This is a genomic window from Rufibacter roseus, assembly GCF_001647285.1.
Lineage (GTDB): Bacteria > Bacteroidota > Bacteroidia > Cytophagales > Hymenobacteraceae > Nibribacter > Nibribacter roseus.
On the sequence record NZ_LRML01000011.1, the window covers coordinates 57,672 to 115,342 of the forward strand.

At 46.4% G+C, this 57,671-nt stretch carries 48 protein-coding genes (2 of these 48 cut by a window edge); 23 read left to right on the top strand and 25 right to left on the bottom strand.

What is annotated here, in order from left to right; genetic code table 11:
* The 4 genes from A8O23_RS15725 to A8O23_RS15740 all read left to right on the top strand — a co-directional run.
* A protein-coding gene (locus tag A8O23_RS15725; RefSeq protein ID WP_066623118.1) for a LacI family DNA-binding transcriptional regulator crosses the window boundary here: on the top strand, positions 1–209 show its end. It extends 838 nt beyond the left edge of the window; only the last 209 of its 1,047 coding nucleotides appear in the window; its start codon lies off the left edge, out of view; its stop codon occupies positions 207–209.
* Between the two features lie 52 nt (positions 210–261).
* Complete coding sequence (locus A8O23_RS15730) at positions 262–1,899, top strand: sodium/sugar symporter (protein ID WP_066623121.1); 1,638 nt, start codon at positions 262–264, stop codon at positions 1,897–1,899.
* 85 nt (positions 1,900–1,984) lie between these two features.
* Positions 1,985–3,157, top strand: a complete 1,173-nt coding sequence (locus tag A8O23_RS15735; protein WP_066623123.1) for a galactokinase — start codon at positions 1,985–1,987, stop codon at positions 3,155–3,157.
* Between the two features lie 101 nt (positions 3,158–3,258).
* Positions 3,259–4,284 carry a UDP-glucose--hexose-1-phosphate uridylyltransferase gene (locus A8O23_RS15740; protein WP_066623125.1) on the top strand — a complete coding sequence of 342 codons (1,026 nt, stop codon included), beginning with the start codon at positions 3,259–3,261 and terminating at the stop codon, positions 4,282–4,284.
* Positions 4,285–4,329: 45 nt separating this feature from the next.
* Here the strand turns inward: A8O23_RS15740 and A8O23_RS15745 are convergent, their stop codons facing one another.
* The 6 genes from A8O23_RS15745 to A8O23_RS15770 all read right to left on the bottom strand — a co-directional run bounded on the left by A8O23_RS15745 (position 4,330) and on the right by A8O23_RS15770 (position 8,768).
* Positions 4,330–5,421 (bottom strand): CNNM domain-containing protein, encoded by a 1,092-nt coding sequence (locus tag A8O23_RS15745; protein WP_066623128.1) that lies wholly within the window; start codon positions 5,419–5,421, stop codon positions 4,330–4,332.
* Positions 5,422–5,655: 234 nt separating this feature from the next.
* Entirely contained in the window at positions 5,656–6,177 is a 522-nt protein-coding gene (locus tag A8O23_RS15750; RefSeq protein WP_066623130.1) for a DinB family protein, read from the bottom strand.
* A 178-nt stretch (positions 6,178–6,355) separates the two neighbouring features.
* Positions 6,356–7,045 (bottom strand): helix-turn-helix transcriptional regulator, encoded by a 690-nt coding sequence (locus A8O23_RS15755; RefSeq protein ID WP_066623320.1) that lies wholly within the window; start codon positions 7,043–7,045, stop codon positions 6,356–6,358.
* Positions 7,046–7,111: 66 nt separating this feature from the next.
* On the bottom strand, positions 7,112–7,501 hold the full coding sequence (locus A8O23_RS15760) for a YidH family protein (RefSeq protein ID WP_066623131.1): 390 nt from the start codon (positions 7,499–7,501) through the stop codon (positions 7,112–7,114).
* A 140-nt stretch (positions 7,502–7,641) separates the two neighbouring features.
* Entirely contained in the window at positions 7,642–8,034 is a 393-nt protein-coding gene (locus A8O23_RS15765; protein WP_066623135.1) for a hypothetical protein, read from the bottom strand.
* A 17-nt stretch (positions 8,035–8,051) separates the two neighbouring features.
* Positions 8,052–8,768 carry an MCP four helix bundle domain-containing protein gene (locus A8O23_RS15770; RefSeq protein ID WP_153042239.1) on the bottom strand — a complete coding sequence of 239 codons (717 nt, stop codon included), beginning with the start codon at positions 8,766–8,768 and terminating at the stop codon, positions 8,052–8,054.
* 346 nt (positions 8,769–9,114) lie between these two features.
* Here A8O23_RS15770 and A8O23_RS21700 point away from each other — a divergent pair, with 346 nt between their 5' ends.
* Positions 9,115–9,285, top strand: a complete 171-nt coding sequence (locus tag A8O23_RS21700; protein ID WP_192849051.1) for a hypothetical protein — start codon at positions 9,115–9,117, stop codon at positions 9,283–9,285.
* A gap of 86 nt (positions 9,286–9,371) precedes the next feature.
* Here A8O23_RS21700 and A8O23_RS15775 read toward each other — a convergent pair whose 3' ends face one another.
* The 5 genes from A8O23_RS15775 to A8O23_RS15795 all read right to left on the bottom strand — a co-directional run bounded on the left by A8O23_RS15775 (position 9,372) and on the right by A8O23_RS15795 (position 15,388).
* Positions 9,372–11,579 carry a T9SS type A sorting domain-containing protein gene (locus A8O23_RS15775; RefSeq protein ID WP_161486753.1) on the bottom strand — a complete coding sequence of 736 codons (2,208 nt, stop codon included), beginning with the start codon at positions 11,577–11,579 and terminating at the stop codon, positions 9,372–9,374.
* 775 nt (positions 11,580–12,354) lie between these two features.
* Positions 12,355–12,963 carry a sterol desaturase family protein gene (locus A8O23_RS15780; protein ID WP_066623143.1) on the bottom strand — a complete coding sequence of 203 codons (609 nt, stop codon included), beginning with the start codon at positions 12,961–12,963 and terminating at the stop codon, positions 12,355–12,357.
* A gap of 84 nt (positions 12,964–13,047) precedes the next feature.
* Positions 13,048–13,575, bottom strand: coding sequence for a shikimate kinase (locus A8O23_RS15785; protein WP_066623146.1), 528 nt, complete (start codon positions 13,573–13,575; stop codon positions 13,048–13,050).
* 147 nt (positions 13,576–13,722) lie between these two features.
* Positions 13,723–14,838 (bottom strand): BT_3928 family protein, encoded by a 1,116-nt coding sequence (locus A8O23_RS15790; protein WP_066623155.1) that lies wholly within the window; start codon positions 14,836–14,838, stop codon positions 13,723–13,725.
* Positions 14,831–15,388, bottom strand: a complete 558-nt coding sequence (locus A8O23_RS15795; protein ID WP_066623157.1) for a DUF1599 domain-containing protein — start codon at positions 15,386–15,388, stop codon at positions 14,831–14,833. The genes A8O23_RS15790 and A8O23_RS15795 overlap by 8 nt, the downstream gene beginning before the upstream one ends.
* Positions 15,389–15,512: 124 nt before the next feature.
* Between A8O23_RS15795 and folP the strand changes: the two genes are divergently transcribed.
* On the top strand, positions 15,513–16,295 hold the full coding sequence (folP, locus tag A8O23_RS15800) for a dihydropteroate synthase (RefSeq protein ID WP_082883115.1): 783 nt from the start codon (positions 15,513–15,515) through the stop codon (positions 16,293–16,295).
* Positions 16,288–17,118 carry a diadenylate cyclase CdaA gene (cdaA, locus tag A8O23_RS15805; RefSeq protein ID WP_066623159.1) on the top strand — a complete coding sequence of 277 codons (831 nt, stop codon included), beginning with the start codon at positions 16,288–16,290 and terminating at the stop codon, positions 17,116–17,118. The genes folP and cdaA overlap by 8 nt, the downstream gene beginning before the upstream one ends.
* A gap of 194 nt (positions 17,119–17,312) precedes the next feature.
* Here cdaA and A8O23_RS15810 read toward each other — a convergent pair whose 3' ends face one another.
* The 3 genes from A8O23_RS15810 to A8O23_RS15820 all read right to left on the bottom strand — a co-directional run bounded on the left by A8O23_RS15810 (position 17,313) and on the right by A8O23_RS15820 (position 22,508).
* The gene (locus A8O23_RS15810) at positions 17,313–19,607 is read right to left on the bottom strand and encodes a DUF7133 domain-containing protein (RefSeq protein ID WP_066623160.1); all 2,295 of its coding nucleotides are present in this window, start codon (positions 19,605–19,607) and stop codon (positions 17,313–17,315) included.
* A gap of 87 nt (positions 19,608–19,694) precedes the next feature.
* A complete protein-coding gene (locus A8O23_RS15815) occupies positions 19,695–21,023 on the bottom strand; it encodes a Gfo/Idh/MocA family protein (protein ID WP_066623325.1) in 1,329 nt (442 codons plus the stop codon).
* A gap of 78 nt (positions 21,024–21,101) precedes the next feature.
* Entirely contained in the window at positions 21,102–22,508 is a 1,407-nt protein-coding gene (locus A8O23_RS15820) for a 3-keto-disaccharide hydrolase (protein WP_082883105.1), read from the bottom strand.
* A 327-nt stretch (positions 22,509–22,835) separates the two neighbouring features.
* Here A8O23_RS15820 and A8O23_RS15825 point away from each other — a divergent pair, with 327 nt between their 5' ends.
* The 4 genes from A8O23_RS15825 to A8O23_RS15840 all read left to right on the top strand — a co-directional run bounded on the left by A8O23_RS15825 (position 22,836) and on the right by A8O23_RS15840 (position 28,902).
* Positions 22,836–23,777: a serine hydrolase gene (locus A8O23_RS15825; protein WP_066623166.1), complete on the top strand. Its 942-nt coding sequence runs from the start codon at positions 22,836–22,838 to the stop codon at positions 23,775–23,777.
* A gap of 5 nt (positions 23,778–23,782) precedes the next feature.
* Entirely contained in the window at positions 23,783–26,548 is a 2,766-nt protein-coding gene (locus A8O23_RS15830; protein WP_066623173.1) for a DEAD/DEAH box helicase family protein, read from the top strand.
* Between the two features lie 116 nt (positions 26,549–26,664).
* Entirely contained in the window at positions 26,665–27,336 is a 672-nt protein-coding gene (locus A8O23_RS15835) for a 3'-5' exonuclease (protein WP_082883106.1), read from the top strand.
* Between the two features lie 240 nt (positions 27,337–27,576).
* Complete coding sequence (locus A8O23_RS15840; RefSeq protein WP_082883107.1) at positions 27,577–28,902, top strand: erythromycin esterase family protein; 1,326 nt, start codon at positions 27,577–27,579, stop codon at positions 28,900–28,902.
* A 122-nt stretch (positions 28,903–29,024) separates the two neighbouring features.
* Here A8O23_RS15840 and A8O23_RS15845 read toward each other — a convergent pair whose 3' ends face one another.
* The 4 genes from A8O23_RS15845 to kbl form a co-directional block, all read right to left on the bottom strand.
* Positions 29,025–29,918 carry an NYN domain-containing protein gene (locus A8O23_RS15845; RefSeq protein ID WP_066623176.1) on the bottom strand — a complete coding sequence of 298 codons (894 nt, stop codon included), beginning with the start codon at positions 29,916–29,918 and terminating at the stop codon, positions 29,025–29,027.
* Between the two features lie 486 nt (positions 29,919–30,404).
* Complete coding sequence (locus tag A8O23_RS15850) at positions 30,405–30,845, bottom strand: hypothetical protein (protein ID WP_066623178.1); 441 nt, start codon at positions 30,843–30,845, stop codon at positions 30,405–30,407.
* Between the two features lie 192 nt (positions 30,846–31,037).
* Positions 31,038–31,469: a hypothetical protein gene (locus A8O23_RS15855; protein WP_066623180.1), complete on the bottom strand. Its 432-nt coding sequence runs from the start codon at positions 31,467–31,469 to the stop codon at positions 31,038–31,040.
* Between the two features lie 183 nt (positions 31,470–31,652).
* On the bottom strand, positions 31,653–32,846 hold the full coding sequence (gene kbl / locus A8O23_RS15860; RefSeq protein WP_066623182.1) for a glycine C-acetyltransferase: 1,194 nt from the start codon (positions 32,844–32,846) through the stop codon (positions 31,653–31,655).
* Between the two features lie 493 nt (positions 32,847–33,339).
* Here kbl and A8O23_RS15865 point away from each other — a divergent pair, with 493 nt between their 5' ends.
* From A8O23_RS15865 to A8O23_RS15920, 12 genes are all read left to right on the top strand, one after another.
* The gene (locus A8O23_RS15865; protein WP_192849052.1) at positions 33,340–34,305 is read left to right on the top strand and encodes an NAD-dependent epimerase/dehydratase family protein; all 966 of its coding nucleotides are present in this window, start codon (positions 33,340–33,342) and stop codon (positions 34,303–34,305) included.
* Between the two features lie 248 nt (positions 34,306–34,553).
* Positions 34,554–35,282 carry a DUF3891 family protein gene (locus tag A8O23_RS15870; RefSeq protein WP_066623186.1) on the top strand — a complete coding sequence of 243 codons (729 nt, stop codon included), beginning with the start codon at positions 34,554–34,556 and terminating at the stop codon, positions 35,280–35,282.
* 80 nt (positions 35,283–35,362) lie between these two features.
* A complete protein-coding gene (locus tag A8O23_RS15875; protein WP_066623189.1) occupies positions 35,363–36,001 on the top strand; it encodes an outer membrane beta-barrel protein in 639 nt (212 codons plus the stop codon).
* A gap of 99 nt (positions 36,002–36,100) precedes the next feature.
* Complete coding sequence (locus A8O23_RS15880) at positions 36,101–36,430, top strand: thioredoxin family protein (RefSeq protein WP_066623194.1); 330 nt, start codon at positions 36,101–36,103, stop codon at positions 36,428–36,430.
* Positions 36,431–36,515: 85 nt separating this feature from the next.
* Positions 36,516–37,958, top strand: a complete 1,443-nt coding sequence (locus A8O23_RS15885; protein ID WP_082883108.1) for a DUF4403 family protein — start codon at positions 36,516–36,518, stop codon at positions 37,956–37,958.
* Between the two features lie 242 nt (positions 37,959–38,200).
* Positions 38,201–39,166, top strand: a complete 966-nt coding sequence (locus A8O23_RS15890; protein ID WP_066623196.1) for a YihY/virulence factor BrkB family protein — start codon at positions 38,201–38,203, stop codon at positions 39,164–39,166.
* Between the two features lie 145 nt (positions 39,167–39,311).
* Positions 39,312–39,530: a hypothetical protein gene (locus A8O23_RS15895; protein ID WP_153042240.1), complete on the top strand. Its 219-nt coding sequence runs from the start codon at positions 39,312–39,314 to the stop codon at positions 39,528–39,530.
* Positions 39,531–39,760: 230 nt separating this feature from the next.
* Complete coding sequence (locus A8O23_RS15900) at positions 39,761–40,420, top strand: hypothetical protein (RefSeq protein WP_066623202.1); 660 nt, start codon at positions 39,761–39,763, stop codon at positions 40,418–40,420.
* A gap of 234 nt (positions 40,421–40,654) precedes the next feature.
* Complete coding sequence (mnmD, locus tag A8O23_RS15905) at positions 40,655–41,323, top strand: tRNA (5-methylaminomethyl-2-thiouridine)(34)-methyltransferase MnmD (protein WP_066623205.1); 669 nt, start codon at positions 40,655–40,657, stop codon at positions 41,321–41,323.
* A gap of 55 nt (positions 41,324–41,378) precedes the next feature.
* Positions 41,379–42,665, top strand: coding sequence for a hypothetical protein (locus A8O23_RS15910; RefSeq protein ID WP_153042241.1), 1,287 nt, complete (start codon positions 41,379–41,381; stop codon positions 42,663–42,665).
* A 137-nt stretch (positions 42,666–42,802) separates the two neighbouring features.
* Positions 42,803–45,304: a S9 family peptidase gene (locus A8O23_RS15915; protein WP_066623209.1), complete on the top strand. Its 2,502-nt coding sequence runs from the start codon at positions 42,803–42,805 to the stop codon at positions 45,302–45,304.
* A gap of 187 nt (positions 45,305–45,491) precedes the next feature.
* Positions 45,492–45,875: an SRPBCC domain-containing protein gene (locus tag A8O23_RS15920; protein ID WP_066623211.1), complete on the top strand. Its 384-nt coding sequence runs from the start codon at positions 45,492–45,494 to the stop codon at positions 45,873–45,875.
* A gap of 105 nt (positions 45,876–45,980) precedes the next feature.
* Here the strand turns inward: A8O23_RS15920 and A8O23_RS15925 are convergent, their stop codons facing one another.
* From A8O23_RS15925 to bshC, 7 genes are all read right to left on the bottom strand, one after another.
* Positions 45,981–46,457, bottom strand: a complete 477-nt coding sequence (locus A8O23_RS15925) for a hypothetical protein (RefSeq protein ID WP_066623214.1) — start codon at positions 46,455–46,457, stop codon at positions 45,981–45,983.
* Between the two features lie 18 nt (positions 46,458–46,475).
* The gene (locus A8O23_RS15930) at positions 46,476–47,936 is read right to left on the bottom strand and encodes a SusD/RagB family nutrient-binding outer membrane lipoprotein (RefSeq protein WP_066623216.1); all 1,461 of its coding nucleotides are present in this window, start codon (positions 47,934–47,936) and stop codon (positions 46,476–46,478) included.
* 13 nt (positions 47,937–47,949) lie between these two features.
* Positions 47,950–51,033: a SusC/RagA family TonB-linked outer membrane protein gene (locus A8O23_RS15935; protein WP_066623218.1), complete on the bottom strand. Its 3,084-nt coding sequence runs from the start codon at positions 51,031–51,033 to the stop codon at positions 47,950–47,952.
* Positions 51,034–51,428: 395 nt separating this feature from the next.
* Positions 51,429–52,847 carry a SusD/RagB family nutrient-binding outer membrane lipoprotein gene (locus A8O23_RS15940; RefSeq protein WP_066623220.1) on the bottom strand — a complete coding sequence of 473 codons (1,419 nt, stop codon included), beginning with the start codon at positions 52,845–52,847 and terminating at the stop codon, positions 51,429–51,431.
* Between the two features lie 11 nt (positions 52,848–52,858).
* Entirely contained in the window at positions 52,859–55,972 is a 3,114-nt protein-coding gene (locus tag A8O23_RS15945) for a SusC/RagA family TonB-linked outer membrane protein (protein ID WP_066623223.1), read from the bottom strand.
* 517 nt (positions 55,973–56,489) lie between these two features.
* Complete coding sequence (locus A8O23_RS15950) at positions 56,490–57,077, bottom strand: 5-formyltetrahydrofolate cyclo-ligase (protein ID WP_066623226.1); 588 nt, start codon at positions 57,075–57,077, stop codon at positions 56,490–56,492.
* Position 57,078: 1 nt separating this feature from the next.
* On the bottom strand, positions 57,079–57,671 hold the final stretch of the coding sequence (bshC, locus tag A8O23_RS15955; RefSeq protein WP_066623342.1) for a bacillithiol biosynthesis cysteine-adding enzyme BshC. It continues 964 nt past the right edge of the window; 593 of the gene's 1,557 nt are visible here — the last part of the coding sequence; its start codon lies beyond the right edge, outside the window; the stop codon is at positions 57,079–57,081.

Below are 57,671 nucleotides of genomic sequence, written 5' to 3' on the forward strand. Positions count from 1 at the left end.
AAGCCTTCAGCGCCTACATCACCCCTAGCCTTACCACCATTGACCAACAGACAGCTCTAATGGGGCAAGAAGCCGCCAAACTTCTCATGGATCAGCAGCAGGCAGAGCAACATCATGAAAAAAGCCCGCAGAAAATAGTGCTGGAGCCTCTCTTGATTCAGCGTCAGTCGTCTATGCGGCGGCAGACCAAACAGAAAACAGCCTCTTAATTTCATTAAACTAACTCTAAACAAACTAACAAACCTGAAACACTTTTAAGCTATGGGACTACATACCATTGACTATGCCATCTTCCTGCTATACTTCCTGATTGTCTCGGGGTACGGCTACTGGATTTACAAGCGCAAGCAAAGCGCCACCCTTGACTCTAAAGAATTCTTTCTGGCCGAGGGCTCGCTGACCTGGTGGGCCATTGGGGCCTCGCTCATTGCCTCCAACATTTCCGCAGAGCAGTTCATTGGTATGTCGGGTTCTGGTTTTGCCATGGGTCTGGCCATTGCCAGTTATGAATGGATGGCAGCTGCCACCCTTATCATAGTGGCGGTTTTCTTTATTCCTATCTACCTCAAGAACAAGATTTACACCATGCCGCAGTTCCTGTCGCAGCGGTACAACAATGGCGTAAGTACCATTATGGCCGTGTTTTGGCTGCTAGTGTACGTGTTCGTGAACCTTTCCTCTATTCTGTACCTGGGCGCGCTGGCCATTGTCACCATTACCGGAATTGAGTTTTACACCTGTATGGTGGGCATGGCTATCTTCGCCATCTTTATTACCCTGGGCGGCATGAAAGTAATTGGCTACACAGATGTGATTCAGGTGTTCGTGCTGGTGCTGGGAGGCTTGGCCACTACCTACCTGGCTTTGGATTTGGTGTCTACCCAATTGGGCGGCACCGGCGTTTGGGACGGACTTACTATGCTGCATTCAGAAGCCACGGACCACTTTAGCATGATTCTTTCTGAAGGCGAGTTGATGATACCGGACGGCGAGGGCGGTACCCGTGACGCCTACATGGACTTACCTGGTTTATCTGTAATTATCGGCTCAATGTGGATTATCAACCTGAGCTACTGGGGCTGTAACCAGTACATTACACAGCGCGCTTTGGGTGCCGACCTGCAAACTGCCCGCAGCGGTCTGTTGTTTGCTGCATTCTTGAAACTGTTGATGCCCATTATTGTGGTGTTGCCCGGTATTGCCGCCTACGTGTTGTTCCAGAACGGTCTTTTCCAAACCGAGATGACCAATGAGTTGGGGCACGTGAAACCTGACCACGCTTATCCGGTGCTGCTGGAACTGCTGCCTATTGGTTTGAGAGGACTTTCGTTTGCAGCACTTACCGCTGCCATTGTAGCCTCACTGGCCGGTAAAGCCAACAGCGTCTCCACCATCTTCACCTTAGACATTTACCAGAAATTCTTCAACAAAACCGCCTCTGAGAGAAAACTGGTAAGCGTGGGCCGCTGGGCCGTGGTAGTGTCTTTTGTCATTGCCGTGCTGGTGGCGCCCCAGTTGCGTAAACTAGACCAGGCATTCCAGTACATTCAGGAATATACCGGCTTTATCTCTCCGGGCGTGTTCGCCATCTTTATCCTGGGCTTCTTCTGGAAACGCACCACGTCTGCGGCTGCCTTAACCGCCGCCATTCTGACTATACCGCTGTCTACGTTCCTGAAATTCCAGTTCGCCGAGATTCCGTTCATTAACCGTATGGGTATTGTGTTTGTGGTACTGGCCGTGCTGATGGTGATCATCAGTTTACTAGATTCCAAAAGCAAGAACAACCCCAAAGGCTTGGAAATCGACGCCAGTATGTTCAAACCTACCACATCCTTTACGGTGGGCTCCATTATTATCTGCGGCATTCTGGCCGCGCTTTATACCATGTTCTGGTAACAGACTATCAAATGTTGGGCAGATGCGTTATAGTTACTGACGCATCTGCCCACAACCTATTATTCTTCAAATAAAAGCTGACACTATGGTTCAAGATATCGTAGATAAATTCAAGCAATTATATAATCAGGAACCCGTGGTGGTGCGCTCGCCGGGCCGGGTGAACCTAATTGGTGAACATACTGACTACAACAACGGCTTTGTGCTTCCGGCGGCCGTGAACAAGGAAATTTACTTCGCCATTGCCCCCAACGGCACTGACAACATGCGCGTCTATGCCTTTGATTTGCAGGAGCAGGCAACATTTGACTTAAACCAGGTGGCGCGGCAGAAAATTGGTTGGGCGAACTATCTGCTGGGCGTGGTGGCTCAGTTTCAGAAAGCGGGCCATGCGGTGAAAGGTTTTAACCTGGTGTTTGGTGGCAATGTACCTATGGGGGCTGGCATGTCATCCTCGGCGGCCGTGGAATGTGGCTTGGCCTATGCCCTTAATTACCTGTTCGCATTTAATATTGAGAAATTCACGTTGGTGAAGATGGCGCAGAAAGCCGAGCACGAGTTTGCAGGTGTTATGTGCGGCATCATGGATCAGTTTGCCAGCATGTTTGGCAAACACAATCACGTGGTAAAGCTAGACTGCCGTTCTTTGGAGTATCAATACTACCCGTTCAACATTGAGGATTACCGTATTGTGCTCTGTGACACGCAGGTAAAACACTCACTGGCCTCCAGCGAGTACAACACCCGCCGCAAAGAATGCGAGACCGGCGTAGCAATCTTACAGAAGCATTACCTGCAGGTCAAAAGCCTGCGCGATGTCACCCTTGAGATGCTCACCCGCCACCAACACGAATTTGACCCAGTAGTATACAAGCGCTGCCGGTATGTGGTAGAGGAAAACTTACGCGTGGAAGAAGCCTGTTCAGATCTGGAGCAGGGCAATTTAGAAGCGTTCGGTCAGAAGATGTACGCCTCGCACCAAGGCCTGCAGCATGACTACGAGGTAAGCTGCCCTGAGCTGGATTTCTTAGCTGACGCTGCCAAACAATCTGGCGCTGCTTTAGGAGCCCGTATGATGGGCGGCGGATTTGGCGGCTGCACCATTAATCTGGTAAAACTGGAAAGGCTAGATGATTTCACAGCCCGGATGTCCGAGGCCTACCAGAAACATTTCGGAATTACCTTAAAAACCTACGTAGCCCAGATTGTAGACGGCAGCAGTCTGGTTTCCACTGATTTTTCAAAAACCAGCCTATAAACAGAACGTAATCTGGCCGCTCTTGCACCTGCAAAGCGGCCATTTTTGTAATTGATATTGCTACTCACTTATTCAATCACCCACTCATTCACTCATTCACCATGAGCACCTTTGATTTAACCGACCACTCTCACCGAAGATATAATTCCCTTACCGGCGAATGGGTGCTGGTATCGCCGCATCGCTCTAAAAGACCATGGCAGGGGCAACAGGAAGAAACCCAGCGGGAGCAGAGGCCTGAGTACGACCCTAGTTGCTACCTCTGCCCTACTAACACCCGCGCCAACGGAGAGACAAATCCTGACTATGACGCCACCTTTGTGTTTGTGAATGATTTTGCGGCACTGCAAGCTGATTCGCCCAGCGGCTCTTTCTCTAAAGGAGGCTTACTCAAAGCCGAAAGCGAAAGAGGTATCTGCAAAGTAATCTGCTTCTCACCCCGCCATGACCTCACCTTGTCTGACATGGCAGTTGAAGACATAAAAAAAGTGATAGACCTGTGGCAAAAAGAGTATCTGGAGCTGGGAGCGTTAGAGTACATCAACTACGTGCAGATTTTTGAGAACAAAGGGCAAGTAATGGGCAGCAGCAATCCGCACCCGCACGGCCAGATTTGGGCTCAAAGCTCCGTACCGGTAGAACCCGCCAAAGAAATGGCCCAGCAGGCTGCTTATTACAGAGAAAACGGCCGCAGCCTTTTAGCCGATTATCTACAGCTTGAGCTAGAGGAAAAGTCGCGGGTAGTACTGGAGAATGAGCACTTTGCGGCGCTGGTTCCTTTTTGGGCTGTTTGGCCTTTTGAAACCATCATCATCAGTAAGCGGCATTTCCAGCACCTGGGGCAGATCTCAGAGGATGAAAAAGTAGCTTATGCAAAGATTATGAAGCAGCTCTCGGCGGTGTATGACAGCCTTTTTCAAACCAGCTTCCCCTATTCCGCCGGACTGCACCAAAGCCCCACCGACGGGCAGGAGCACCCGGAGTGGCACTTCCACATGCACTTCTACCCGCCCTTGCTGCGTTCCGCCACGGTGAAAAAGTTTATGGTGGGCTATGAAATGATGGGCAACCCTCAGCGTGATATTACTCCTGAAAGCGCCGCCGAACGGCTGCGGAGTTTGGCGTAAAAGACTGTTTTAGGCCTGCTTTTCTAAAAACAGGCCTAAAACAGTTTATGCCTGCGCCGGTTCTGGTGCCTCATCTGTTCCAGCAGGTTTGTCATCAATAATTCCTAGGCGTTTGGCGCGTTTCTTCCACTTCTCCTTAGCCCAATGCTGTAAATCTTCTACTTCGTCGTATTCATCGGTAATCTCAAGGCCCAGCAGCGTTTCAATTATGTCTTCCATAGTGACCAAACCTGCCGTTCCACCGTACTCGTCTACTACCAAGGCAATGTGTTCTTTGGTGTCCATGAGGCGGGTGAATAACTCAGGCACGGGCATGGTCATAGTCACGGGCTGAATAGGCCGTTTTATTTCGCCCAAGAGCAACTCGCCTTTTTGCTCAATAAGGGTTTGCAGCACCAGGTCTTTGAGCACGTAGCCTGTTATATGGTCAATGTTTTCTGCAAAGACCGGAATTCTGGAAAACCGTAAATTAGGAGAGTGGTTATAAAACTCGGCAACTGTCTGATTTTGCGGGGCCGTTCTGATGACGGTGCGGGGGGTCATGATGTGATGCGCCAAAATCTTATTAAACCGGAGCACGTTGCTAATCACCCTTGACTCGTCTTGGTGCAATACTCCCTCTTGGGTGCCCAGCTCGGCCATGGCGGTAAAATCTGCCCTGCTCAACACACTTTTGCTTTTTTCCTGCTTTAGCCGTTTTGTGATAAACTGCGAAAAAAGAATAACTGGGTACAAAGGCGAGTAAATCAGTATTTTAAGGGTACGCACCGTAAAAGGTGTCAGCGATTGCCAGTAATTGGCGCCCAGTGTTTTGGGTATAATCTCGGTCAGGATGAGGATTATAATGGTTAAAATTACTGACACTATTGTCAGGGCTTCTTCTCCCCAAATAAGTTGAGCCTGCGCCCCCACGCCTGCCGCGCCAATGGTGTGCGCAAAAGTGTTTAGGGTGAGGATAGCTGCAAGCGGGCGGTCAATGTTGTCTTTGAACTTCTGAATGTCTTGGCCCAGTGCTGGATTCTTTTTCCCGATGATGCTGGCGTGGGACGGCGTGATGCTCAACAGCGAGGCTTCCAGTAAAGAACACAAAAAGGAGAAAAACAACGCTATAGCTAAATACAGTAATAATAGCCCCATGGGAATGACAGAAATTTAACAAACTTAAAAGTAACAGCCTGCGTGCGCCGGTAAATATAACGTACACAGTTTAGAAAAAGTCATGCTAAATAAGAACAACTGAATTACATCAACTTTTAGGGAGTATTGAAGCGAAGTAAATTTGTCTCCGACTTCACTACCTGCCTTTTATTCTTATAGGTATAAAAAAAAGCTGCTCCGGGTGGGGAGCAGCTTTCCTGGGAAATGGTATCTCTAAAACTGTGCCTCATCGGCACTGGGGCCGTAGCTGCCGGGAATGGGCACATTGAGCAGCCGCAGGTACACGCCTAACTGCGCCCGGTGGTGTATTATCTGGCTGATGGACATGCGCAGCACCTCGTATTTGCTAGAAGTCATGTAAACGGTGTCGCCTTCACGAAGGGTCCAGAGATCATTTAACTGGTCATCAGCCCCGTGCGCGAAATGGTGGCGGCCATCATCCATCATGCGCTCAAAGTAGTTCAGCAGTTCCTCAGTATTATTGACAACCTCTGGCTGGTACGGATTGTTGGCGAAATCGAGCTCAGAGGTGGTGAGGGTCATACCAACCCAACTCGGAAGCTCTGCTATATGCGCGGCTAGCCTTCTCATGGTCATGCTCTTCTCATGGGGCTGCCAGTCGTACTTATCATCTGGAATGCGCTCCAGCATTTTACGGGTGGTTTGGGCTTCCTGCTCCAGCTCTTTGGCCAGCAGGTCAATAATAGTGGTGGTGGATGTTGCTACTTCTGACATAGTTTTAGTTATTAAGTGATGGAGCAAAGAAAAACGGCTCCACTGACAACCCTATGGCAGTGCAATATTCCTGATGATGATTTATTTAAGATTTTTTTATCTGCCGGTCTAAAGGAGAAAGCCTACCCGTTTTTGGCCTGTTTTCTGAAAACCAGCCAAAAAACACTTGGTGTCAGCGTTAGTAGTTTACTGGCAAGAGCTTCATGTAATCACTTAGCGGCATGTGCTCCGGCTTCTGGAATGAAAGACTTGTATTTTTGAGGGTGAGAATGCGCGACACTCTGAAATCGCGGTAGTCTTGCCGTTGGTGGCACCAGGCAATCATGTGCCAGCTGAACGCATAAAATACTAGCCCAATAGGTTCTACCAAGCGCTTGCTCACCTCTTCCTGCTTGTTTTTGTAGCCCAACTCCAGCAGACATTTGCTTGAAATAGCGCCTTGAATTACCGTCAGGAACTCGTAGTCGTTGTTCACGCAGGCCGGCAGCTGCAGCTTTATATTCTGGTGCAGGCTTTCCAGCTGGTCTTTCTGGCTGCCCCGCAGCACTGCCTTTACCTTATCTAACGCCGCTGAGTAGTGGTTTTTGATGGATTTATCAGCAAAGCCGAAGACCATGGCCTCCATGAGCAACAGAGCGTTGGCTTCTTCGGTGGTGAAAGATACGGGCGGCAGGAAATAGCCCTGTACCACAAAATAGCCTTTGTGCGGCTCAAACCCGACAGGCACGCCCTGCTCCCCCAGCGCCTTTATGTCGCGGTACACTGTCCGGATGCTGATGCTGAACGCTTCCGCTATTTTCTCGGCGGTAATGTATTTTTTTGACTGCAGCAGGGTCAGGATTCCAAAGAGTCTGTCTATACGGTTCATGGCTTCAGGTTTAGCATGAGATACTGCAAGATGCTGCAAATCCGTCAATGAAGCTATACTTAAACCTTATTCAGAAGAGTCAAGCTTTTCTTGTTTCACCAATTCTGTACGGATGGGGCTGGTAGGCATGTATGTGCTGGTATGCTCTTCCATTATGCGCTTTGTTTTGGAGTAACGGTGAAAGCCCCAAACGGCAACTAAAATGCCAACAGGAATGGTGGCTACACCAATCCAGACGTAGACAGGGTCATCCCAGAAAAGCTTAATGAAAGTAAGGCCAGCCACCAACAAGCCAAAGGCGCTGCGCATGTAAGACATGAGGGTGCGCTCGTTGGCCAGCTTGGTTCTGTCCATGGCCAGTTTGTCACGCACCTCCAAATTCTGCTTTTCCTGAACTTCTAAGCCTTCTTTAATACGTTCTTTTGCCTGTCTGGAAAAAATATTTCGAATTCCCATGCAGGCTTTTACGAGGCCAAGCTGCTAAAAGTAACTACATTGGGCAACTTTATGTCATAAGCCAAAATAAGCTTCAACTCTGATTGGTGGCTGTTTCTGGCTTGATTTCTGAAAAGCAGGCCAAAAACAGCCAAGGATTTTTATTTGACAACGGGCTCCACTTCTTTAACGGCCACAGGGTGCCGGAAGCAGATGACCCCGAATAAGGCGGCGAAAATGGCATAAATACTGATCAGGGGCAGGTATTCAACAGGCAAGGCTTTTATCAAAGCCATAGCACCCACAAAAAAGTGCAGAAAATTGCCCATGGCTAACGGACGAGCATATATCCCTCCTATTAACACCCGCCTTGACATCCAATTTAGAATACCAAAACCTAAGTACAGAGACCCCATGAGCTGCAGCAACAAAGCATATATTCCTACGGCCGGAGCTCCTAGGTATTGTAAGATCTCATGGGGCAGAAATGAAGCAGCCATTCCAATAGCACCCATCACCAGAGCACTACCTGCTAATACCCATCTGGTATTCATAATTTAAATTGTCTGAACTAATTCAACATTGGCTTCTGCGGAAATTTAGGCAAAACCGATTTCGAAGCAAAAATGAGTATTTGGATAACTAAACCCAAACAAATGATCAACACCAACTCAAATTGGGTAAGAATGGTAGAACCGGCAATTATTTCCTTTGACTTCTCGTTCAGGCGCTTTCCTTCCGCCACTTGAATTTTTGATAGCTGCTCTAAATTGCCGGCGGCCACACTGTACTGGGCATCCATTAGCTGTTTGCCATGAGCCATCTCTACCTCTACAGCCTCGTTCTGCAGATAGCTCAACTCAAGTCTGCTAATCTCTGACATGTTACGCTTAAAGGCGGCAAACCTTACAGACTCCGCTTCCGTCAGTTCTGTTTTACCATAATCTAGGATTAAGGCGTTAATGGCAGTGTTATGATGAATTAGTTGATTATATAATTTTGAATAATCTCCTTGGTTACTGCAGTTGTCAACCAACATCTTTTTGCTGTACAGGTGGTTTGATAGCTGAAAGATATAACTCTCTACCAACAATCGGTCTTCATATACGGCGGCAAAAGAATTTCCAAGCTGGCTCACATTTTTACTGTCAATCAAGTTCTTGGCGAGCACCAACACCATTACCAAGGCCAGCAAAACTGCCACCTTGGTTTTCCTTCTCAAACTGTAGGCCCATTTCATACCATTAGATTTTAGAGTGATGAGGGTTTCAGCGACAAGTGCAAACATGAACAGAGCAGCCACTCCTCTTCTATGAAGTAACGGATTAATTCGCTATAAAACAATAAGATACAGAAACAAATACCCAATGCTTCTGAATGAACAGGTATTTTCATTTTTTGGCCAATGCACAATCTTCACCATACTTCTAAAGCGGCGCCTTCACCTATGACAATAGGATGCCCTTGCCTCCTCCAGGCTTTATGAGCGGCGAAGACTTACCTCAGCTTCAAAAACACTAGTCTTCAGCTTCCTGTTCAGGAGCTCATTCAACCTTTTTGCTCAAATAAGAGTATTAAAAAAACACAATAGATCTGATTATCAGATTCAACACCTTGACTTTAAACCTACAACTATGAAAAACTTACAAGGATACTTTTTCGCTTTAATGATGGTCATGATGGTCATGATGAGCAGCTGCGACCTGATAGGAGGAATTTTCAAAGCCGGCATGTGGACTGCCTTGATCCTTATTATCTTGGTGGTGCTGCTAGTAGTGTGGCTTTTTAGAAAGATAAGACGCTAGCGTTTTAGGCTTGATTTAGCTGAAACAGCTCAAAAACAGAAGGGGCCGCAAATTGCGGCCCCTTCTGTTTTTGAGCGTAAACTCTTCTATAATAAGACCAGTCTTAGCGTGGCTTGTTTATCAGCGTAATTCACTTTCACAAAATACACACCTGCCTGCTGAAGGCTTAAATCTAATGCTATAGGGGCACCTGCCTCAACCTGCACCTGCTGGCGCAGAACTTCTTGCCCGTTACTGCGGAATACGGTGACAGAGGCTTCACCTTCTATCAGGTAAGGAGCCCGTAAATATACCAGTCCTTCAGAAGGGTTGGGGTAGAGCTCAAGGGCTCCGGCCACACCTTTACCGTTATAGCCTACCGCTACCACTTTTGAATAAGAAGTATCACCGTTGAAATCTGTCTGCTTTAACCGGTAATATATGGTTTGAGCAAGGCTTGTGGTAATAGAGGACTGGTACCGATTCTCTACGACACTGTTTCCTGCACCTACTATTTTATCTCCTACTTCTCTAAACAGTTTTCCGTCTAGGCTTTGCTCAACCTGAAAGAACTCATTGTCTTTTTCAGAAGCTGTAGCCCACTCAAACGTCACTTTTCCACCATTGCGTTTTGCATTGAAGTAAAGTAATTCTACTGGTAGCGGCTCAGGGGCTGGGGCTTTTGAAGACATTATTGCATAAGGCGAAAATGACATATTTCCAGTGCGGGTTATACTATACATCCCGTTCGCTTCGGTCGCTTTTTGCTTAGTTGTTGTATCCCAAGCGCCATTTTCATAGTGAGCAATAAACACACTGTCTTTTTTAAATCCTCTGAGGGTGTCAGTGGCGTTCCAGAAAAGGGTAATATTCATGTTAGAGCCACCCTTTACACCTTCTTCAATCAACCAAGTTTTGTTTACCACAGACGAGTCAATAGTAGAACCTTGAGGAACATCATTCAAGTAAGAGGTATAGACTTTATCAATTACACGAACACTGAAGTCATCTTCAGTTCCACTAGCAAGATTTAGCTCAATAGGTGTATAACCAGACGCATTTCCTACTGGAATGAATGCTTTCCCACCTGGCTTTAATCTTACCTTCACTTTACCATTGCCCAACACTTGGATATAACTGGTGGCATTATACTCTGCAAACTTGGTGGGGTCTTCCATGATAAGGTCATGCTCACCTAAATCTAGCTTTCCGCCATTTTTGATTCTTAAGTTGCCTTTGACAATAGTGTTTTTTGTCAGCTTTTTTACGCCTCCATTGATTTGCAAATTACCATACGTTTCTGTAGAAATAACAGTAGGTGCAGCTCCATACTCTATGGTACTGGTAGAAGACACAGTTCCCAGCGTTGGCAGCGTACTATTTTCTATGTAAAGCGTCGCGTTTGCGCCTACATCAATGGTACCATTAAGCGCAGCTGTAGTTGGAATGGTTAAGTTCAAGCCAGACCCTAACACAAACTTGCTGCCAGTAGGCAAAGTAACACTTGACGTTAGTACAGCATAAGATTTGTCTATGATGTAAGTTGTATTTGCAGCTGGAAAAGGATCTGGATGGACAACTCCATTTCTATTCACCCATCTGGTTTTCACACCAATATTAAATGGGCCTGTTTCATTATGAGCAAGGGTACTTAGAAAATAAGTATTAGTAGTTGAGGAACTAGCTGTTCCTGCTGAGATTGCCACATTGTCAATTCCTACTCTATTCTTATTGTTTTCCTGTACCTCAGACCATCTAATAATTAATTCTTGATTTGCTCCTAAAGAAAGACCCACTAGACCAACCATGGTTCTAGTATCATTAACTGAATTTCCATCCATGGTAATGTTATTACCTCCTTGCCCTCTCTCAGGCATTGTACCTAAATCAGAGACTACAGTCCAACCAGTAGAATTCAGGTCAACAGTTCCTCCGCTTGGAATAACCTTATAAGAAAATGAAATTTGCCTTGGAGTTTTAGTATTGTACCATAGCTCAGCAGAATAACTAACAACAAAGTTAGATATACTGCTGCCAGAAGCATTTTTCAAATGCAAACCAATGTAACCAGTACCAGTATTGCCCGCTACTATTCCTATGGCTCTATCTGTATTATTAACAGCCCCATAGCTTTTAATCCCATTTGTAAAATCATCGCCAATGGTAGCAACTACATTTGTAAGCGCTGTTCCATTTGACGATTGCACATACCATCCTGCCAAAGTAGAGTTATTAACCCAAGCACCAGCTGTTAGCGTGTTAAAATCTTGGGCGTACTCGTACTGCTGGGAAGTAATAGAAACTTGAGCTTTCACTGTAAAAGAAAGCAAAAGAAATAAGCATAATACCCCCAAAATGCGATAAGAAAAGTACAGAATTTTCATAATATTAAAATAATCTTTTGGGCTGCTTGGGGGTTAGCAGACTTGACACTTTGGATACGACACAAAATTAGACAATTAAATAAACAATTCATCTAATTTTGAAATATAACTATTTACAGATAGACTATATATTACCCCAAGAACTAAGGGTAATTTCCTTGAAAAATTTGATTTTTTATGAATCTTATCCTGCAAATTGGCTATAACTAGCTAATTAACAACCCAATAGAAATACAACTTGTTAATATGTTTGAAATCTTCAGACATCAATTTATTATACAACATTTGCTTAATATATAAATATTTATACGTTTTATTAAAAGATTTATACAATTATTTACTTAATTATTTTTTTTATTATATTCTACAATTCTAGATTTTCCCAATAAAATACAAGGCATATATACTTAGCCTCAACTTTTCAAAATAGTTGGTTACCAACAACTTAAGTTTTAGCTCTCTTTATCTCACCAGAATAGCAAGAAAGTGCAGAGGCAAAGCCACAGCAGGCTACGTATTAATTTTAATAGCGTTTATCTCCATTTGCCCCTGAAGAAAATGGAAGGGCAGGTGTTTGTGAGCTAGATAAGCTACTTAGTTTACTACCACAAGAAAGGCTTCAAAGGCAACAGTAGGGGCGGCCAACCCTTTGAACAGGGCACAAAAAAAAGGGCCAGAAGGCCCTTTCTTTCCATGATTATATAATTTATCTTTTCCGCTCAGGCATGGTACCCAAAACCCAGTCCCACAGAGGAGATGACACGCCATACGCCCGCTCAGGGTCTTTGTAATGGTGAATACTGTGGTGAATCCAGAGGGTCTTTAAAAAGTTTTTAGGTGGGGCATAGGCATGCACCGCGTAGTGCACAAACAGGTACAGGGCATAACCAAACAAGAAACCCGCCACTATGCCAAAGACCATGGTTCCAAAGATTAGTTTAAACACGAAAAAGAAAAAAGAGGCTATAAACAGACTCACAATAGGCGGCATGGCCAAACGAGTTTTGTCTTTCGGGTAGTCGTGGTGGTTGCCATGGAAGGTATACTGTATGTTCCGCTTTAACTCATTAGTGGGTGCCATATGAAAAATATACCGGTGCGCCATGTATTCAACCAGCGAAAAAATCAACCAACCTGCCAAGAACAGGCCAAGGGCTGAAAGCACATCCAGAAAACCATAGCGGAACCCGTAGATCAACAAACCGGTAGCTATCAACAGGAAAATAGAAATTGGAATGGCAATATGGGTATGCGTTAAACGCTCCAGCACCGGATTTTTAAAAATGGTGGCCGATCCTTTGTGATTCGGTTTCATAGTGGTAAAAAAGTATTAGATGAAACGTTCTCTCCTTAAAAACACGCAAAAATAACTAAATTTCTGACAGCCTGGGCCCAGAAATTAGCAAACAGCTCTTATTTGCCGATATAGCTCCACAGCTACAGCTTCAACAGATTGCCTGTCTACCTCTTGCACTAACGTTGCCATCTGGTAAAATCTTTCACGCTGAGCTAAAGTTTCGGCTAAATAACTATGCAGCTCTTCAGATGATTTATTGCGCAGCAGCGGACGAACCTGCAGATCCAGCTCGGTAAGCCTAGCTGCTAATTCAGCTACTGATACCTTTAAGTAAACCGCCAGGCCACTCTCTATCATATAGGTCATATTATCATGAAAACAAGGCGCCCCACCGCCGGTGGCCAAAACTACACCACCATTTGTTTTAGCCACACTCCGTAAGGCCCGGGCTTCGGCCTCTCTAAAATACGTTTGACCTTTCTGTTTAAAGATTTGGGCAACACTGCTTCCCTCCTGCTCCTCCAGCAGTGTGTCAAGGTCCAGAAACGAATAATTTAACCGCTCCGCCAGCACCTTACCCACACTAGACTTGCCACAGCCTGGCATACCTACCAAGAAAATAGTGCCCATCGCGCTCTTTGGTTGGACTGTTGATGAGGAAGACATATTGAAATGCAAAGGTGTAATTAATGAAAAAAATAGATGGCGTGACCTCTGTTTCAGCGCTGTTTTCTTCAAAACTGGCTAAAAACAGAAGGCACGCCACGTACCAATAGGTTATTTCAGCTTATTCTGCACTTCTTCTACCGTGGGCAAATCATTGTAATGCCATTTGCCTACTACCACGCCATTCTGCAGTAACAGCACCCCTGGGTTAGAGCGTATCATTGTTTTAAGCACAGTGGCATCAGCGAAGAAGTAGGGAGCGGCTAGGTTCACTTCATGCCGGAACACGTCAAACTCCTGGCTGCTACTAGAGGTGAGAACTACTGGTACTACTTTGGGGCTCTGGCTCTTCTCTAAGCCTGCCAGCAAATTATTTATTTCTGGATAGATCTCAGGCTCTGTTTTGCTGACGTTGTGTACCACTATCAGCAGCCGGTTTCCCAGAAACATTTCCTGCGTAAAGTCCCCCATGTCATTCCAGACGTTGAAGTCAGATATTTTTGGACCGTCTTCAGGATTTTGAGCCACCATTTCTTTGAACTTGTAGCTCTTGTCTGTGGGGAATTGATCAAAGGTGTATTCCTTCCCGTCTTTCTCCATAATGTACTGGTACCGCATTGGCGCCGAGGCTTTCATGAGCTTTGGAATATTGTTCCCGACTTTGTAGACCCTGAAATCAAAATACGGCAGGTGCTGATAAGCATACACTCCAATGGCCACTGACAGAAGAACGGCCAGAGCTACCACCACACCACCTGTTTTGGAGCTGATTTTCCGAAACGGGGCCAAAAACCGCTGAGTAAACAACAGAACCAGAATGAGCACCAGCAGCACCACATCTTTGCTGAATGACTGCCAGGGCGTCAGTTTTATAAAATCTCCGAAGCAGCCACAGTCGGTTACTTTGTTGTAATACGCTGAGTAAAAGGTCAGGAACGTAAAGAACAGCGTCAGGAAAAAGAGCAGCCACAGTACCAGCCTCACCCGCCAACGCACCAGCAGCGCCACCCCCAGCACCACTTCCAAAGAACTTAAGAAAATGGAGAGGTACAGCGCGTAAGGCTTAAACGCCTGAAAAACCAAAGAGAAATCAGCGGAGAACACCTCAAAATACTCCTCAAGCTTTATGGCAGTACCAACAGGGTCATTGAGCTTGATCAGGCCTGAAAAAATGAACAGACCGCCCACTACCAGCCAGGCAATTCGGTTAAGCACCAGTTTAAACATGGTTGGGATAGTTTAGCTTGATCAGGCAGAAAACGGCATAGTTGAGCATGTCTCGGTAATTCGCCTCCACCCCCTCAGACACCAATGTTTTGCCCTCATTGTTTTCAATCTGCTTCGTGCGGTAAATCTTCATCAAAATAAGGTCGGTCATGGACTCAACGCGCATGCTGCGCCAGGCTTCGCCGTAGTCATGGTTCTTGTCTTCCTGTAAAGCCTGAGTCTTCCGTATCTCCTCCTGGTACAGCTCCCTCACCCGCTCTACTGACAGCGCCTGCTCCTCTTCACCTTGGGCAATGAGCTGCTCCTGCATAAGGGCAATGACGCAATAATTCACAATGGCCACAAACTCAGAGGTAATGTCATCCTGTATTTTTTGGGTGCCTTTCTCCTGAATAGACCTGATGCGCTGGGCTTTGATAAAAATCTGGTCAGTGATAGAGGGCAGCCTTAAGATGCGCCAGGCCGTACCATAGTCCTGTGTTTTTTGCAAAAAAAGCTTCTGGCAAGCCTCTATTACGCGGGTGTATTCTTGTGCGGTTTGGTGAATCAAGTTTTTAGTTTTACTTTTATAGAAATTGTGAGATTAGCCTAATTGAACGCGAAAGATACACTTTTTGCAAAAAATCACCCTTAACTGCCGCGGCAGATTAGTCCTGTTGGAGCAGCCTAAGGTAATGGGCATCTTAAATCTCACCCCAGATTCGTTCTACCCGGGCAGCCGGTTACAGAGCGTAGACCAAGCTCTGAAACAAGCTGAAAAAATGCTCTCAGAGGGAGCTACTTTTCTGGATATTGGCGGCTATTCTACCCGCCCGGGTGCAGAGGAAATTACCGAACAGGAAGAGCTGAATCGCGTATTACCGGTTATACAGGCATTGGCAAGGGAATTTCCTGAGGCGCTGCTTTCCATAGATACCTTCAGGGCCCGCGTGGCAGAGGCTACCGTTCAAAGCGGAGCCCATCTGGTGAACGACGTATCTGGTGGCACACTGGATGAGGCTATGTTTGAAACCGTAGGCAAGCTGGGTGTGCCGTACGTACTCATGCACATGCGTGGAACCCCGCAAACCATGGCTAGCCAGAACGAGTACCCCAATGGTGTGATAGACGAGCTTATTGGCTTTTTTGGGGAGCGGGTGGCGCAACTGAGAAAATCCGGGGTAAAAGACATTGTACTGGACCCAGGCTTTGGCTTCGCAAAAAATGTGGCGCAGAATTATGAACTGTTACGCCACTTAACCGAGCTGCAAGTGCTTGAGCTACCGCTACTAATAGGGCTTTCCAGAAAATCAATGACCTATAAACCCTTGCAGGTTGGTCCCGAAGAAGCTTTAACCGGTACAATTGCCGCAAATACCTTGGCGTTATGGCATGGAGCCGACATTTTACGCGTACATGACGTAAAGGAGGCGGTACATACCATTGAGATTATAAAAAGAGTAAGACAGCGTGATTAACTTATTTTCCATCGGGTTCTTAGACATAGCCTGGCTAGACATTGTGGATGTTTTGCTGGTGACGGTACTATTGTACCAGCTCTACAAGCTCCTGACGGGAAGTGTTGCGCTGAAAATTTTCCTGGGGCTGCTTTCAGTGTACTTATTATACCTGATTGTACGGGCCGCCGGCATGGAACTGCTCACTATTATTCTGGGGCAGTTTATGGGCGTGGGTGTATTGGCTGCTATCATTGTCTTTCAGCCCGAAATACGCCGATTCCTGCTCATGATCGGGAAAACAACCGCCTTTAACAACGACCGCCTTTTCAGGGGTTTTCCGTGGCGCCGCACCGATACTCAAGACCGCTTGTCCATCACGCCCTTTATTGAAGCCGCAAAGTCACTGGCTGGCAAAAACACAGGCGCCTTGATAGTGTTTGCCAAAAGCTCCGAGCTCCGCTACTTTGCCGAGTCTGGCGATGCCATTGACGCCATTGTAAGCAAGCGCCTTCTCATCTCCATCTTCAATAAAAATAGCCCCTTGCACGACGGTGCCGTTATCATACAAGGCAACCGCATTAAAGCCGCCCGCTGTATTTTGCCTGTAACAGAGAGCAATGATGTGCCCGCTTCTATGGGCCTTCGTCACCGCGCTGCCATTGGCCTTACGGAGGTCACCGACAGCGTAGTACTGGTTGTATCAGAAGAAACCGGCCAGATTGCCATTGTACGCAACGGCGAAGTCTACCGCAACCTCTCCGCCGCTGACCTCCGCTCTAAACTCAACCACTTCCTTTTCGACATAGAGCCGAAGGTGGTAGAGAAAGTAGCTGCGGCGTAGCTGCAATGATCATTTAGCAGTAAACAGTGGTCTGTTAAAAGTTATTGGTTATTAACTATAAACATTAAGTGCTCGGCCTTTCTTTGGCGCAAGCGTCCGCTTGTGTCCGTATGCATTCCTAATCTGGTAACGTTGGACACAAGCGGACGCTTGCGCCAGAGAAATCTGTTTTTTAGGTTATTTCTCGGCAATTCCTAGAACAGAGCCTCCAGTTCCTTCACTGTAAAAGCCTTTTGCCGGTTCTTTAGTTGTTGCTTTACTTTCTTCACTTCCTCAGCCTGCACGGCACTTGCTTTGTTTTGCCAGGACTTTCGGATAAAGCTCAGCAGCTGCGCCACCTCTTCTTCAGACAAAGCCTTGTTATACCCAATGCCAGGCATGTCACCGTTTATTTCCGGAGCTTGGTATAAACGTCCCTTCACCTGTATGGGGCCGGTCAAACCATACAATACAATGGCAATTAATCGGTTCTTCTCCCCTGTTACCCATTCAGATTGATTAAGTGGAGGGGCCAGTGATTTCACACCACTGCCGTCGGCACCGTGGCAAGTTTGGCAGGAGGTGGCATATATTGCTGCTCCTTTAGAGAACTGTTGCAATATTTCTTTTTTGTTTCTGCTTGCCTGCGCCTGCCTTTTTTCAGAGACTATCCTCTGAAGCTGCCGGTGAATGGCCAGTGAAGTATCTGGAGTATGTGACAGCACCTTTTGCTGGAATGCTTCTTCACGCCCTGACAAGCTACTGATCACAGCATCTGCCACATATTTATTAGTGGCATGCTTACTTACCATAAGCCCTAATAATTCATGGGCGGCCGCTTGATCAAAAGACTGTAGGTGATGCGCTAGAAAAGCCACGTAAGGCACGGCCAAACTATCATTGCTTTGGGCTATCTCTTTGAGCTTTGGCAAAAACCGGTTGTAATTATTTTTACTTAAAATAGAAGGCAATACACTTAAGGCATGAACTCTTACAGGCACAATTTGATGCTGCATTAGTCTTTCCACATCTTGCGCTTCTAGCGCTCCTAGCCCCTCCAAAGTCCAGAGGGCATGAGTCACTAGGAACGGATTTCTGGACTCTTTTGTCGCTTGTCGTAGGACTGGTATTGCTTCTTCTGCACGGCTGTCTATGAGCCGTTGCTGCGCATTGTCCCGCACCCATCCGTTTCTATGACCAAGTAACTTTACCAGCTTTTCAGGTTCTGCGGGCAAGGTTACCTTCTTAGGCTCTGCGTTTTTAGGCACAACTTTATAAATACGTCCTGAAAGCAACGGCTGTGTGAGTTGGCGGCGGGCAATCTCCTTCTTTAAGTAAGGAGTCAGATAGGTTTTGTGCTGTATGATTCCGCGGTACATGTCTACCACCACCAAACTGCCATCGGGGGCATTGTACAAGCTTACTGGCCTGAAACGTTCATCTACGCTTGCCATAAATTCTTTGTCTTGGTAAGCCTGATTTCCACTGGTCACGTAGCCATTCTTGTGCAGAATATTACGTTTGATGAGGTTTGCCGCTGGTTCCGCCACAAATATATTATCCGCAAATTCCTTCCCAAACAAGCTTCCGCGATATACCAAGGGTGAACTAGCCGCAGTAAAATTCACTAACCGAAGACTGTCATCTAGAACGCCTTCTAGGTAGCCTCTGTTTACTCCCGTGGTTGGCCTGACGGGGTACACCCTATTATCGGCTACAATTTCCTCGTTGAATCCAGCCACCAATTTTTGATTCTGATTGAATGCTCCAAAGCCCGGCAGAAAGTAATCTCCCAGCACATTCGTGGAGTTGTTGTTGTAGTATAGTCTACCCTCGTTGTCTTGCGAGATCCCCCACTGCCCCCTGTAGTGCGTCTGTTCTTTCAGCCACTTCTGCCCCACTTTCCGGTAACGTTTGTTAGTCTTGGCGCTGTAAATCCAATTATCCAATGCCCGCAGAAGACCATTAGGTTGATGCTCCACATTACCGCCTACGGCATAGGCAGAGTCTACCAACGTTTTTTTGCCGGGCTTGTCTTGATCTATTTCATAAAACCAAAGGCTCGGAGGCTCGGCAACTAAAATACCTCCGTCAATCAGGCAGATAGCCCTAGGCATTTGCAGGGAGTCAAGAAACACTTTGCGGGTATCAGCTACTCCATCAGCGTTCAGGTCTTCCAGAATAACGATTTTCCCGGAAGGCAAATCTTCCCCGGCCCCGGTAGTGTCTGGCATATAGCCGGTCATTTCCACCACCCACATGCGGCCCTTGTGATCAAAGGACAAAGCAACGGGCGCACTTACCAAAGGCTCACTAGCCACCAATTTCACCTCAAAGCCATCGGCGACCTGCATGAGGCCAATAGATTCTTCCGGAGAAACTACGGGTGAAGACTCCAGACTGAAATCAGCAGGCGAAACTTGTTGCTCTTCTGGAGAGATGTTACTTTGGCACGTTAAAAAAGAACCTGTTATGAACAGCAACAGGAATACAACACTCGTTTTTCTCATTCTAGAACTCAACTCAGAGGCTCTCCTGTTTTTGCCCTCTTTTCTGCATTTCAGGCGAAAAACGCTTTAACCCTTTTAAAAAGGGCTTTAGCTAATAACCACCTCTTGCTTAGCGGCGTCAAACGTGACCCGTTTTCCAGTTTGCATGGCTACGCGGGTCATAATGTTAGCCACAGAGTGATTATAGCCGGCTTTCACCGATGCGTTTGGCGTTTTACGGCTCCGAACGCATTCCATCCAGTTGCGCATGTGCAATGAGGTCATTGGGTCTCCACCGGTATTCGCGCCAGTTGCCACTTTCATGTTAGCTGCCAAAGTGTAATCAGCCAGCAAATTAGGCTGCAGCCCCATGTCATTGGCCATATTTCTGGTTAAGCCTCCTTCTGAGGTTATTTTGTTCGTGTCTAGGTTCAGCATGCCGCCGTTGGAGTAATACAGCTCTTTCACGCCTCCAGCGGAGTTACTGAAACGGGAAGAATACACCACCTGAAAGCCTTTTGTTGGATCATTCTCTGGCCCGTACTCAAACACCGCCGTAAGGGTATCTGGGTTTTCACGACCGTCATGCCACATGTAAATACCGCCGTTGGCTACCACGCTTCTGGGGTGCTCCAGATCTGTAAACCAATGCACGGTATCAATCTGGTGCGACATCCATTGCCCGGGTATGCCCGAAGAATACGGCCAAAACAACCTATATTCCAAAAATTTACGGGGATCCCAAGCTACCTTAGGGCGATCCATCAGAAAACGATCCCAGTCCGTGTCTTCTTTCCTGATTTGGCTTACCAGGTCAGGTCTTCTCCAGCGGCCGGGCTGGTTCACGTTCCAGGTCATTTCCACCATTTTGATATCACCAAACTTGCCCGACTTAATGTATTCATTTGCGGCTATGTAGTTAGGCGCACTCCGGCGCTGAGAACCTATCTGCACAATTTTACCGGTTTCATTCACGGCTTTAAGTAGGGCCCGGGCATCTTCCATGGTTTCTGCCATAGGCTTCTCCAGGTACACGTCTTTGCCATTCCGCACCGCCTCTACTCCCATCAGGGCATGCTGGAAATCAGCAGTACTGATAATCACGGCGTCTATGTTTTTGTTTCCGTACAGTTCATCATTGTTGCGGTACTTCTTTATCTTAGATCCCTGTTTTTCCCTTACAAAAGCTTCTCCCTCATCGCGGCGGCGGTTCCAGATGTCTGACACACCTACAAATTCAAAATTCATTTCTTTGGCGTGGTTCATAAACGACGGATACAAGGAATGTTTGAACCTGTCAGAGAACCCAATGATTCCTACCTGCACCCGGTCATTGGCCCCTAGTATTCTGCCGTAGCTTTTGGCGCTCATTCCCATCAAAGACAAGCCCACCGTACCTAAAACTGCTTTTTTTATAAAATTGCGCCGATTGTTCAAATCTGTATGTTCCATGTGGTGTTTGTTGCGTTTGGTGTTAATAACTGTTGAGGGTAAAATGAAATCTGATTAGTTCTACTACTTCAGCTCCCTGATTTTTATGCTTCTGAACGAGACGTTGTTTCCGTGGTCCTGCAGCAGCAGGTGCCCTTTTTCTGCTTCCCCAAAGTTTTCCCAGTTCTTGTATTTGCTGATGGCCACCAGATCTCGGAATGCCTGAGACCCTCTTTTATATTCCAGCACTTTAATGCCGTTCAGCCAATGTTCTACTGTGTTGTCTGGTTTTACTCTCAGGAGGGCGTGGTTCCATTGTCCCACTGGTTTTATAAAGCGTGGGTTCTTCTCTGAAGTCATAAGATCATACAAAGACGCCAAGGTACGGTTTCCGTCTCTGCCCATCTTGGCGTCGGGATGTTTGGCGTCATCTAACAGTTGGTACTCCAGGCCAATGGCGGAACCCCTGCCTACCTTCTCCTTTTCGGTGACGAAGTATTTAATGCCGCTGTTGGCTCCTTCGGTCAGTTTGAAATCAAGCTGTAGTTCAAAGGCGCTAAACTCTTTTTCAGTGACAATGTCTCCCCCGTTCACTGATTCCCCTCCGCCCGACTCCAGCACTTGCAGCTCGCCGTCTTTTACTTGCCAGCCACCTTTGGGGAATTCATTTTGGTGGGCACCTCGCCAGCCATTGGTGGTTTTCCCGTCCCAGAGCAGGCTCCACCCTTGGGCTTTCTCCTGCTCCGTAAGCGTGTTGGGCACCAGATTTACCACAAAAGCGTTATGGCCTGGCCTAGGTGCTAGATCAGTTGTTTTAATGCGGATGTTCCGCCACCTTATTTCCTTACCGGCATCTTCTGATTTCCCGATGGAGTGTACCTGCAAGGCAATTATGCCCTGCGGTGTCATGGCGTCTACTACAGATGCTACTGGTACACCATTTACCCAGGTATTAATTTTATCACCTATGGCTTCAATGCGGGCTTTGTTCCATTCTCCTTTTCTGAAAGCAGATTGAGCATTCGGGTTCAGGGAAAGCGGGTACAGCCAATCTCTTCTTGCTTCGTCATAAATTCCGCCGGTCCATTTTCGGTCAGAGGGGTCTAGCTCAAACTGATACCCATGCACGCGGCCGTTCATAATGGCAGGGTCTGAAATACTTCTGAACTGCACGCCACTGTTAAGATCATTGTTCAGCAGCACCTCAAACTCCAGAATGAAGTCGCCATAGATTTTATCAGCGGCAAGAAAGCTGTTAGGCGAGTTCATCACCGTAGTACCCACTATGGCCCCGTCTTCTACCCGGTAAGTTGCATTTCCGTTTACCTGCTTCCAGCCTGTTAAATCTTTCCCGTTGAAGAGCATTGTCCAGCCTTTTTCGGATGGGGCATTCTCACTATTCACAAGCTCCTGCTTTTGCGCCACTTGCCCCGAAGGCGTACAGGCAAAAGAAAACAGGCCAAGCACCAACGGGAAATATATTTTCTTCATCTTTTAACTATTTAGAAAGAACATAAGCTATTGGATTTGCTGCCGTTCAAGCTTTTGCCTTCCGTTAGCCCACTTCATCTTTAAATATAAAAATTACTTTAGATAAATCGATTTGTTAACAGCATGCTTTTTAGTTAGCACTCAATATTAAAACAGCATGGCCATGATTAGCTCCTGACTTTCATTCTGGCGGATCTTGTAGTTTACCGGAGGCTGTTTTACCCCTTCTTTTTAAAAAAACAGGCTTAAAACAAAGACAAAAGCCCCCAGAACGCAGGGCAAATCCTGAAAACTTTGTACCTTATTGCGCAAAACCTTACCTGTATCATGCGTCTCCTCCGTCATCTACTGCCTGCAGTCCTGCTTGTGCTCATTTGCGTTGCCGCCATCGCTCAGAAACCCATTAAAGAAAAAACCGATACTAAGCTTCAGCAAAAGCTGGAGGCATTAGTAAAGGAGTTTGACGGTGAAGTGGGTATTTATGTGCGGCATTTGAAAACGGGCAAAGCAGTAGCCATTAACGCCGACACGCTCTTCCCCACCGCCAGCATGATTAAGGTTCCGATTATGGTGGCCATGTTTGATAAAATTGAACGCGGGGAAATCAACCCCAATGCTCAGCTCCGTTACCGCGACTCGCTCTACTATGCCGGCGAAGATATTGTGGGCAACTTCAAGGACAGTGCGGTAGTGGCTTTAGGCAAGGTTCAGATGCTGAGCATTACCACCTCTGACAATACCGGTAGTTTGTGGCTACAACAGTTGGCGGGCGGCGGCACAGCCATAAACGCGTGGCTGGAGAAAAATGGCTTTGAAAAGACTCGCATGAACTCACGTACGCCCGGCCGAAGAAAAAACTGGGAGCAATACGGTTGGGGACAAACTACTCCCCGCGAAATGGCTAACCTAGTGACCATGATCAGAGAAGGCAAAGCCGTGAGCCCAGCCGCCAGCGAACGCATGTACCGCAACTTGGGCAGAATTTACTACGACTCCTACGCCCTTTCGAAAATTCCGCCCTACGTGCATACCGCCTCTAAGTCAGGTGCGGTCAATCAATCAAAGTCTGAGGTTGTATTAGTGAATGCCCCTAACGGAGATTATGTGTTTTGCATCATCACTAAAAACCAGAAGGACGAGCGTTGGGCTCCAGACAATGCTGGGGCTGTGCTAATTCAGAAAGTATCAGAAACGCTATGGAAGCATTTTGAACCAAAGTCAAATTGGGAGCCAGCACCCGGCATAGAGAAGTACTCGAATTTATATTAATAAAGATGCTGGGGCTTGAGGAGACAGAAAAAATAAAATTGGTAGAATTCCCTGCCGGCATAAAATTTAAGTACCCATGGCGTAAATATCAGGCTCGGGTGCTCCATGAACTAGACCAACACCTGGAGAACGGTCACCTGCACGTGATTGCTCCACCCGGCTCAGGCAAAACCATTTTAGGGCTGGAGGTGATGCTGCGGCTCAACAAACCCACCCTAATTTTAGCCCCCACACTAGCCATCCGGAACCAGTGGGTTCAACGATTCTGTGATTTATTCTTGCAAGCTGGGCAGGCACCAGACTGGATCTCCAGAGACATTCGGCAGCCCTTATTCTTAACCGTCACCACTTATCAGTCTTTACACGCCGTCTGCCAAATTTCTAAATCAGAAGCGGAGTTTAATCTTTCCGCCGAGGAGCAGGATGAAGAGGAAAAACTGACGGAAGTCTCAGTTAACACAAACGCTAATTTGCAGGAGATTGTACGGCTGTTGCAAGCTCAAGGTGTAAACACCATTGTGGTAGACGAGGCCCACCACCTGAAAAATGAATGGTGGAAAACTCTTACGCAGGTAAAAAAGCAACTCAACCCTACAATTGTCGGGCTCACAGCCACGCCGCCCTATGATGTCACTCCCCTGGAATGGGCACGCTATTCCGAATTGAGTGGCCCGGTAGACGCAGAGATTTTTGTACCGGAGCTAGTGGCCGAAGGAGATTTATGCCCGCATCAGGACTTTGTCTTTTTCTCGGCGCCCACCATTGAGGAGAAAAAGAAAATTTTGGATTTCCGGAGCAAAGTGCAGAAACTGTTTGAAGAGCTGCAGCAAGACGAAACCCTGATTGAAGCCCTTACCCAGCATCCCATCATGCAGCAGCCTCTGGAGCAACTGGAGTGGATCTACACCAACCTGAAAACCTATTCCGCCACGCTTATCTTTCTGCACGCAGTTGGCCGCGAGATTTCCCCGACCCACCTGGAAGTAATCGGCGATGCCGAATATGCTGTTCCAGGTCTCAACTATGAGTGGATGGAAGAAGTGCTATGCTTTTACCTGTTCAAAGATCCGGCGGCCTTTCTGCAGTATGAAGAACACCAGGAGCACCTGCAAAACAAGCTGAAACGATATAGTGCTTTAGAAAACAGACAGCTGAGCTTGCGGCATAGCCGAAAGGTACATACCTCTTTAGGCTCTAGCCTGAGCAAATTGCAGAGCATTGAAAAAATTGTAGCCCATGAGCACGCTTTGCTGCAAGAAAACCTCCGGTTGGTCATCCTGACTGACTACATCCGGAAAGAACTTTTACACCCACAGGGGCATGTACAGCCGCTGAATAAAATGGGAGCCATGCCGGTGTTTGAGCAACTCAGACGCCACTCCCCTTCGCCCTACAAGATGGGCGTACTGACTGGTTCAGTTGTGATACTACCAACGGCAGCCTTGCCCCAACTACAGAAATTATCACTCGCCGAAGGTGTAGAAACCCTTACCAGCTCTCCCCTTCTGTATGACCCTTCATTTACGGTTATTCAGCAGACGGCTCAGGTAAAGCATGTGTTGGTGCACCTGATTACGCAGTTGTTTCAGGCTGGGGAAATAGAAATTCTGATAGGCACTAAATCATTGCTCGGAGAAGGCTGGGATGCTCCGTGCATCAACTCTCTTATTCTGGCCAGTTTTGTTGGCTCTTTTGTTTCTTCAAACCAAATGCGCGGCCGGGCTATCAGGGCACAGGCAGGCAATGCCGCTAAAACCGGCAATATCTGGCATTTGGTTTGTCTGGACCCCACAGATACACGAGGCGGCGGTGACATTGATTTGCTCAAGCGCCGGTTTAAAGGTTTTGTAGGCATATCTTTCCATGAAGAGATAACGCTTGAGAACGGCACCGCCCGCCTTAACTTACCTGACCAATTTACGGGGCCCGACCATCTGAAAGCTATCAATGCCCACATGCTGTCTTGCGCCCAGCAACGGCACACCTTGCTTGAGCGGTGGAATCAAGCACTGGAGAAAGGAGCCACGCTGGTAGAGGAAATTAAAATCCCTTTCCAAAAAGAGCGCAACTACAAAGCCGACAAACGCCTGTACTTTGATAAAACCATTAAATATGCGGTAGGTGAACTGTTCTTCGGACTGGTCATGCTTAGCGAGTGGCTGTTAGGCTACTTTGCCCGTGCTGTCCGCAGCATCAGATCTTTGCAGGACCTTTATTACCTGTTTTTCGCTTTTTTAGGCTTGGGCATGGTTTTCTGCGGCAGGCAAATTTACCTTACCTTGCGGGTATACCTCAAGTACCGGGACATTGCCAAAGATTTTCAACCTATTGGGGAGGCGCTATTGGTTTCACTTTCCAAAGCGGGGCTACTGCAAACGCCACTTTCTCAATTACAGGTGCTTTCATATGTAGACGAGTACGGAGCCGTTTATTGCCATTTACAAGGCGGCACTACCTTTGAACGGTCTTACTTCATTAAAGCCCTTTCTGAAATGGTAGGCCCCATAGATAACCCACGCTACGTTATGCTGCGGCAGAACAAGTTCCTGAAAATTTTACTGCAGAAAGACTATCATTCCGTGCCAGAGGCTATTGGTAGAAACAAAGCATTGGCTGAATTTCTAGCTCAGGAGTGGAGGCAAAAGGTAGGAGACTGTGAACTCATCTTCACCCGCAACCTGGAAGGCCGAAAGCTTTTACTTAAAGCCCGCATGCACTCTTTGGCTTCTGAGTTTGAAGACAAAACAGAACAGCTGAACCAATGGAGGTAAGAGGTTAATGCTGTTTTAGGCTTCTTTTTCAGAAAACAGGCTAAAAACAGTACTTCTATTCTCAGCTTAAACTCTACTCCTGCGTATAGGGCTTTTCAGGCAAACACTTCAACAATATGTCTTCTGGTTTTCTCCCGCTTTTCCCTAGCTTGGTTCAGGTGTTGGACAATTACACTGTGCTCGATTTTGAGACTACCGGTGTGAGTGGCAGCAAAGGACAAGTTATAGAGATTGGCGCGCTGAAAGGTGCAGGGGCAAAAGTTACGGCTCGGTTTCATGCGCTAATTAAATTACAAGGGGAACTGCCGCCTAAGATTACAGAAATCACGGGCATAACGGCAACAGACCTAGAAAACGGCATAGACGAGCGCTCTGCCTTCACCATTTTACAGGAGTTTATTGGTGACAGTGTGGTAGTTGCCCATAATGCTCCCTTTGATTTAGGCTTTCTGTACAACACCTACCGTAGGTTAAAACTGAAGCCCACACAGCACCCCTTCCTAGATACCCTCTCGGTATGCCGCCTGCGTCAGCCATCGCCCCGCAGCCTGCAGGCCATGTGCCAAACCTATGGCATTAAACACTCCCACTGGCACCGTGCCTTGCCTGACGCCACCGCTACCTTGTATTTACTGCATAAGCTGCACGAAGAAGCTTCTATTGACCCTTTTCTAAACAAAATAGTGGTAAACCCTAAATATGGCTCGCCCAAGTTGCTCCCTCCTTTTGCCGAAATAATTTCTCCGCCTGATTCCCCTTACACCAGATCTTCTCTTTCTAGTTCATAAAACATAACCCACCCCGGAAGTGGAATAAGATCAACCGGAATAATATTTTTTAAATATTACCAGAACACCAGTAGCTTCTTTCTAAGGTTCAACTTTCGTATAAATCGGTGTTTAAAATCAGTATTAAATCAATAATCCTAATTCCCTTAGCCTCGTTTGATAAACCAACGGAGTAATCACACCATCAACACTTTATGATTATTCCGTCAAACTGTTTATGAAACCAAAAGAAGGAATGTGATGAAGAAGATACAGTTGATTTGGTTTGTCTTACTGAGCCTTAGCTTTTTGGCCTGCTCCCCCACAGATGACGCCCTGGATGAAGTGAATCAGGACGCTGGTTTCTTAACCAAAGGAATTCACCCCCTGCAGAATACATCTGACTTAGATGTGCTTATCAATGACATTGGCAACAGCCAGTATGTGCTGCTGGGAGAAGCCTCGCACGGCACCGCTGAATACTATGAATGGCGGGCAGAAATCTCAAAGCGCCTGATACAAGAAAAAGGCTTTAACCTAATTGCCGTGGAGGGCGACTGGCCAGCCACGTACACTTTAAACCAATACATACAGGGGCAGCAAGGAAGCAGCGCCAACCAAGTGCTACAAGCCTACCAACGCTGGCCTACCTGGATGTGGGCGAACCAGGAAGTAGCCTCACTGGCGGAATGGCTGCGCCAGTATAACGCCAACCAAGGGCAAAACAACAAAGTAGGTTTTTACGGTATGGATGTGTACAGCCTCTGGGAGTCTTTAGACGCCTTGAGAGCATACCTAGAGCAAGCCAACCCGGAAGCTGCCCAGTTGGCTCGCAACGCCCAAGCTTGCCTGGCGCCTTACAACCGTGACGAACAACTGTATGCACAGGCAACAGCTCAAGGCAGATCTTGTGCAGATCAATTGCAACAACTTTATGCTGCTGTTCAGGCACATCGGCAAAGCCGACCACCCGGAGATGAAGCAGCTTTTAATGCTGAACAGAATGCTCTGGCCGCGGTAAACGCAGAACGGTATTATTACCAAATGGTAAGGAGCGGATCAGCCTCCTGGAACCTCCGCGACCGGCACATGCAGGAAACCGTTAACCGTCTGGTCAGCCACCGTGGCGACAACGCCAAAATTATTATCTGGGCCCATAACACCCACGTTGGTGACGCCCGCTATACTGATATGGTCCAAACCGGTGAAGTAAACATTGGCCAACTCCTTAGAGAACAGCATGCCAACGCAGGGGTTTACCTAGTAGGCTTCGGCTCTTATGAAGGACAGGTAATTGCCTCAAGCCGCTGGGGTGGCAGCACCCAGGTAATGCCCGTACCTGCCGCCACGGCCAACAGCTGGGAAGCGCTTCTGCACCAACACAGCCCTACAAATAAACTGTTGCTGATGGAAGAACTGCAAGACATTCCTGAAGCTATGAAAACCCGAGGCCACCGCGCCATTGGGGTTACGTACAACCCTTCCTCTGAACGAGGCAATTATGTTCCTACTGTTTTACCGATGCGGTATGACGCCTTTCTGTTCATAGATAGAACTACCGCTTTGCATCCGTTGCAGGGCATGTAATTGTAAAACCAGAACTCTCATAAAAACAGCAAGGGGGCTAGTATCTAGCCCCCTTGCTGTTTTTATAAATATTAGAGCAAAGGAGCCTTGTCATCATCCTTCGCTGCAGTGCTGATTTTATTTTAGTCTAGAACCTTAACGCTCTTGGCCACATCATTGCCTTCATCGTCTTTCTCTACCTCAAACTCTACTCTATCCCCTACACGTAACTCATTGAAATCTGCATCAATGACATTAGAGAAGTGGAAGAACAGGTTGTTTGGCGGGAATTTGATAAAGCCGTAGCCGTTTTTAAGGCTCATGATCTCACCTTCTCCCACGTCTGGCAATGGCACATCGCTTGTTGTAGTAGTCCGTTTCTGGTCAGGCTGCACAAATAATCGGTTGATGGCTGAATCATTACGGGCAATGCGCTGGTCAATCATACTGTGCATGGCCAACGGATAGGTTACCTCACCCAACAAATCTTGCGACGGCCGCGTTGTCATCCGCTGCCCGTTGTCGGTGGTATATTCAAATTCCCAGGTTAAGGCCATGACACGGGTACCCAAAGCATTTAATTTGCGCACCAACGGCACATAATCTCCGTCTGAAGAGATAAGCACCAGCACATCAAACTTTTTGTAAAAAGCCTGCTCAAACGCTTCAAGCGCCAACCAAACGTCAATACCGCGTTCCTGCTTATACCCTTCTGGTGTAGTCCGCACCGGTAGGTAATGAGTTGTTACGCCTTCTGACATCAAAATGTCGTCGAATACCCGATCCCAGTACAGGGTGTCGCCGCGCTGGCTGGCATCATATGCGTTTAACCGGCCTCTGAAGTAGTGGGCATCCACTATTTTGCACAGGCGCGGGTCCATGTTCTCTTCTTCGGCCACTTGGTCACGAATAAATTCGTGCAACCCCGAGATACTAATCCGGCGTTTGCGTTGGTGCCCGTATGCATAGTAATTACTTACCTGCAGGAAGTAATTACCGTCATAGAAGACGCCAATTCTAACTAGTTTTTCTTGCATTTGTCTATGGTTGTTTGTCTGTCTCTTTATAACAAAGTGGGCAGCCAATAGCAAGAAGCGGAAAGAGAAGGAGGTATTTCTAGAGACGGAGCAATTGAATTTTAAAAAAATTAATTCTGGTATTTCTTAGTCTACTAATTCCTAATCTAAGTACTTCTTCCTGAACAATTGATTGCCCACGTACTTTATAAATTCAATCTATAATATCCGCTCTCAGCCGTAATTGTTTTATGTATTTCTGCTTCGTTTAATATGAAAACGATAGGCTCGGGGAAAGCCCCTTCTAAGAAAAGCAGTTCAATTTTGGTAAGCGCGGCGTAAAAATAGAGAATAAGATAGCTTACTACAAGTCTCTCTTAACAATTATATAACGTATTTTGAGCAGCAGTATTTCTACATAATCATCTGTTTTAGACCTATTTTTAGAAAGGAGAGCTAAAACGAATTACTTTATAATATTCTTGGGCAAAACGCGCATTAATAGATTTATTGCAAAACTACACTATACACATTCCCTCCCCCTGGCCATGCCACCTCCAACACCAGCCTATCACCTGGCCGCGCTATGTCAAAGCGAGTATTATCCTCTTCTGCCGTTGTTGTACCTGTTTGGCTTTGGTTCTTAAACCATGCTCCAAAGTCAAAATTTTTAAGGTGAGCCGCACTTTCAAATTTCTGTACCTTTATTGGCCTATAGCCCCTTACCAAGTATACCGTTACCTGTAGCCCATTCTCAACAGGCACCTTTATTTCAATACTTTTTCCAAGCGCAGCTAATTTTACAGAGCTTTTTTGGTCAGCCTTTTTGCCGTTGATCAATAAGACCGCCTCCGCATTCTCCTGAGCCAGACAAGCACCAGAACCCGCTGAAAGCAAGCAAATTAAGAGCGTAAAAAAGGACAGAGAAAAGAATGTTTTAAGGTTCATACGCACTACTTTTTCAAGTAAGGTAGTTATAATTACTCAGATAAGGACTGCAGCTGTACAAGCGTCTACTGTTGCACCTTACAGAAAGCTTTTATTTGTTCTAGGTTATAGCAAAAAAGAGGTTAATACTACAAGATTGCTCCTACCCTACTAACTTGATAAGTTTTTGGTTAACCTTAAATGTGATCTCTACTATTTCAGGCAAAGATTAACGGTGCCTGATTTACCGTTTTTGAAAATAACTTCCATGGCAATTCTATCTCCTGATCTCGCAGCCATAGCCTTTGGGTCAATGGAGGAATTGGTTTTGCCGTTAGTACCGGTTAGTGCCCAAGCTGCCAGATCTAGCTTCTGGAAATCTTTAATTTCATTGTAGCTCATTACTTTTAATGGCATTACACCTCGCACATGATAAACATTTATTTTTTCAACTTCCTCTGAGGTGCTAAATGAGGCCGCTCCCTTCAAATCTTTTATTCTGTGGCATTCTTTCTGATTGACTACTTTACCATTTAAGGTAAACGCAACAACAATGGGTTCTTCCTGGGCCATGGCCTCTACGCCAGCAAAAAGGAAGAACATAGCCAATAGGGCAGCCACTCCGGCTTTTATTTTCTTTTTCATATATCTTTTTTATTTGAATATAGCGTTTCCTAAGTAATATCTATATTGTTCCACTTACTTATTTTTAGAAATAAATTACTGATCAACAGCATAGTACCACCACCCATCTAAATTAAAAACGCCTCTACCAGATATGGTAGAGGCGTTTTTCCTCTGGTTTAAAAAAACAGGCCAAAAACAGCACTAGCTCTTCAGCACACCCAGCTCTCTGCCTACCTCTACAAAAGCATTGATGGCGCGGTCAATCTGTTCCTGCGTGTGTTCCGCCGAAAGCTGTACTCTTATACGGGCCGCGCCTTTGGCCACCACCGGATAGTAGAAGCCAATCACATAAATTCCTTTCTCCAGCATTTTAGCCGCGAACTCCTGTGCCAAGGTAGCCTCATACAGCATGACCGGCACAATTGGGTGCACGCCCGGGCGAATATCAAACCCAGCCTCGGTCATTTTTTCCCTGAAGTACTTGGTGTTCCATTCTAAGCGGTCACGCAGCTCAGTGGTAGAGCTTAACAGATCCAGCACGGCCAATGATCCGCCCACAATGGCCGGAGCCAGTGAGTTAGAGAACAGGTACGGGCGCGAGCGTTGCCGCAGCATGTCAATAATTTCTTTTTTACCGGTAGTAAATCCGCCCATGGCGCCGCCCAACGCTTTACCCAACGTGCCGGTGATGATATCTACACGGTCCATTACGTTGTGGTACTCATGCGTACCGCGGCCAGTCTTGCCTATAAAGCCGGTAGAGTGCGATTCATCTACCATTACCAGTGCTTTGTATTGATCTGCCAAATCGCAGATTTTGTTTAGCTGGGCAATGGTGCCGTCCATAGAAAAAGAACCGTCGGTGACAATGATGCGGTGCTTGGCATTTTGGCTTTCCTGCAGTTTCGCCTCCAGGTCGGCCATGTCATTGTGCAGGTAGCGGAAGCGCTGGGCTTTACACAAACGCACTCCGTCAATGATAGAGGCATGGTTCAGGGCATCTGAAATAATGGCACTTTGCTCATCAAACAATGGCTCAAACACGCCACCATTCGCATCAAAGGCTGCGGCGTATAAAATAGTGTCTTCGGTGCCTAAAAATTCCGCCAGCTTTTGCTCCAACTGCTTATGGATGTCTTGGGTACCACAGATGAACCGCACTGAACTCATGCCGTAGCCATGGGTATCAATGGTTCGTTTGGCGGCCTCAGTAACCGCAGGGTGTGAAGAAAGACCCAAGTAATTATTGGCGCAGAAGTTCAGCACCTCACCTGTTTGCTGGGTTTTAATGGCAGCATGTTGCGGGGTGGTGATAATGCGCTCCTTTTTATACAATCCGTTCGCTTTTATTTCGGCTAGCTGTTGCTCCAGGTCGGGTTTTAAGGTTTCGTACATATCTCTGTAGTTATTCGTTTCAATCTATATGTTTGATAAAAGTCAATTAATGTATTAGCTGCAATTACTTCAACATGGGCAGGAATTATTCCGCTTATCCGCTCCTTCGTCAGGAAGGATCTTGAAAACCAGACTTAAGCCTGTTCTTTTTTTCCTGAAGTACACAAAAAAAGTGGCATTCTCATCAGTTTCAAGAAGCCACTTCGGCTAACTAAAAAACTAATTATCTGCTCCTATTTCTGCCCGCTGAAAGAACTGTTTGGGTGCATTTGCGCGTATAGTTCATTCCAACGCCCAAAACAGCAGCAACCCTTCACCTGAAGGGGTGCTCTCATCACAGGTCTTTCTCGTCTTGGATATAAACTACCATAGATGCTTTCAAAAATGATTCTACGGAAGAACTTACCCAGACAGATACAAAAGCCCCTAGGGCGCCTATATTTTTGGAGACGCGTAAAACTAACGTACATTTGTTTTTATAACAAGACCTTGCATGATTACCTCTACCTCTGATACCATTTTAGTTATTGGCGCCTGCGGCCAGTTAGGCTCTGAACTAACCCTTGAGTTGCGCAAAATATATGGCAATGCCAACGTAATAGCCGCCGATATACAATTCCCGAAACAAGCAGATTTGCGGGAATCTGGCCCTTTTGAAATAATTGATGTGCTTACACCCCAGCACCTCTCTGAGTTAGCCAGCCGCTATAAATTCACGCAGATCTACCACCTAGCTGCCATTCTTTCTGCTACGGGTGAAAAGAACCCTAAGTTTGCTTGGCGGCTGAACATGGATGGCCTCTTCAATGTACTTGATTTTGCGCTGGAGCAGGGAGTAAAAAAAGTGTATTGGCCTTCTTCCATTGCAGTTTTCGGACCTAACACACCTCGCTTAAATACTCCGCAGCACACCATCATGGACCCTAACACAGTGTACGGCATTAGTAAACAGGCCGGAGAGCGGTGGTGCAATTATTACTTTGACAAATACGGACTGGATGTACGTAGCCTTCGCTACCCTGGCCTGATTGGCTACAAAGCATTGCCCGGAGGTGGTACCACAGATTACGCCGTGGATATTTTCCATCAGGCATTGGCCAAGGGCACTTACAAGTGCTTTTTGAGTGCGCACACGCGCCTGCCTATGATGTACATGCCCGATGCTATAAAAGCCACTCTTGATTTAATGCATGCCCCCGCTGAACAAATAAAAGAGCGGTCATCTTATAACCTGGCGGCCATGAGTTTCACGCCTGAGGAAATAGCCACCAGCATACAGCGCCACTTCCCCGATTTCACCATTACCTATGACCCAGATGCCCGTCAGCAGATTGCCGACTCATGGCCACAAACCATTGACGACAGTGTTGCCCGTCAGCATTGGGGCTGGAGCCCTTCCTATGACCTGGACAGCATGACCGACGACATGTTGCTGCACCTGCGCCGGATAAACAACTAGAGGAGTCGCGAGTTCTGAGTCCTGAGTCGCGAGTCTGGAAAAAGGTTTGGTTTAGCACAGCTTTTGAGTTCAAGGCATTAAACGGCCAGCGGCCCAGGCACTGCGTTTAAAAATCCGCAGTGCCTGGGCCGCTGGCCGTTTCAGCGTGAGCAACGTAAGCACGTATTGTTTTGGGGCTGTTTTTCTAAAAACAGCAAACAATAGACACCGACTCAATACTCGCGACTCAGAACTCAAAACTCTAAAAGATGATTGTAAATGCACATGAAAAGGGGTGGGAGATTATTTACCAGCAGGCGCATGCGCTGCTGGCAGCTGAGATAGGTTTTACATGGCTGCCCGACAAACGCCCGCTTTACTTTATGCAGACACTTGCTGCCATTGCCCAGCACGATGACGGGCAGAAAGACTGGACTGGCAAATATGCTTTGACTCCGGCCGGGGCACCCGCCAATTTCACACAACTCCCTTTTTGCCTTGAACAGGCTCAGCAAGTCATGAAAGAAGCACGCTTTCAGGGCCGTTGGCGCTGCCTGTTAACCAGCATGCATCTTTCTTTTTTATATGAAGAGCTTAGGGGCCAAAAACAACTGTGGGACGAGTTTCTAGACCAACAGCTAGCTGATCAGAAAAAATGGCGGCAACAAATGCGTATTAGTAAAGAACAGGCGCAATACGCGTATGACTTTATGCAATGGTGTGACCGTCTCTCCCTGATTCTCTGCCGCAACGAGCTGCCCGAAATGGAGCGTGCCCTGGAAATAAGCCACGGCCCCGACAAAATCAGATATGAGGTAAAGCAACTGCAAAACGGAACTGTGGCGGTACACCCCTGGCCTTTTGCTCAAAATTCATTTACGCTAGAGGTAGAGGCCCGGTACCTGACCCAACTACAGTTTACCAATGACCATGAACTAGCCCAAGCCATGTGGCAGGCACCGGTGTTCCGGAAAGCATGGAATATAGAAAAAGGTTAATAAACGCATAGGGGAATCAGACGGAACAGCTGTCATTAAAAGACATCAAACATTCCATTTCAACAATTTAATCCCTTTACATGCTTAAAAAATCTTTTTCTGTGTTGGCTCTGGCAATGGCCTTGGCTTTTCCTGCTTTTTCACAAACCAGCGGTACTGGTTTTAAACCCCAGACCGGCGACATTACCACCGAGGTGCAACTGAGCCTGTTCACAGAGAGCAGCACCATTAGATTAAACCAAATTAGAGGCCGCTATTTCCTAAGCCCTACTTCCGCCTTCCGCCTGGGTTTAACACTTAACTCAGAAAACTATAAGGAGAACGATATAGAACGCAACTATACCAATTTGGGCATTTCACCCGGCATTGAAAAGCACTTCGCCGGCACTGATCGCCTTTCGCCTTACATAGGGGCCCAGCTTAACGTCAACAAAGCCTGGTATGGGGAAGAAGGTCCTAACTACGAAGTAGAGAACGGCCATAGCAACGGTGGACAAGCTTTTGTGGGCTTAGGCTTAGGTGCCGTAGCGGGGGCAGATTTTTACGTGGCGCCGCGCCTATACCTGGGCGTTGAGTTTGGCTATGGCTTTTATTACAACAGCTACAGCAAATCTGAAAGAATTGTGAACGGCAACACCTCTACAGTAAGAGCAGAAAGCAGCTCGTTTGGACTGAGAGAAAACGTGCAATCTGGCATACGGGTGGGGTTTGCTTTTTAACTTCTTAACTGCCGGGCCTATTTGGTCCGGCAGTATCATGTGTGCTAACCTCTGCGGCTTCTGCACGTTAGTATAGGTTGGTACAACCTAAATATAAGAATGGCCCTTCATACTTCTTCAGATAGCGAGCTGCGAAACATCATTTTTGCAAAAGACCGGGTAATTGTCATGTTCAATGATGTTGAATGTGAAATCTGCAAAACACTCCTGCCAGCTTTTGAGAAGTTCTCTAATAATCCATCTTTCAAGGATATTACTTTTTTACACATGGATGCCGCTGAGAACCCGGTTTCCAGCAAAGAAGTAAAGTTAACCGGCACCCCTTTCTTTGCCACTTACTACAAGGGCACTCTTCGTGACTGTGGTTTGTTGTCTAGTGAGGAGAAGGTAAGAAGACTGCTTGACACGCTGCTGGGCTACAAAGATTAAGCGTTTTTGAGCTGATTTCAGAAAAAGAGCACCAAAACAGTTGTACCTTCTGCCTGCTTCACGGGTCATTATTTACCTTTACAGCATGCGCGTATATTTCCGGTTTCTGCTTTTCTGTATGCTGGCCCTCTTGGGCCTGACATTGCCTTTCTCCTGCCAGAAATCCACCACTCTATCAAGCCTGTCATCTATTGCTCCGGCTAACTTTCATCCGCTGCCCGCGCGGCGGCTTTCTACGGTTACCTTACCTATCACCGTGCCTACATCTGTACTGGAGCAACAACTGAATGCTCAAATTAGCGGGGTGCTGTACCAAGACGATGACATGGAGGCTGATGACCTGGCCGTGAAAGTTACTAAGGCGGGGCCACTTAGGCTGCGGGCAGAACATAGCAAGCTGTATGTAGAAGTACCCCTGCGGGTGTGGGCTAAAGGCCGATGGCAATGGAATGCCTGCGAGTGGTGTAAAAAGCTACAGAAAACCGAGGAAACAGAGTTTGATATGGTGGTACGTACCGAAAGCCGCCTGCAGGTAATGCCCGACTATACGTTAAAAAGCTATACCAACGGAGACTTTGCGTGGGGAGACCGGAAACCTACCCTTTCGCTAGGCCCTTTGCGCATCAATCTGGCTCCCTTTATTGAACCACGGCTGCGGGGGCAGCTAAGTCCCCTTTTGCTGCAGATGGACCGTGAACTGGAGCGGCGTGTTAACCTGAAAGCGTATGTGCAAGAGGCCTGGCAACAGCTGCAGCAGCCGTTAGAGCTTAGCAAAGACTACGGCGCCTGGCTTGCCATTGACCCGCAGGCCATTAGAATTACACCGCTGGAACTACAGAATAATCAGCTGCGCCTTCAGATAGGCATAGACGCCTTTTTGGGCGTAACCAGTGGTCAAAAGCCCAAAACACTCGTAAAGCCGCAACTTCCAAATTTTTCTCCGGCCCGCACGCTGCCCCAGGAAGCCAGCATTGAAGTAGCCACTGATGTGCCGTACCAGCAGTTGACTTTGTTACTTAGGAAAGAAATACAGCATAAGACGTTCCATTTTGAAGAAGGCAAACACCAACTAACCGTGCATGACTTGGCAGTGGCTGGCTCGGGCAGTCAGTTACGTTTAGAGCTTGAGGTGAGTGGTGTGGCTAAATCTGGGTTTATCACTAAAAAGTTTCAGGGGAAAGTGCATTTAGCAGGCACCCCGTACTTTGACGCACCCACTCAAAGCCTGAAGGTGCGTGGGCTAGATTTTGAGGTACAAACGCAAGACCAGTTAGTCAATACAGCAGACTGGCTTTTGCACAACAAATTCAGAAACCAACTAGAGGCACAATTTACGGTACCAGTGAAAGAGCAACTGGCTAGCCTTCGGAAATCTCTCAGCAACGGCTTAACAGAAAATCGCCTACATGAAAATGTAATTCTCAGAGGCTCACTACTATCCTTTGAACCAGATACCATTTTAGTGACACCAGCTGGTATACGGGCTCTGTTTCTGGCATCGGGCAGATTGGCGGTTGCGGTGCAATGATGGATTGAGTAAGTAATTAAAATGCTTTTGTTTTGGGGCTCATTTTGAGAAATCAGCCCCAAAACAGTTTTCCCTTCACTCGAAGACCGTTCATTCAGCTATTTATGTCTTCATTTTCCCGATTACCCACCTTCTAAATTCACTCCTTCACACATTCACACCTTCACTCATTAATTTAACCAAAGGCAGGTATTCGCGTATCTTGAGAATCTACTCATTACTATATAGCAAATAACTGGCCTATGGCTAAATATTCTACTAAAGGCATATTTAAACTGATCAAGAACTCTGCCTCAGAGTTTATGGCTAACAACTCACTGAGGCTGGCGGCGGCTCTTTCCTACAATACCATCTTCTCTTTACCTCCACTCCTGTTCATAGTAGTAAGTGCCGCTGGTTACTTTTTCGGAGAGGAGGCTGTAAGTGGTCAGCTTTACACTCAGATAAGAGAAGTGGTGGGCGAAGAAGCAGCCGGGCAGGTACAAGAGCTCCTCAAAAACGTGCACTTGGAAGGTTCGAGCACCTGGGCCACCTTGATTGGGGTTGGTACTCTGATTTTTGCCAGCACTACCATTTTCGTTACGCTGCAAGAGTCTCTGAACCAGGTCTGGAATCTTAAGACAAACCCTAAGAACGGTATACTAAAACTGGTGAAAGACCGGCTTATGTCATTTGGTCTCATCTTAAGCATCTCGTTTCTGTTGCTAGTCAGTTTGGTTCTGACTGCCGTTTTGGGCGTGTTTACAGATTATCTGAAGCAGTTACTCCCAGGCATAGCGGTGTTCTTCATTTATTTGCTCAACATACTGGTGTCATTAAGTTTTATCACCTTGTTGTTTGCCCTTATCTACCGGTACCTGCCAGACGCTATCATCCGGTGGCGCGATGTATGGGTGGGCGCGTTTGTAACGGCTTTTCTGTTTGTGTTAGGCAAATTTCTGATTGGCTGGTATTTGGGCCAAAGCAACGTGGACAGCACCTATGGAGCCGCTGGCTCTGTGGTTATTCTACTGTCTTGGGTCTACTACTCTTCTTTGATTGTATTCTTTGGCGCTGAGCTAACCCAAGAGTATGCCGATACTTACGGACAACCTATCAGGCCTAACCATAACTCCGTACGCATTGAGGTGCGCGAAGTGCCCCATGAAGAATCTGATGATGCCAAAGAAGGTCGCCCTCCAGCTGAGGGTCGGTTTAGAAAAGGATAGTGTGTTTTAGCCTTATTTTACGAAAAACAGCCTGAAAACAGCCTTCTCATTAAGAAGATGTATTCAGGCTGTTGCTATCTTTGCGGCTCATTCTTCTTGTATGGCCGCGGGCATCAAATACCTGGAGCTTTGGGTTTATAACCTTATGCGCTCCGTTTCCTTTTACCAAAGCTTATTTCGGCTTTTAGGCTGGAGTAAGCTCAATGAGTATTTTCTCGCCGCTGCTTCCCGTAACTCTCATCAGCTTGAAAAGCCCAATTCAATGGGGTGCCTTCTTGTTGAATTCAGTTACTCTGATCAATTTATTTTAAAAGTGGCGCTTGCCACTCAACAAAACTTTGCACCTGACGAAAAGCAGGAATAGTCTAAATTATCTTGTGCCCATAAACGTGATGCGGCTGCTCTCTGAGCACCTACATAGGTTAGCGGTATGAGAATAAACATCAGGCCAATAGGGGTGATAGCAATTCTCGCTTGTCTTGTTAAAAGATAATAAAATCTATCAAAAGAACAGCAGCCAAAATCTCTGTTTTACCGTATTATAAGTACCAATCCAAGAATTTCATTTTCTATATATAATATTTCTGTGCGGGTATGCGGCGGCTTGTAGTGCTTTTCTTTCTTTTGCCTATATGGGTACACGGTGGCTGCCAAAGCAAGCAGGATGCCGATACGCCACGTGTAGCTGTAGCCGCCTTCAGCCCAAAAGCTAGTGCTCCTCCAAAAGCCACTTATCCGCGTAACTTTAACAATACGGCTAGCATGACCGCTTTTTATGAGCGGTCTGCAGTGTTGGAAGAAGAGCACCCCGAGATTAGAAAAGCATCTGATTTTATTGCTAATCCATTTCTACCTGTGGCAGACCCATCGCTGCAGCAGTATCTGGCGCAAATAAAAACACGCTGCGCGCTAATGAAGGACCCCATTACCAACACGCATAACGCCCGCTACATTGACACCCTGTTTCAGCTGAGTTTCGACTCCAGTATGGTGGAACTGTACTACCCCATGTACACCAAACGGTTTCTGCTATCTTTTGCCGACATCAAAAGCGCAAATCTTCCGCTAAAGAACGGCATAAAAGTAGGTACCACCCGCCATGAGCTGTTACAAAAGCTTCAGAACTACAAGCTCTTCATCAAAGAAGACAAGAACATGGTAGAAGTCTGCGACTTTGAGCGTAATTCATGGCTCCGCTTCCAGTTAAGCAAAGGCAAAGTGAGCAGCATTCAGTATGAAGGCTACGTGGACTAAAACTGGGAACAGTTATCAGGGAACAGTTATCAGTAAGTAGATAACAGGGAATAAGCAGCCCTGATGTGCAAAGTTCCTCTGAGCTTTTCTCTGCCCTAACGCAGATGTTTTCTTTTGCCTGTCACCCAGCACACGCAACCTGTTTTAGGCCTGATTTTCTAAAAACACACCTAAAACGCCCTTTCTCTTCATAACTATTCTCCATTCCTAATTCTTAATTCCTAATTTCACTAAATGAATCTGGAAGTAAGACAAACCAAAGACGGCTCTACCACTCTTTTTGTACCTGAACTAAACGAGCATTACCATTCTGTGCACGGGGCATTGCAAGAATCTCTGCACGTATTTATTAAGATGGGCTTAGAGGCCACTTTGGCCCGTGTACCGCAAGCGCGTGTTTTGGAGGTTGGCTTTGGCACTGGATTGAATGCCCTACTAACGCTACAGCACAGTTTAGTTAACAAGGCCACCGTACATTATGATACCTTAGAAAAATATCCGCTTTCAGCGGAAGTAGTGGATCAGTTGCACTTTGAGCGCTTTATCCTCAACCCAGAGCTGTTAGACTACTTCAAGCCATTGCACACTGCCCCTTGGGAAGAAACAATAACCATTACGCCACACTTTCACCTAAGAAAGCTTGAGGCAGATCTGGAAACCTTCCCCCCTGCCCCCGGCAGCTATGATGTCATTTATTTTGATGCCTTTGCGCCAGAGAAACAACCCCACCTTTGGACAGATACCGTTTTCCAGAAGATGTACGACTGCCTGGCCCCCGGCGGCGCCTTGGTCACCTACTGCGCCAAAGGCAGCTTCAAGCGCAGCCTGAAAGCGGCAGGTTTTACCGTTGAAGCACTACCCGGCCCTCCGGGTAAACGTGAAATGACCAGAGGGGTGAAATAAAGCCAATAGAATAACTAAAATTATACCTCAAATTTTTTGCCATATAATTCCCTAAATGAAAAAAAGCATACTCCTCTTTCTTCTACTTTCCTTTTGCTCGTTGCTTTTACAGGCTCAGTCTAATTTTAAACCCGCTTTATTGGTTACTTCTACCGGAGACACACTCAAGGGCTTTGTAGACTACCGTGAATGGCTCCGCACCCCCACTGAGTTCACTTTTAAAGCCGAAGGAGTAAATGCCTCTGAACAAAAATTCACTCCTGCCAATACTCAACATTTACAGATAACAGGTCTTGAGACTTTTCAAAGTGCTGTGATCAGAATGTCTATGGCCCCGGTAGATTTAAATTCTAACTTCCGTGGCTCAGATACTACCACCCAGGTTGCGGCCGTCTTTCTAAATTTGATTACATCAGGGCCTCGGCTTTCCTTTTTTTCTTATAAAGACAGAATTAAAACCCGTTTTTACATAAAAGAAAGTAATAAGGCTACTCCGCCTCACGAATTGAAGTATAGAAAATATTATGCTGAGGGAGACGCCAACCGTACAGTTACAGAGACTCTATTCCGGAACCAACTTTGGGACATTGCCTTACAGCACCATATACCTATGGAAAAGTTTCAGCGGAAAGCAATGGCCGCAAAGTATACAGAAAAGGATATTCTAGAATTAGTACATTTGATCAATGGCACCGAACCTGCTTTGAAAACAGCAAGATATACAGAAGACCTTTCAAGAGTAAGGTTTTTGGCTGGCATTTGGGGAGCAAGAACCTCTTTTACTATGGTAGAGCATAGCGGCTTTGGGAAAGAAGCAGACTATTCTACCTCTTATGCCCCCTTGGTATCTGTTGGTTTAGATGTATTTGCCAATCCCATCACCCAAAAGCTTTTAATTAGAACCGAACTGTCTTATACCCAAACCAAGTTTAACGCTACAGGCCTAACTTCCGCTCCTGGCTCCAGATATAGCTATCATTCAAATTATAAATTGTCTCAGCGGTCGATTTCTTTAAACCCGCAGGCGCTCTACCATTTATACAATTCACCTAACTTTAAATTTTATGTGGCCGGCGGAGTAATTGGAACATTTGCTCAATACTCTGGTGATGTAATTTTCAAAAAGGATATGAGGGATGGGGAAGAGATATCTTCTTATAAAGTAGAGAACTACTTAAAACCCAACAAAATTTTAGTTTCCTATACTGCCCGAATTGGGGTAGTAGCATTAAAAAGGTTAGACTTCTCTGCCCTTTATACCACATTTGATATTACCCAACAAAGGCAGCCCTTTGTAACGCAAACCGTGGCAATTGGTGCTAGTTACCTTATTAGCAAATAGCCTGTTTCATTATTTACCTTACAGTACGAGCTATACAAGCAGTCCTGCCTTTACCAAGGGAGAACTGCTTGTTCATACACTATTATTAACGGGTTATTTTGTATCTTCATCTTTCCAAACAACACACATCCCTTTACATGAGATTATTATTCTTCCTAGGGGCCTTTTTGTTGGCCAGCCTGGGACTGCAGGCCCAACAGGGTCAATCCACCAAGGCCAACTACCAACTGGCCTCGCGCTTTTCTCCTAAAAAACTAGAGAAACTCATCTTCACTACTAACCTAGACCCACACTGGCTGAAGCACTCAGACCGGTTTTGGTACCAGTACGAGACCTCAGACGGCAAGAAATGGGTTATTGTTGACCCGGTAGCCAAGTCAAAGCAGGCACTCTTCAACAACGATCAGCTGGCCGCCGAAATCACCAAAATTGTCCGCGACCCATTTGACGGGCAGCACCTGCCCCTGGAGAACCTTAAGTTCACAGACGACGAAAAGAGCATTCAGTTTGAAGTGAAAAGCACCATTGAGCAGGTAAAAAAAGACCGTTTGGATAAAAAAGCGGCTGATTCACTGGAGAAGAAAACTTTCTACTTCCAATACAACCTGGGCACCCGCCAATTAACTGAACTAAAAGATTACCAGAAGCCAAAGCAAAAGCCGCGGTGGGCATCTATCTCACCTGACCAAAAGTTTGTAGTCTTCGCCAAGGAGCATAACCTCTATTGGATGGACCGCGAAAACTACGAGAAGGCCCTGAAAAACGAAAAAGACTCTACCATTGTGGAGCACCAGTTCACTCAAGATGGCGTGGAGCATTACACCTACGGCGACAACAACGGTGAAACGAACGTAGAGCGCGAGAAAAACAAGAAAAACCGCAAGCCAGCCTTCATTATGTGGTCGCCGGACAGCAAGCACTTTGTCATGACCCGCACCGACGCCCGCAAAGTGAAAGACCTTTGGGTACTGCACAATACTGCGGCTGGCCGCCCGGCGCTTGAAACCTATAAGTACCATATGCCCGGCGAGAAAGAAGCGCCTATCAGAGAGCTGCTGCTGTTCAACTTCACCGACAAAACCTCCCGCAAAATAAACGCTGCCGCTTTCAAAGACCAGGAGATTTCCGTTTGGCCAGCCCCACCTTTGCAAAGCAGCCGCGACGATGAGTTCCGCGCCAGCCTGTGGCACGGCACCAAAGACAAAGTATACTTCACCCGCACCAGCCGCGACCTCAAGAAGATTGACGTGTGCGTACTGGATGTAGCCTCTGGCACCGTGAAGCCCTTGATAGATGAGCGTTTCAACACCTACGTAGAGGTAAACCGCGTAGGCTTGGTGAACGGCGGCAATGAGTTAATTCATTGGTCAGAGCGCGACGGGTGGGGGCACTTCTATCTCTATGACGGCAACGGCAAATTAAAAAACCAGATCACCTCCGGCCCTTACCACTGCGAAGACATTGTGGGCATTGACGAAAAAGCGCGGGTGCTTTACTTTACTGCCAACGGCCGCGAAGCCAAGGAAGACCCTTACTACATGCACCTCTACCGCGTGAATTTTGACGGTTCCGGACTGAAGCTGCTCAACCCCGGCAACTTTGACCACAACGTGAGCATGAACGACAGCCGCAAGTTCTTCGTGAATACTTCTAGCCGCGTGAACACGGTTCCAAAATCAGTGCTGTACAATAGCGCCGGCAAAAAAGTGATGGACTTAGAGACTGCTGATTTAAGCCGCCTCATGACTACCGGCTATAAGTTCCCAGAGCCGTTCAAGGTGAAAGCCGATGATGGCGTGACCGACCTCTACGGCGTCATGTACAAGCCCTTCGACTTTGACTCAACCAAACGTTACCCAGTTATTGCCTATGTTTACCCTGGCCCACAGACAGAGGCGGTGAACAAATCCTTCGGCCGCAGCATGGACCGCATTGACCGCTTGGCGCAGCTGGGCTTTATTGTAGTGACCGTGGGTAACCGCGGCGGCCACCCTGCCCGCTCTAAATGGTACCACACCTATGGCTACGGCAACCTGCGTGATTATGGCTTAGCAGATAAGAAAGCTACCATTGAGCAACTCGCAGACCGCCATAACTTCATTGACATTGAAAGAATAGGAATTACCGGCCACTCGGGCGGTGGGTTTATGTCTACCGCGGCCATGCTGGTGTATCCAGATTTCTTTAAAGTAGCCGTGTCTGGGGCCGGTAACCATGAGAACAACATCTACAACCGCTGGTGGTCTGAAAAGCACCACGGCGTAAAAGAGGTCATCACCGCTAAAGGCGACACCACGTTCCAGTACGCTATCGAGAAAAACCCAGATCTGGCCAAGAACCTGAAAGGGAACCTGCTGCTGGTGACTGGCGACGTAGACAACAACGTTCACCCCGCCAATACCATCAGAATGGCAGACGCCTTAATCAAAGCCAACAAGCGCTTTGATTTCATGCTAATGCCTGGCCAGCGCCACGGCTTCGGCCCCATGACCGAGTATTTCTTCTGGATGATGGGTGACTATTTCAGCAAACACCTGCTAGGCGATTATTCACAGCCGGTAGATATCAAAGAGATTAACCGTGAAATTGAGCTGACCGATAAAAAGTCCTCTTCCGGCAGAACTTCCAGACCAGAATAAGTAACGGTCTTGTTTCAACAACAGCCCCGATGGAAATCCATCGGGGCTGTTTGCTTATTGATGTTTTCGGCCTGTTTTTGAAAAATGAGGCCGAAAATGTATCAGATTGCGCACGCCTTACTTTCATGCCCTTTTTCAGTTAGCTAGCTCTGGGTTTTTGTATCTTGCGGCCTAACCACCTCCAGCCATGAAAGACTTTAAAAAATATTATACCATACCGGCTACCCCTGAAGAAGTATACATAGCCCTCACCAACCCCATCACCCTTCAAATCTGGACCGGAGACGAGGCAGAAATGTCTACTGAACCTGGCTCTGAGTTTTCGCTTTGGGAAGGCAACATTGTAGGTAAAAATCTGGAGTTTGAGGAAGGCAAGAAAATAGTGCAGCAGTGGTACTTTGAAGGAGAGCCAGAAGAGTCTATTGTCACCATAAAGCTCCACCCGCACAAGCAAGGCTGCTCTATGGAAGTAAAACAAACTAACATACCCGATGAGGCTTACCAAGATATTGCAGAGGGCTGGGAGGAAAGTTACGCCGGTTCCCTAATCGCTTTTTTTGAGGAGCAGTAATCTTACATGTTTCAAGCCTGTTTTTACGAAAATGGACTGAAAAGGCAAAACAAAAAGGCCTCCAGAATCTGGAGGCCTTTTTGTTTAACACTACTGCGGCAGTACCTATTCAACTCTTAACCAGAAAGAACGCACAACATTCAGGTTATTTTGATTAAGTACTTCCGTATCTACCTTCACGTTTGTACCTGTTGGCGCTTGAGGCACGGTATAAGATACAATCAAAGTATCGGTGCGATCAGTCTTTGAAAAAGCAGGCACGTAAGGATACGTTTTTACCTTAGTGCGTGTACCAGCGCCCACCGTTTCATACACATTGATCTCTTTTATAGGAGATTCAGAGAAAAACTGTAGTTCATACCTCAGCTCTGTACCCGGCGCAAACTTATTGGTATTGGCGTTATTGGCCGTAGAAAAGTTAGTGTTGGTAGCTAGGTTCCGTAACTCGTTGCCACTTACAGGCGCACTTCCCACTCCAGTAGGCGTGGTATTATCTGCTATGAAATCTGGCTCATCATAGCAGGCCGTTAATGAAAACGCACTAAAGGCTATAAGACTTAAATATAATGTTATCTTTTTCATGACTTCTTTGAATAAATATTATTGGTCCCACCACATTTTCTCAGCCAGACCTTTGGTCACTTTGCTTACTTCCTCAGAGTTACGGGCGCCCTCTGACTCTGGGTAAAGCACCCGGCGGATAAACTGACCGTTCAATGCAGGATTGTGCTCTGCCGGCAGCTCCATGGTAGGGTAAATGTTTGTAGAATAATCATAACGGCGTACATCTACCCACGCTTCAGGGTTTAGGTAAAGCGCTATGAGCTTTTCTTTCATGATCAACTCCAATGTCAGGTTTCCAGCACCTACCGCTACCTTAGGATCGTTCAAGTAAGCATTCATTTCAGCGGTAGGCACGCCTAATCTTTCCATGTGTGCTTTGATGCCGGCTAAATAGGCCGCATACGCTTCTGCAGTGCTTCCCCGTGATGTTCTGGTGCCACCGTTCGCAATAAAGCGAGCCTCAGCTTCAATGAACTTCATTTCGCTGTATGTTACCATAAGCACCGGTGAACCTTGTTTGGCATAGAAAGTATTGGCCGTAATGTTAGTGTTTCCACCAGAACCTTGACCATTTCTGTAACCGGCGTAATTAGCAGTGCTGGTGCCTTTGTCTGCCAGATACGGCAAGCGCGGATCAACCAGGCCTGAATAGGCCACGCCGTTCATGAGGTTAATGAGTGTCTGCGACGGAGCCACAATAAAGTTACCGGTAGTGGTACCAATAGCCACACCACGGTGCCAAGGGTTCAGGTTTCTGTCGTTGTACATTACCAGCATGTCATCTGCGTTGCCAGTGAAAGCCTGCGCCACAGAGGCAAGCGCTTGGTTAGCAGCAGCTGCTCCGTTCTTTTCTACCAGGTGGATAGCGTAACGCGCCTTCAAGGCATTGGCAGCTTTTACCCATTTGCTGATGTTCCCACCGTAGATAATATCATCTCCGGCCGGTCTAACAGTAGACGTAGGTTTTTGCAGTTCTACCAGTGCCTCATCTAACAGTCTGTTGATGGTGCCATACAGTTGCTCTTGCTGGTCATAAGAGGGCGTTAACTCCTGTGGCCCCTGAAAAGCTTCTGAGAAAGGAACCGCTCCCCACGTATCGGTGAGCAAACCCAAGTTTAAAGCCTGCAACACTTTTACAATGCCCACATAATGGGCAGAGCCTTCCGCAGAGGCTTGTTCTACCAATAAATTGGCGTTATTCAGGCTGTTCAGGTAGATCGTATTCCAGGCAGTATTGATTCGGGCATCAATGTGCCTGTCAAATAACTGAGGACCTGAAGTATAGGCCGCTAACTGTTGGGCAAAAAGGCTGGTGTAAAGACCCAGTTGATAGTGGGCATCTCCCGTGGAGACTTGTATGGGTGTAAGCAATGCATCTGAACTTACCGCAGAAGCCCGTGTAGGATCATCATTTACATCCAGAAAAGAATCACAGCCTGCCAAGGGAAGCAAGGCCAGTAATCCTATGGAAATATATCGTTTAGAAAATTGTAACATGTTCAAATCTAGATTAAAGGGTAATGTTCAAACCAAAGGCATAACTTCTAACAGCAGGAATGCCGTAGCCAGTATATCCAAGCGCATTGCTACCAGATCCGTACGTAGGAGTCTCAGGATCAAAGCCTTCAAAAGGAGTAATCAGAAATAAGTTGTTACCTGTAAGGCTTACCCGCGCGCTCTTGAATGGCGTTTTCCCAATTAAGCTACCCGGCAATGTGTATGACAGCTGGGCATTTCTTAAACGCACCCATGAAGCATCTTGTAAAAGCACATCAGCGGCATCATTGTAGCTACCTCCGTTCCGGTAGAAAGCCTCATCTAAAATAACTGGTATAGTGTTCGGCTCTCCGTTGGCATTCACTCCTTTGAAGATCAACTGCTGGTATCTGTTCTCGGTTCTGATGTCAATACCATTCCGGATACGGTTACGCATACTTACATCATACACATCTCCACCCTGACGAATGTCAATCAAAGCAGACAAAGTCAAACCTTTCCAGGTGATAACGTTGGTAATACCACCTTGCCAGTCTGGCAGCGCGTTACCTACTTTCACCAATGGTGCAGCTGGACTTAGAATTGGCAGGCCGTTAGTGCCAATGATTAACTGGCCTTGCTCATTACGCTGAAATACGCGGCCATACAAGTCACCGGCAGAGCCACCCACCACAAGTTTGTTCATGATGCGGTCATCTTGGAAGATGATTTCGCTCACAGCCTCATTGATGGAAAGAACTTCGCTGCGGTTGCGCGACCAGTTCACCACTACTTCCCAAGTAAAGTCGTTTGTTTTAACAGGAGTACCGCTTACTAATAACTCAATACCAGTATTCTGTATTTCTCCGGCATTGCTGGTGTAGTTGGTGATACCAGAGGTGACACTGGTTGGAATAGCCAAAATCTGATCGCTACTGTTTGACCGGTAGTACGTAGCGTCTACTGAGATTCTGCCCTGCAGGAACTGCAACTCAGTACCAAACTCTATTGAAGAAGTAGTTTCAGGACGCAGGTTAGGGTCACCTTGGTTTGTGCTCACTACAAAGCCGTTTCTGTTCCCGAACGGAAAGCCAGAAGCTGCTCCATAATAAGTACCTACCCGGTAAGGCTGGGTGTCCTTCCCTACCTCTGCCCAAGAAGCTCTTATTTTACCGTAATTCAGAATCTTGTTGTCACTCAGGTTAAGCGGCTCGGTAAATATAAAGCTGGTGCTCACGGATGGATAGAAGAATGACCGGTTCTCTTTTGGCAACGTAGAAGTCCAATCGTTACGACCCGTCACGTTCAGGAACAACATGTTCTTATAGTCCAACTTGGCATCAAAAAAGGCTCCAATTAGTCTTCTTTCACTTATACCGTTTGAAGTGAAAATATTTGCCGTGTTTGAAAGGTGGTAGAACAACGGAACCGTAAAACGCTCTCCACGGGTGTTCAGAATATCTGAATATTGGTTTTCTACAGAGTTACCAATCATTAAGCTACCTCTCAGATCTTCTGAAAAGTCATGCTCAGCGGTTAAGAAAGCGTTGGATGTTATTTCGCGGTAGTTTACGCGCTCTTCCACCAAAAAGCCTCCGGTACCGGCAGCAATATCTAAAGTAGGTGCTCCTTGGAAAATAGGCCCTGGCACTAAACGCTGACGGTTGTCGCTGTACACGTCGGCACCAATTTTATAGCTAAACTTTAACCAATGGGTGAAGTCGTAGTTAAGCCCAACATTACCGAGCACACGGTTCACATCGTCTTTCAACGTACTATGTTCAGCCAAATAGCGTGGGTTATCAATTACACCTGGCGAGTACACTTTCATGGTACCGTCAGGATTCATATAATCATTCACATCAAAAGTAGTAGTGTGATAAGTCAAGGCAGACATGATGCCTTTGTCGCCTGAGGCAGCTTTATTACCACCAGACTGGCTGTAGCTCACTGAACCAGTTATGCCAAACTTAGGAGACACATTTACAGCACCACCCAATTTTACCGTGGTACGTGCCCAATCTGAGTTCGGCACTATCCCCTCTTGGTTGAAATGGGAAAGAGAGGTGTGGAAGGTAGCTTTATCACTTCCCCCTGACACGCTTAAATTATTGTCAAAACGGGTACCGGTCTGAAAGAAGTCCTTGAAGTTATCATAGAAAGGCTCATCGGTAATAGGTGGGCCAAAGGTTTGGAAACGGTTTGGAGCACCGGCAGCAGTCCAACGCAATCTTCCACTTAAACCTTCTCTGTAGCGCGTCTGGTAACGCGGAGTTTTGTTTATATTGTCAATACCAAAATTAGAGCTGAAGTTTACAGTAGTAGCCCCAGCCTTTCCTTTTTTGGTGGTGATAATGATTACACCATTGGCTGCTCTTAGACCGTAAAGAGCGGTAGCTGCTGCTCCTTTAAGCACGGTCATGCTCTCCACATCTTCTGGGTTTATGTCTGCGGCCCGGTTCGTGAAAGCAAATTGCTCTGAGCTGTTCACAGCATTGGAACCTGCACTTGGCAATTGGTTACCGGCAATAGTCTCGTTGCTGATAGGAATACCGTCTACTACAAACAGAGGCTGGTTGTTAGCCCCCGGATTCAAGGAGTTGATCCCCCTGATTTGGATACGGGAACCAGCTCCAGGCGTACCACCGGTACCTAATACTTGAACCCCTGCTACACGCCCTTGCAGAGCATTGACCACATTTGGGTTCTGTGTTCTGGCAATTTCCTCTGCGCCTACTTCCTGCACAGCATACCCCAGCGATTTCTTTTCCTGCTCCCTACCAAAGGCTGTTACTACCACTTCATTCAGTAGCTGCACATCTGGCTTTAGAGAGACATTGATGTTAGAGCGACCGTTTATGGGTACCTCTTGCGCAGTAAAGCCAATAAAAGAAACCACCAGCGTGCCTCCCGTTGCTGGAGCAGCTATGCTATAGTTTCCATCAGCATCGGTGTTGGTACCAACGGTAGTACCTTTCACCACAACGCTGGCTCCTATTACCGGAGTACCATCAGAGGCGGATAAGACCCTACCGGTAATCTGCCGGTCTTGGGCTGCCAGTTGATTAATACCACAGAGGGTAAAAACCACCATCAGCAAAATGTAAATTTTCTTCATGTGTAAAATTGGTTGTTTGTAAATAGGAATAAGAAAGAACAGACTAAAACTTTAATTTTCTCAGGGAATACCAGTTGAAAAATAACACCAAAAAAGCGCTTAAACAACAGACATAGCTACTTTTTAGCTATTTCATTGACTTATCCACCAAAATAAAAGGTAAACTAAATTTTAAAGCCAATACATTTTAAATTTATTTATAGTGTATTACTGTTTTTTATATTATTTTAATATAGACACCTAAATCATTGATCAAGTTTTAGAGAATATCTAATTTACCTATGGTTGCAGGCAAGAATCTAAGCAGCGAAAAGGGTAATCAATAGTGATAGTTCTATAAAAAAAGAGAGGCCGGTAAAACCGGCCTCTCTTTTTATGTTAAAATATTATTGGTCTTACTGATCCCACCAAAGCTTGTCAGACAACGCACCTACTGCAGGAACATTAGCACCGTTTCTACTTATTTCATCAGTTGGGTAAGCAACCCTTCTAATGAATGTTGGAAGAACAACATTGGCTGGAAGTGTGAAATCTTTATACTGATAGTCAAACCGGCGAGCATCATTCCAAGCTTCAGGATTCAAATAGGTAGCAACGTACTTTTCCTTGAAGATCAGAGCTAGGGTAAGATTACTGGCTCCCACTGCCACCGATGGATGGGTCATATAAGCCTCTTTGTCAGTAGCAGATACTTGAAGTCGGTCCATGCTAGCCCTTATTCCCTCTAAATAAGCTGTATATGCTCTGTTACGATCATTTGCCCTTAGAGCGGCTTCTGCCTCAATAAATTTCACTTCGGCATAGGTAGCTAAATATATAGGGGATTCATCTCCAGTAAGGGGAGAAGTTCTGGAAATATAGCTTTCATCCTTTACTGTACTGCTGGCTGGCCCTACGTTTCCGGCACCGTTAGGTGTACCTTTATAGGTATTGGTTACAGTAGCGGTGGCAATCTTTGGAAGCCGTGGGTCTACTATGTCGTAGGTTGTACCGTTAAGGTGGTCAATAAACTGCTCAGACAGCCATCCGCCCAACAGGTTCCCCTCATTTGAAAGAGAAACACCGGCCCAATAATTCCGCAAAGGAAACACATTCATACCGGCATCATCTGCATTGCTGGTAAAGGAGTTGTCTACCGCCGCCAACACCTCCGCAGGCGCATACGAAGAAGTCTTGCTCACTTTGTTTAGCTGACGCGCCTTGAGAGCATAGGCAAACTTAAGCCACTTGGTACGGTCTCCGCCATAAATTAAATCACTGGCTGGGGCAAGTTTAACCGGGGCATCAGTCTTAGAAAGCTCTGTAATAGCTTCGTTCAAGAGAGACAGGCTCTCTGCATACAAATCTTGCTGAGAATCATACTTGGGTGTTAAAGTACTTAAGTTAAAGGCCTGCGAATACGGGGCATCTCCAAATAAGTCTGTCACCATAGTTAGGTGGTATGACAACAGCACGTTGGCCACGCCTAAATACTCACTGGAGTTTTGGGCCATGGCTTTTTGCCGCATGTCATAGATGTCGGCCATGGCCAGGTAAAGAGAGTTCCAGGTACCTGAGTAATTAGCTACATCATAAGTATCTGTAGTGGCAGACGGTGATGGACTAGCCAGGTACTGTACAAAATAAGAGGTTATGTTAGACACATTGTATGTACTGGCTCCCGCTTTCTGAGTAGCTGTGGCCAACAAGGCAGATAAAGCTGGGTCAGTTACCTGATTTGGGTTTTCACTCAGGTTAAAGTAATCATCGCATCCTTGCAATCCCAAGGCCCCAATAAGCGCCACTGGAAGTATCAATCTATATATTCTTTTCATATTGTTTACAATTAGAAACCAACGTTAAGGGTAAAAAAGAAGCTTCTAACAGCCGGATAGGTAAAGCCTGAGAAGCCATCTACGTTGCTTCCGCTGTTGGTTCCGCTTGTTTCTGGGTCATACCCATAATAGTCGGTTGACAGCCATAGGTTGTTACCCGTAGCAGAAACTGAGGCATTCTTGATAAAGTTTTTAGGTAGCCATACCGAAGGCAGATCATAGTTTAAGGTAAGGGTACGTAATCTTACCCAAGAAGCATCTTGCACAAATTCTTCTGATACTGTTCTATGAACGTTACGGTAATAGCCATTGCCATAGTCAACGCCGTCTGGTCCCATGCCTTGGCCTAACCAAACACGCTTGGTATTAGGAGTACCATCTGCCAACACACCTTCAAATACAACAAAATCGTTACGGTTAGCCGTGTAGTCCGCTTTACCGAAAGCAGAATAGAAGTTCTCTAGCTGGTTGTATTTGTCTTGACCTATACGGGCATCGAACAAGGTAGTAAGACTTAGGCTTTTGTACCGGAAAGTGTTGGTAAAGCCCCCGATCCAGTCTGGCTGGGTGTTACCTAAAATCTTTTGGCTGCTAGCCGGTGCAATAACCGGGAAACCATTTGCACCAATAATCATTGGCTTAGAAGTGTCAGTGAATAATGGATCTTCTGTTTCATTGCCATAGTAACGCAGGTAATGCGACCCATAAATATTTCCGTAAGGCTGGCCTGGCACTAATTTCATTGTAACCGTTGCTCTTCCGTAGCCAAACTGCGAGCCCATTGGAATCTCAGTCAAACCTTCTCTCAGGCTCACGACTTTGTTTCTATTGGCCGAGAAAATGAGTTTGCTTTCCCATGAGAAATTTTCTTTTTGAATTGGGGTGGCATTCAAAACAATTTCCACTCCCTTATTTCTCATACTACCCGCGTTTACGGCTGCTCTTAAATAACCTGTGGTATTGGTTACATCAATATTGATGATTTGATCCTCACTTAAAGAGTAGTAGTAGGTAAAGTCAAACCCTAAGCGCCCGTTCAGGAACCTCATCTCCAAACCAGACTCATATGTATTGGTAAACTCAGGCTTTAAGTTTGGATCACCTAACACAGCACCTCTGGTGAAGCCAGTATATCCAGAAGGCAGGCCGCTGTATGACGTGTAGCCAGTAGAGGTTGAATAAGGCAAGGCATCTTTACCCACTTTGGCGTAAGACAGCCTAAGCTTTCCGTATCTGATAAATTCAGGCAACTCAAACTGCTCTGTAAACACATACCCTAAACTTACTGATGGGTAGAAGAATGAATTGTTAGGGCTAAGCAAGGAAGATGTTTTATCATTTCTTCCGGTAAGGGTAAGGTATAAATAGTCTTTGTAATCTAACGTTGCCTCCCCAAATAATCCCATCAATCTATAGTCGGTATTAGTTTGTGTAGCACTTATGATTTTAGCATTACGCAAGCTGAACCAGTCAAACACAGTAAGTTCCCGACCTGAAACACCAACATCTTTGGTGCTTCTGTCATACAAGTCATGGCCTAAGCGCAGAGTGGCTTTCAGATCACTGGTAAAATTGTGGGTTAAAGTAGCAACAAAGGTGGAGTTGATAGCTCTGAAGTTTGAATTGTATTCATTTACATAACCTAAGCCATTGTCATAGTTTGCTTCACCAGGTATGCCACGCAAACCAGGAGCAGTTCCAACTCTGTTATCAGTGTAGGTGTCAACCCCTACTCTATAGTTAAAGTCTAACCAACTAGTTGGGGTGTAACCAAAAGTAAGCCCACCAATAAAGCGGTTCACATTATCTTTCAAACGGTTAGTAGCAGCCCCAAAGAGCGGGTTGTCGTTTCCACCGTGTGTCAACATAGTACCGTCTGGATTTTGGTAATCTCTGATATCCCAACGATCTGTGAAGTAGGCAAGGCTCTCACCGAAACGGTCAGCGTTATAGCGATAACCTCCAGAATTGATAAAGTTGAAGTTTGCGCCTGTTTTAAACTTCTCACTTATCTTCACTTCTGTGTTCAAACGGGCTGAAAAGTTTTTATAGTCAGTGAAGGGTAACACTCCTTCATGATTAAGATAAGACAGGGAAGAAAGAAACGTTATTTTATCCGTTCCGCCAGAAAAGGAAAGTGAGTTCCGGGACTGTTTTCCAGTACGGTACGCATTTTCCATGTTGTTGTACAACTGCTCTGGGTGAGTTGGATCAATCTCACGCGCCTCAGCAACAGAAGGTCCCCATGCCGGCCAAAAGCTGGTAGGGTCATATTCTCCTAGGTAGCCTTGGGTAAAGTTACGCTGAATGGCAGGAAATTTATTTACGTTTTCAAAGCCATAGCTGCTGGTAAAGTTTACTCGCAACGCTCCTTCACGGCCTTTTTTAGTGGTGATCACCACTACCCCGTTGGCACCCCTTAAACCATACAGGGCAGTTGCTGCCCCGCCTTTTAATATGTTAATGCTGGCAATATCATCTGGGTTGATATCGGCTGCACGGTTGCTCATTCCTCTTAATTCAGCGCCTGCTCCGTAAGTAGAGGTTGAGTTGTCCATCAAAACACCATCAATCACAAATAGAGGCTCATTTGACCTTCCTACATCAATAGAGTTTACACCTCTAATTCTGATGCTGGTACCTTGCCCTGGGGCGCCCCCTGTACTTGAAATTTGAGCACCAGCTACTTGACCTTGCAAGGCATTTAATACGTTGGGCTGCCGGCTTCTGGAAATATCTTCTGAATCTACTTCCTGCGTTGCATACCCCAAAGCTCTTTTCTCTCTCGAAATACCAAGAGCTGTCACTACTACTTCCCCGAGCTGCTGATTGTCCGGAGCCAAGGCAACATTGACTGAATTCTGGCTTCCAACTGAAACCTCTCTGGTTGTATAACCTAAATAACTTATTACCAAGGTAGCCGCATTATCAGGCACTTGTAGTCTAAAGTTCCCGTTAGCATCTGTAGAAGTTCCGTTAGTGGTTCCTTTGACCACCACACTTACGCCTGGCAAGCCACTGCCATCATCAGATGCAGTTACTCTACCGCTGACTTCTCGTTGCTGCGCATACGAAATGCCCAGCGTAGAAATCAACATCAGTAAAAGGAGTAATGTTTTTTTCATGCTTTGTTTGTAGTTAATTGGTGAAAATAAAGAATGGGACAGGTGGCCTAATGGCCATATAAATGGTTTGTGTGGAGAATTATAAATATTATTTGCGGTATCTCCTACTATAGCTCCTTAAAAAATGAATAAAAACTTAAAGGATCAGTAACTTTTGAATAAAATTGACATAATACAGAGGCTTTACTTATAAAATTTAAATCCTTCTAAAGCTATAAGTCATTCAATAATACAAACCCTTCAACTCTTACAGACCCATATTATACATAACTGATTAACAGAACATTATAAAATTTATCTTTATCTATGCACACTGTGACTGCACTTTGCTACAGACAATATTTATAGGCATTGAGATGAGGAGCATTTGCCTCATTGTTCAGAAAGGACAATAGATTGGGAGAAAGCCACGACAACATGGCCTATTTTGATCAGCTGAACAAATAGAACAGTGACAAACGAAAAAAATCAGGAAACGGGAAAATAAATCTACTGCTGCAATACCCTCAGCAACACTTTACTCTTCCTCATTGAAGAACCACACCTTCTCTGGGGTGATGACGGCATCTAAAAGTAAATCTTTAGAAGAGACATCATCAATGCGCTCAATAGGTGGCTCAAAAGCCAGCCCGAGTTTTAGGCTTGTTTTTGGTAAAAGAGCCAGAAAACGGTCATAGAATCCTTTGCCGTAGCCAACCCGATGGCCTTGTAAATCATAGGCCAGCAGCGGCACCAGCACCACGTCTATTTCAGATTCAGGCACCGGCAAAGCGTTTATTGGCTCTGGAATTCCCCAGCGGTTAATGACTAGTTCAGTATCATGCTGCAGCAGAAAATGTGTCATGGAAAAATCTGCCGGATTTGAGACCGAGACAGCTACCTGCACCTGCGGATGCTCTACCCGTAGCTTTTCGATAATCTGCCAGGTGTCTACCTCTCGGTTCTGGGGGATGGGCAAAAATGCATGGATGGTTTGCCCCGCCTGGGGCGGAAATTCCTGCAGGAGAAGTTCCGCAATTCTCTGGCTAGCCAGCTGCACCTCTTCTGCGCCTAGCTGACGCCGGCGCGTTAAATACGTTTTCCGAAGTTCAGCTTTCAGAGCCATACTACTCTTCCTGCAAAATGGTGAAACTATGAACAAAAGGCTCAAACGCCGCTACTAGCGACGAAATGAACTGAGGATTATTGGTCTGGTAAGTTAGCAAATTATCAACCCGTTCTTGCAACACACCGGTAGGGAACAACTTTTCTTTAAGGTTGGCTAGCTGATTGTAGGCGGTGTCATTTTTACTTTCAATCGCTTTATTCAGCTTCTTCTCCAGCATTTGCAGGCTATTCAGAGATTTCTGAGTTTCTGCTCCAACGGCTTTCACCAAAGTAGGATCTATGTTTTGCGCCATTTCCTCTACTTGCTTGAATGCGTGCTCTATTACCTGCCGCTGCTGTTCCAGATTTACTTCATCTTGGTTTAACAGTTCAGCCAGTCGCTTTTTCAGCTCTGGCAACTCTTTGAACATCTCAGCAACAGTAAAACCCAATTTCTCTAAGCGCTGGGCATTGGGTTTGGTGACATAAAGCGCCGAGTTCCGCAGCATAACCACCGGATAAGGTACGTCAAAGGCCGTAAACATATCTTTCAGCTGGAACCAGTAGGCCACTTCAGCCCCGCCTCCTATATAGGCCAGATTTGGTAGCACCA

Coding starts and splice junctions, on each gene's coding strand:
- A8O23_RS15950 (WP_066623226.1), bottom strand. CDS start 57,077: ATGGCTCTGAAAGCTGAACTTCGGAAAACGTATTTAACGCGCCGGCGT.
- A8O23_RS15755 (WP_066623320.1), bottom strand. CDS start 7,045: ATGAACCGTATAGACAGACTCTTTGGAATCCTGACCCTGCTGCAGTCA.
- A8O23_RS15765 (WP_066623135.1), bottom strand. CDS start 8,034: ATGAATACCAGATGGGTATTAGCAGGTAGTGCTCTGGTGATGGGTGCT.
- A8O23_RS15915 (WP_066623209.1), top strand. CDS start 42,803: ATGAGATTATTATTCTTCCTAGGGGCCTTTTTGTTGGCCAGCCTGGGA.
- A8O23_RS15855 (WP_066623180.1), bottom strand. CDS start 31,469: ATGAAAAAGAAAATAAAAGCCGGAGTGGCTGCCCTATTGGCTATGTTC.
- A8O23_RS15945 (WP_066623223.1), bottom strand. CDS start 55,972: ATGAAAAAAACATTACTCCTTTTACTGATGTTGATTTCTACGCTGGGC.
- A8O23_RS15825 (WP_066623166.1), top strand. CDS start 22,836: ATGCGTCTCCTCCGTCATCTACTGCCTGCAGTCCTGCTTGTGCTCATT.
- A8O23_RS15925 (WP_066623214.1), bottom strand. CDS start 46,457: ATGAAAAAGATAACATTATATTTAAGTCTTATAGCCTTTAGTGCGTTT.
- A8O23_RS15900 (WP_066623202.1), top strand. CDS start 39,761: ATGCGGCGGCTTGTAGTGCTTTTCTTTCTTTTGCCTATATGGGTACAC.
- kbl (WP_066623182.1), bottom strand. CDS start 32,846: ATGTACGAAACCTTAAAACCCGACCTGGAGCAACAGCTAGCCGAAATA.
- A8O23_RS15740 (WP_066623125.1), top strand. CDS start 3,259: ATGAGCACCTTTGATTTAACCGACCACTCTCACCGAAGATATAATTCC.
- A8O23_RS15730 (WP_066623121.1), top strand. CDS start 262: ATGGGACTACATACCATTGACTATGCCATCTTCCTGCTATACTTCCTG.
- A8O23_RS15835 (WP_082883106.1), top strand. CDS start 26,665: ATGTCTTCTGGTTTTCTCCCGCTTTTCCCTAGCTTGGTTCAGGTGTTG.
- A8O23_RS15940 (WP_066623220.1), bottom strand. CDS start 52,847: ATGAAAAGAATATATAGATTGATACTTCCAGTGGCGCTTATTGGGGCC.
- A8O23_RS15840 (WP_082883107.1), top strand. CDS start 27,577: ATGAAGAAGATACAGTTGATTTGGTTTGTCTTACTGAGCCTTAGCTTT.
- A8O23_RS15810 (WP_066623160.1), bottom strand. CDS start 19,607: ATGAGAAAAACGAGTGTTGTATTCCTGTTGCTGTTCATAACAGGTTCT.
- A8O23_RS15935 (WP_066623218.1), bottom strand. CDS start 51,033: ATGAAGAAAATTTACATTTTGCTGATGGTGGTTTTTACCCTCTGTGGT.
- A8O23_RS15870 (WP_066623186.1), top strand. CDS start 34,554: ATGATTGTAAATGCACATGAAAAGGGGTGGGAGATTATTTACCAGCAG.
- A8O23_RS15885 (WP_082883108.1), top strand. CDS start 36,516: ATGCGCGTATATTTCCGGTTTCTGCTTTTCTGTATGCTGGCCCTCTTG.
- A8O23_RS15770 (WP_153042239.1), bottom strand. CDS start 8,768: ATGTTTGCACTTGTCGCTGAAACCCTCATCACTCTAAAATCTAATGGT.
- A8O23_RS15910 (WP_153042241.1), top strand. CDS start 41,379: ATGAAAAAAAGCATACTCCTCTTTCTTCTACTTTCCTTTTGCTCGTTG.
- A8O23_RS15830 (WP_066623173.1), top strand. CDS start 23,783: ATGCTGGGGCTTGAGGAGACAGAAAAAATAAAATTGGTAGAATTCCCT.
- A8O23_RS15750 (WP_066623130.1), bottom strand. CDS start 6,177: ATGTCAGAAGTAGCAACATCCACCACCACTATTATTGACCTGCTGGCC.
- A8O23_RS15780 (WP_066623143.1), bottom strand. CDS start 12,963: ATGAAACCGAATCACAAAGGATCGGCCACCATTTTTAAAAATCCGGTG.
- mnmD (WP_066623205.1), top strand. CDS start 40,655: ATGAATCTGGAAGTAAGACAAACCAAAGACGGCTCTACCACTCTTTTT.
- A8O23_RS15735 (WP_066623123.1), top strand. CDS start 1,985: ATGGTTCAAGATATCGTAGATAAATTCAAGCAATTATATAATCAGGAA.
- A8O23_RS15865 (WP_192849052.1), top strand. CDS start 33,340: ATGATTACCTCTACCTCTGATACCATTTTAGTTATTGGCGCCTGCGGC.
- A8O23_RS15920 (WP_066623211.1), top strand. CDS start 45,492: ATGAAAGACTTTAAAAAATATTATACCATACCGGCTACCCCTGAAGAA.
- A8O23_RS15790 (WP_066623155.1), bottom strand. CDS start 14,838: ATGTTTAAACTGGTGCTTAACCGAATTGCCTGGCTGGTAGTGGGCGGT.
- A8O23_RS15895 (WP_153042240.1), top strand. CDS start 39,312: ATGCGCTCCGTTTCCTTTTACCAAAGCTTATTTCGGCTTTTAGGCTGG.
- A8O23_RS15890 (WP_066623196.1), top strand. CDS start 38,201: ATGGCTAAATATTCTACTAAAGGCATATTTAAACTGATCAAGAACTCT.
- A8O23_RS15745 (WP_066623128.1), bottom strand. CDS start 5,421: ATGGGGCTATTATTACTGTATTTAGCTATAGCGTTGTTTTTCTCCTTT.
- A8O23_RS15785 (WP_066623146.1), bottom strand. CDS start 13,575: ATGGGCACTATTTTCTTGGTAGGTATGCCAGGCTGTGGCAAGTCTAGT.
- A8O23_RS15820 (WP_082883105.1), bottom strand. CDS start 22,508: ATGAAGAAAATATATTTCCCGTTGGTGCTTGGCCTGTTTTCTTTTGCC.
- A8O23_RS15880 (WP_066623194.1), top strand. CDS start 36,101: ATGGCCCTTCATACTTCTTCAGATAGCGAGCTGCGAAACATCATTTTT.
- A8O23_RS15850 (WP_066623178.1), bottom strand. CDS start 30,845: ATGAACCTTAAAACATTCTTTTCTCTGTCCTTTTTTACGCTCTTAATT.
- A8O23_RS21700 (WP_192849051.1), top strand. CDS start 9,115: ATGAAAAACTTACAAGGATACTTTTTCGCTTTAATGATGGTCATGATG.
- A8O23_RS15930 (WP_066623216.1), bottom strand. CDS start 47,936: ATGTTACAATTTTCTAAACGATATATTTCCATAGGATTACTGGCCTTG.
- A8O23_RS15845 (WP_066623176.1), bottom strand. CDS start 29,918: ATGCAAGAAAAACTAGTTAGAATTGGCGTCTTCTATGACGGTAATTAC.
- folP (WP_082883115.1), top strand. CDS start 15,513: ATGGGCATCTTAAATCTCACCCCAGATTCGTTCTACCCGGGCAGCCGG.
- A8O23_RS15760 (WP_066623131.1), bottom strand. CDS start 7,501: ATGGGAATTCGAAATATTTTTTCCAGACAGGCAAAAGAACGTATTAAA.
- A8O23_RS15875 (WP_066623189.1), top strand. CDS start 35,363: ATGCTTAAAAAATCTTTTTCTGTGTTGGCTCTGGCAATGGCCTTGGCT.